Origin of the sequence: Flavobacterium sp. W22_SRS_FK3, from assembly GCF_052113665.1 — a bacterium.
In the GTDB taxonomy this organism is placed as follows: domain Bacteria; phylum Bacteroidota; class Bacteroidia; order Flavobacteriales; family Flavobacteriaceae; genus Flavobacterium.
Genome location: NZ_JBGQOF010000023.1, coordinates 1 through 47,543 on the forward strand (window position 1 = coordinate 1; position 47,543 = coordinate 47,543).

39 protein-coding genes and 1 tRNA gene are annotated in these 47,543 nt (G+C 33.6%); 15 read left to right on the forward strand and 25 right to left on the reverse strand.

Features of this window, described 5'->3' with window-relative positions; translation table 11 throughout:
- Positions 1–234 precede the first annotated feature (234 nt).
- The 4 genes from ACEN2I_RS17240 to ACEN2I_RS17255 form a co-directional block, all read right to left on the reverse strand.
- A complete protein-coding gene (locus tag ACEN2I_RS17240; protein ID WP_441767348.1) occupies positions 235–1,233 on the reverse strand; it encodes a Gfo/Idh/MocA family protein in 999 nt (332 codons plus the stop codon).
- A gap of 275 nt (positions 1,234–1,508) precedes the next feature.
- The gene (locus ACEN2I_RS17245) at positions 1,509–3,617 is read right to left on the reverse strand and encodes a prolyl oligopeptidase family serine peptidase (RefSeq protein WP_441767349.1); all 2,109 of its coding nucleotides are present in this window, start codon (positions 3,615–3,617) and stop codon (positions 1,509–1,511) included.
- 130 nt (positions 3,618–3,747) lie between these two features.
- Positions 3,748–5,955: a TonB-dependent receptor gene (locus tag ACEN2I_RS17250; protein ID WP_441767350.1), complete on the reverse strand. Its 2,208-nt coding sequence runs from the start codon at positions 5,953–5,955 to the stop codon at positions 3,748–3,750.
- A gap of 143 nt (positions 5,956–6,098) precedes the next feature.
- The gene (locus ACEN2I_RS17255) at positions 6,099–6,419 is read right to left on the reverse strand and encodes a hypothetical protein (RefSeq protein ID WP_441767351.1); all 321 of its coding nucleotides are present in this window, start codon (positions 6,417–6,419) and stop codon (positions 6,099–6,101) included.
- 241 nt (positions 6,420–6,660) lie between these two features.
- Here ACEN2I_RS17255 and ACEN2I_RS17260 point away from each other — a divergent pair, with 241 nt between their 5' ends.
- Positions 6,661–7,359, forward strand: coding sequence for a porin family protein (locus ACEN2I_RS17260; RefSeq protein ID WP_441767352.1), 699 nt, complete (start codon positions 6,661–6,663; stop codon positions 7,357–7,359).
- Here the strand turns inward: ACEN2I_RS17260 and ACEN2I_RS17265 are convergent.
- Positions 7,354–7,959, reverse strand: coding sequence for a hypothetical protein (locus ACEN2I_RS17265; RefSeq protein ID WP_441767353.1), 606 nt, complete (start codon positions 7,957–7,959; stop codon positions 7,354–7,356). The two genes, ACEN2I_RS17260 and ACEN2I_RS17265, sit on opposite strands and share 6 nt — an antisense overlap.
- A 134-nt stretch (positions 7,960–8,093) precedes the next feature.
- Between ACEN2I_RS17265 and ACEN2I_RS17270 the strand changes: the two genes are divergently transcribed.
- The 3 genes from ACEN2I_RS17270 to ACEN2I_RS17280 all read left to right on the forward strand — a co-directional run bounded on the left by ACEN2I_RS17270 (position 8,094) and on the right by ACEN2I_RS17280 (position 12,176).
- Entirely contained in the window at positions 8,094–10,562 is a 2,469-nt protein-coding gene (locus tag ACEN2I_RS17270; protein WP_441767354.1) for a bifunctional UDP-N-acetylmuramoyl-tripeptide:D-alanyl-D-alanine ligase/alanine racemase, read from the forward strand.
- 68 nt (positions 10,563–10,630) lie between these two features.
- Positions 10,631–11,014 carry a large conductance mechanosensitive channel protein MscL gene (mscL, locus tag ACEN2I_RS17275; protein WP_441767355.1) on the forward strand — a complete coding sequence of 128 codons (384 nt, stop codon included), beginning with the start codon at positions 10,631–10,633 and terminating at the stop codon, positions 11,012–11,014.
- A gap of 172 nt (positions 11,015–11,186) precedes the next feature.
- The gene (locus ACEN2I_RS17280) at positions 11,187–12,176 is read left to right on the forward strand and encodes an aspartate-semialdehyde dehydrogenase (protein WP_441767356.1); all 990 of its coding nucleotides are present in this window, start codon (positions 11,187–11,189) and stop codon (positions 12,174–12,176) included.
- 124 nt (positions 12,177–12,300) lie between these two features.
- Here the strand turns inward: ACEN2I_RS17280 and ACEN2I_RS17285 are convergent, their stop codons facing one another.
- The 7 genes from ACEN2I_RS17285 to ACEN2I_RS17315 all read right to left on the reverse strand — a co-directional run bounded on the left by ACEN2I_RS17285 (position 12,301) and on the right by ACEN2I_RS17315 (position 19,745).
- A complete protein-coding gene (locus ACEN2I_RS17285) occupies positions 12,301–12,618 on the reverse strand; it encodes a ferredoxin (protein ID WP_441767357.1) in 318 nt (105 codons plus the stop codon).
- Between the two features lie 64 nt (positions 12,619–12,682).
- The gene (locus tag ACEN2I_RS17290) at positions 12,683–13,168 is read right to left on the reverse strand and encodes a hypothetical protein (RefSeq protein WP_441767358.1); all 486 of its coding nucleotides are present in this window, start codon (positions 13,166–13,168) and stop codon (positions 12,683–12,685) included.
- Positions 13,169–13,382: 214 nt separating this feature from the next.
- Entirely contained in the window at positions 13,383–13,622 is a 240-nt protein-coding gene (locus ACEN2I_RS17295; RefSeq protein WP_017494691.1) for a NifU family protein, read from the reverse strand.
- A gap of 150 nt (positions 13,623–13,772) precedes the next feature.
- Positions 13,773–14,906: a P-loop NTPase gene (locus tag ACEN2I_RS17300; protein ID WP_441767359.1), complete on the reverse strand. Its 1,134-nt coding sequence runs from the start codon at positions 14,904–14,906 to the stop codon at positions 13,773–13,775.
- A gap of 201 nt (positions 14,907–15,107) precedes the next feature.
- On the reverse strand, positions 15,108–17,540 hold the full coding sequence (locus ACEN2I_RS17305) for an FtsX-like permease family protein (RefSeq protein ID WP_441767360.1): 2,433 nt from the start codon (positions 17,538–17,540) through the stop codon (positions 15,108–15,110).
- Between the two features lie 146 nt (positions 17,541–17,686).
- Positions 17,687–18,394, reverse strand: coding sequence for an ABC transporter ATP-binding protein (locus tag ACEN2I_RS17310; protein ID WP_441767361.1), 708 nt, complete (start codon positions 18,392–18,394; stop codon positions 17,687–17,689).
- A gap of 106 nt (positions 18,395–18,500) precedes the next feature.
- On the reverse strand, positions 18,501–19,745 hold the full coding sequence (locus tag ACEN2I_RS17315; RefSeq protein ID WP_441767362.1) for an efflux RND transporter periplasmic adaptor subunit: 1,245 nt from the start codon (positions 19,743–19,745) through the stop codon (positions 18,501–18,503).
- A gap of 154 nt (positions 19,746–19,899) precedes the next feature.
- Between ACEN2I_RS17315 and ACEN2I_RS17320 the strand changes: the two genes are divergently transcribed.
- The 3 genes from ACEN2I_RS17320 (at position 19,900) to ACEN2I_RS17330 (ending at position 24,261) form a co-directional block, all read left to right on the forward strand.
- On the forward strand, positions 19,900–21,246 hold the full coding sequence (locus tag ACEN2I_RS17320) for a sigma-54-dependent transcriptional regulator (protein WP_441767363.1): 1,347 nt from the start codon (positions 19,900–19,902) through the stop codon (positions 21,244–21,246).
- Between the two features lie 172 nt (positions 21,247–21,418).
- A complete protein-coding gene (locus ACEN2I_RS17325) occupies positions 21,419–22,744 on the forward strand; it encodes a sensor histidine kinase (protein WP_441767364.1) in 1,326 nt (441 codons plus the stop codon).
- A 251-nt stretch (positions 22,745–22,995) separates the two neighbouring features.
- Complete coding sequence (locus ACEN2I_RS17330; protein ID WP_441767365.1) at positions 22,996–24,261, forward strand: L,D-transpeptidase family protein; 1,266 nt, start codon at positions 22,996–22,998, stop codon at positions 24,259–24,261.
- Between the two features lie 14 nt (positions 24,262–24,275).
- Here ACEN2I_RS17330 and ACEN2I_RS17335 read toward each other — a convergent pair whose 3' ends face one another.
- From ACEN2I_RS17335 to ACEN2I_RS17355, 5 genes are all read right to left on the reverse strand, one after another.
- On the reverse strand, positions 24,276–24,602 hold the full coding sequence (locus tag ACEN2I_RS17335) for an MGMT family protein (RefSeq protein ID WP_441767366.1): 327 nt from the start codon (positions 24,600–24,602) through the stop codon (positions 24,276–24,278).
- Positions 24,603–24,739: 137 nt separating this feature from the next.
- Complete coding sequence (locus tag ACEN2I_RS17340) at positions 24,740–25,381, reverse strand: LysE family transporter (protein ID WP_441767367.1); 642 nt, start codon at positions 25,379–25,381, stop codon at positions 24,740–24,742.
- 41 nt (positions 25,382–25,422) lie between these two features.
- Positions 25,423–26,100: a tRNA (guanosine(46)-N7)-methyltransferase TrmB gene (gene trmB / locus ACEN2I_RS17345; RefSeq protein WP_441767384.1), complete on the reverse strand. Its 678-nt coding sequence runs from the start codon at positions 26,098–26,100 to the stop codon at positions 25,423–25,425.
- A gap of 176 nt (positions 26,101–26,276) precedes the next feature.
- Positions 26,277–27,668 (reverse strand): ammonium transporter, encoded by a 1,392-nt coding sequence (locus tag ACEN2I_RS17350; RefSeq protein WP_441767368.1) that lies wholly within the window; start codon positions 27,666–27,668, stop codon positions 26,277–26,279.
- Between the two features lie 262 nt (positions 27,669–27,930).
- Positions 27,931–28,422 carry a nuclear transport factor 2 family protein gene (locus ACEN2I_RS17355; RefSeq protein ID WP_441767369.1) on the reverse strand — a complete coding sequence of 164 codons (492 nt, stop codon included), beginning with the start codon at positions 28,420–28,422 and terminating at the stop codon, positions 27,931–27,933.
- A gap of 231 nt (positions 28,423–28,653) precedes the next feature.
- On the opposite strand from ACEN2I_RS17355, the gene ACEN2I_RS17360 reads away from it, so the two are divergent.
- The 4 genes from ACEN2I_RS17360 to ACEN2I_RS17375 all read left to right on the forward strand — a co-directional run bounded on the left by ACEN2I_RS17360 (position 28,654) and on the right by ACEN2I_RS17375 (position 33,388).
- Positions 28,654–29,736 (forward strand): diphosphomevalonate/mevalonate 3,5-bisphosphate decarboxylase family protein, encoded by a 1,083-nt coding sequence (locus ACEN2I_RS17360; protein ID WP_441767370.1) that lies wholly within the window; start codon positions 28,654–28,656, stop codon positions 29,734–29,736.
- Positions 29,737–29,845: 109 nt separating this feature from the next.
- Positions 29,846–30,784, forward strand: coding sequence for a mevalonate kinase family protein (locus ACEN2I_RS17365; protein WP_441767371.1), 939 nt, complete (start codon positions 29,846–29,848; stop codon positions 30,782–30,784).
- Positions 30,785–31,146: 362 nt separating this feature from the next.
- The gene (locus tag ACEN2I_RS17370; RefSeq protein ID WP_441767372.1) at positions 31,147–32,103 is read left to right on the forward strand and encodes a geranylgeranylglycerol-phosphate geranylgeranyltransferase; all 957 of its coding nucleotides are present in this window, start codon (positions 31,147–31,149) and stop codon (positions 32,101–32,103) included.
- A 376-nt stretch (positions 32,104–32,479) separates the two neighbouring features.
- Positions 32,480–33,388, forward strand: a complete 909-nt coding sequence (locus tag ACEN2I_RS17375) for a pseudouridine synthase (RefSeq protein ID WP_294925588.1) — start codon at positions 32,480–32,482, stop codon at positions 33,386–33,388.
- Positions 33,389–33,454: 66 nt separating this feature from the next.
- Here ACEN2I_RS17375 and ACEN2I_RS17380 read toward each other — a convergent pair whose 3' ends face one another.
- The gene (locus ACEN2I_RS17380; protein ID WP_441767373.1) at positions 33,455–34,558 is read right to left on the reverse strand and encodes a DUF4407 domain-containing protein; all 1,104 of its coding nucleotides are present in this window, start codon (positions 34,556–34,558) and stop codon (positions 33,455–33,457) included.
- 384 nt (positions 34,559–34,942) lie between these two features.
- Between ACEN2I_RS17380 and ACEN2I_RS17385 the strand changes: the two genes are divergently transcribed.
- Together ACEN2I_RS17385 and ACEN2I_RS17390 are read left to right on the forward strand one after the other, a co-directional pair.
- Positions 34,943–37,753, forward strand: a complete 2,811-nt coding sequence (locus ACEN2I_RS17385; RefSeq protein ID WP_441767374.1) for a TonB-dependent receptor — start codon at positions 34,943–34,945, stop codon at positions 37,751–37,753.
- A gap of 74 nt (positions 37,754–37,827) precedes the next feature.
- Entirely contained in the window at positions 37,828–38,886 is a 1,059-nt protein-coding gene (locus ACEN2I_RS17390) for a phytase (protein WP_441767375.1), read from the forward strand.
- Between the two features lie 126 nt (positions 38,887–39,012).
- Here the strand turns inward: ACEN2I_RS17390 and pckA are convergent, their stop codons facing one another.
- Positions 39,013–40,617: a phosphoenolpyruvate carboxykinase (ATP) gene (gene pckA / locus ACEN2I_RS17395; protein ID WP_441767376.1), complete on the reverse strand. Its 1,605-nt coding sequence runs from the start codon at positions 40,615–40,617 to the stop codon at positions 39,013–39,015.
- Between the two features lie 190 nt (positions 40,618–40,807).
- Positions 40,808–41,194, reverse strand: coding sequence for a DUF423 domain-containing protein (locus ACEN2I_RS17400; RefSeq protein WP_441767377.1), 387 nt, complete (start codon positions 41,192–41,194; stop codon positions 40,808–40,810).
- Positions 41,195–41,367: 173 nt separating this feature from the next.
- On the opposite strand from ACEN2I_RS17400, the gene ACEN2I_RS17405 reads away from it, so the two are divergent.
- A complete protein-coding gene (locus tag ACEN2I_RS17405) occupies positions 41,368–42,732 on the forward strand; it encodes a saccharopine dehydrogenase family protein (RefSeq protein WP_441767378.1) in 1,365 nt (454 codons plus the stop codon).
- Between the two features lie 77 nt (positions 42,733–42,809).
- Here ACEN2I_RS17405 and ACEN2I_RS17410 read toward each other — a convergent pair whose 3' ends face one another.
- The 4 genes from ACEN2I_RS17410 to ACEN2I_RS17425 form a co-directional block, all read right to left on the reverse strand.
- Positions 42,810–44,027: a M56 family metallopeptidase gene (locus tag ACEN2I_RS17410; protein WP_441767379.1), complete on the reverse strand. Its 1,218-nt coding sequence runs from the start codon at positions 44,025–44,027 to the stop codon at positions 42,810–42,812.
- On the reverse strand, positions 44,024–44,395 hold the full coding sequence (locus ACEN2I_RS17415) for a BlaI/MecI/CopY family transcriptional regulator (RefSeq protein WP_441767380.1): 372 nt from the start codon (positions 44,393–44,395) through the stop codon (positions 44,024–44,026). The genes ACEN2I_RS17410 and ACEN2I_RS17415 overlap by 4 nt, the downstream gene beginning before the upstream one ends.
- Before the next feature lie 49 nt (positions 44,396–44,444).
- The gene (locus ACEN2I_RS17420; protein ID WP_441767381.1) at positions 44,445–44,867 is read right to left on the reverse strand and encodes a hypothetical protein; all 423 of its coding nucleotides are present in this window, start codon (positions 44,865–44,867) and stop codon (positions 44,445–44,447) included.
- 340 nt (positions 44,868–45,207) lie between these two features.
- Positions 45,208–46,596: a dipeptidase gene (locus ACEN2I_RS17425; RefSeq protein ID WP_441767382.1), complete on the reverse strand. Its 1,389-nt coding sequence runs from the start codon at positions 46,594–46,596 to the stop codon at positions 45,208–45,210.
- A gap of 108 nt (positions 46,597–46,704) precedes the next feature.
- Here ACEN2I_RS17425 and ACEN2I_RS17430 point away from each other — a divergent pair.
- Positions 46,705–46,786, forward strand: a tRNA-Leu gene (locus ACEN2I_RS17430).
- Positions 46,787–46,901: 115 nt separating this feature from the next.
- On the opposite strand, the gene ACEN2I_RS17435 is transcribed toward ACEN2I_RS17430, so the two are convergent.
- The coding region (locus ACEN2I_RS17435; RefSeq protein ID WP_441767383.1) for an ISAon1 family transposase at positions 46,902–47,543 on the reverse strand (642 nt) is incomplete at its 5' end.

Consider the following 47,543-nt stretch of genomic DNA (forward strand, 5'->3'; position numbering starts at 1 on the left):
CGTTGACTACGCTTTACATATTTTATTTGATCTTCCATAACGATGCTTTTTGTGTATCGCTATTTCAGGACTAGACAAATTTAATTTAAAAAAAGAGGATATTCGTTTTTATGAATATCCTCTTTTTTTTATTATGAAAACTGGAGTCATAGCCCTGATGGGAGCGGCATCCTTTTATGCCGGGGTTTGGCATAAAAGATACAGCGGACAGCAGGAATCAGCTCCTGATCTTGATTATCCCTCTTTTGAGTTTCTAAATTCTCTCAATACTTCGTCAATAACCCAAGTTGTTCTGGCACCGGAAACTCCTTTTGATGGAGAAATACCTTCATTACCCAAAAGTTCTTCCACAACGGTTTCGATAAAAGGTTGCTGGATATGAAGCGGGTTTTCGATCGTGAAGCTTTCTTTTTCACCATTTGTATATTGAACATGAATTGGATCATCTCCAAAGGTTGAAAAGGAGATTTTACCTTTGTCGCCTACAATTTCGGTATTGTCGTAACGCTCGAAACTGGCGAAATTCCACAAGCCTGTTCCGTGAATTCCGTTTTCAAATAAAAAGGACATCGAAACAGCATCTTCTGCAGGATATGCTTTTAATTGAGAAGTCGCATGCCCGCGTACAGATTTTATCGGTCCGAAAACAAAATCCAGAAAGTCTAAAGTATGACAGGCTAGATCAACAAATATTCCGCCTCCAGAAATGTGTGGTAAAACCGTCCACGGTAAATTAATTTCGTCATCGTAACGTTCTTCTAAAGGATGGTACAAAACACAATTTACATGTCTTATTGTTCCTAGTTTTCCTTTATCAATTATTTCTTTGATTTTTAAAAAACGAGGCAGACTCCTTCTGTAATAAGCCACAAATAACGGAACGTTATGTTCTTTGCAAATGCTGATCATCTCATTGCATTCTTCAAAAGTCAGCGCCATAGGTTTTTCAACATATACCGGTTTTCCTGCTTTGGCACATAAAATGGTATATTCTTTATGCGAAGAAGGAGGTGTGGCAATATAAACGGCATCGACTTCCGGATCGTTGATCAGATCGATGGCGTTTGAGTACCATTTAGGAACATTGTGGCGTTTGGCATAATCTTCTGCAAGTGCTGCATCTCTTCGCATTACAGCTACTAATGCAGAATTAGGTATTTTTTGAAAAGCGGGTCCGCTTTTTACTTCAGTTACATTTCCACATCCTATGATTCCCCATTTTATGATTTTCATCGTTTGTCTTTTTTTGTTATTTTCAAATTTAAGGATTGTTTAAAAAAGGTTTATCATGAATTCATTAATAATTTTTTCACGCAGATTTAAAAAGATTTTAGCAGATGCGAACAGATTTGATACTTATTAAATCAAAAATCTTGCGATCTTTTCGGTAAAATTCTCGATCTGAAACAAAAGTCCTCGGGAAAATTTAATTCGTAGCAAAAAAATAACCACGAGCTCACAAAAATAATTCGTGAATTCGTGGCTAAAAAAATTAAAGCTTTAAAATTTTACTTTTTAGGCAAAGCTTTAAATCCCATGTTGTAAAGTGTGAAAGCCTGAATATCTACATTTTCCTGAATGGTAGCCGCAACCGATTTACCAGCTCCGTGACCTGCTTTTACATCAATACGAATCAAAACAGGATTGTCACCTGTTTGTTTGTCTTGCAATTCGGCCGCAAATTTAAAGCTGTGAGCCGGAACAACACGATCATCATGGTCTCCCGTTGTAACCATAGTGGCAGGATACTTAACGCCAGCTTTTACGTTCTGCACAGGAGAATATCCTTTTAAGTATTCGAACATTTCTTTATTATCCTGAGCTGTTCCGTAATCATAAGCCCAGCCGGCACCTGCTGTAAAAGTATGATAACGCAGCATATCCATAACACCTACGGCTGGCAAGGCTACTTTCATTAAATCCGGACGCTGTGTCATTGTAGCACCTACTAATAAACCTCCGTTAGAACCGCCACGAATGGCTAAGAAATCTGATGAGGTGTACTTTTGAGCTATTAAATATTCTGCTGCAGCAATAAAATCGTCAAAGACATTTTGTTTTTGCAATTTGGTCCCGGCATCATGCCATTTTTTTCCGTACTCACCACCGCCTCTTAAATTGGCAACAGCATAAACACCGCCATTTTCCATCCAGACTGCATTGGCAATGCTGAAACTTGGTGTCAGACTAATGTTAAATCCGCCATAACCATAAAGAATGGTTGGGTTTTTACCGTTTAGTTTCGTTCCTTTTTTATAGGTAATAATCATCGGAATTTTTGTGCCGTCTTTTGAAGTGTAAAATACTTGTTTCGATTCGTATTGGTCACTTTTAAAATCAACTTTTGGTTTTTGATACACTTCAGATTTGCCTGATTTGGGCTCAAAAGAAAATATTGTTCCTGGAGTTGTATAATTAGTAAAACTGTAGTATAATGTTTTTTCCTCTTTTTTCGCACCAAATCCGCCGGCTGATCCAACTGCAGGAAGTTTAATTTCACGAACTAATTTACCGCTGTAATCATACTGTAAAACTAACGAGACGGCATCTTTTGTATAATTAGCAAAAAAGTATCCGCCACCGGTAGAGGGAGATAATACATTCTCTGTTTCTTTAATGAAATCTTTCCAGTTTTCCTGTTTAGGATTACTGAAATCCACAGTAACCACTCGACCGTTTGGAGCGTTGTAATCAGTTTGTATAAACAATTTGCTGCCTTCGTTTTCGATAATATTATTATCACTATTGAAGTTGTCAACGATTGTAATTATGGGGCTGTCTGCAACGGTTAAATCTTTAATGTATAATTCATTTCCGTAAGTCGAATTGGCAGCAGAAATAACCAGATATTGATTGTCTTCGGTAACGTAACCGCCCACATATCTTCTTTTTTGATCGGCGCCAAAAATCACCTTATCTTCTTTTTGAGAAGTGCCTAACTTATGAAAATACAATTTATGCTGGTCAGTTTTGGCAGATAATTCACTTCCTTTTGGTTTGTCATAACTGGAATAGTAGAAACCTTCATTTCTAAGCCAGGATACACCGCTGAATTTTACATCAACTAAAGTGTCTTCTAAAACTTTTTTAGAAAGCGCATCGATGATAATTACTTTTCTCCAGTCACTTCCACCTTCAGAAATAGCATAAGCAGCCTTGTTGCCGTCCTTAGAGAAATTTAAACCGCCTAATGAAGTTGTTCCGTCTTTAGAAAATGTATTCGGATCTAAAAAAACTTCTTCTTTGCTTTTTTCATCTTTTCGGTAAATAACCGACTGATTCTGGAGCCCGTTATTTTTTGAATAATAAGTAAATTTTCCTTCAGTAAAAGGAGCACTTATTTTTTCATAGTTCCACAATTTTTCCATTCTGGCTTTAAGGGCATCACGAAACGGAATTTGGCTTAAATACCCGTAGGTTACTTCATTTTCTGCTTTTACCCAGGCACCGGTTTCGGCAGATTTATCATCCTCAAGCCAACGATAGGGATCGTCTACTTTAGTGTCAAAATAGACATCTACTGTTTCTCCTTTTTTGGTTTCAGGATACTGAATTTTATTTTGCCCAAATGAAATTCCTGCTGTAGTTATAGCCATTATTAGAATTGTTTTTTTCATAGTTGTTTTTTGTTGTTGTAACAAAAATAGAAAATTTTGTTGTGAAAAATAATATACAGAAAAATAAGTCATATAACTTCATTTTAGTTTCGCTTAAATTTACTTATATGACTTATATGGTTATAAAATGTTACAGATTAAAATTCACTCCCAAGACGATATTTCGCCCAATATTTGGAATTCCGTCTGTTTTTAATCTGGAAAGGTGTGCAATGTATTGTTTGTCGAATAGGTTGTTTCCGTTCAGGTTTACATCAAAAACAGTTTTACCCAATTTTACGGTTCCTCCAAAGCCCAGATTTACCAAAGTATATCCTTTTGAAGCGGTTTCGAAGCCACTTACATTATCCTGATCCAATGTCGAAGATACGTTTAGGGAAGCATAACCTTCTTTAAACCAGTTTTTGATGTTGAATTCAGTTCTAATCGTATTATTCCAATTGTTGGCTGGAATTAAAGGCAGGTAATCATCGTTGTCTTTTTTACCAGTAACGGTTTCAAAACTGGTTTCAAAATGCAGCCAGTCTAAAGGATGTGGGTGAAAATGCAGACCAACTTCACCACCAAACAATTTTGCATTATCCTGTACATAAGCAAAAACATCATTATCGTCTAAAACTTCTCCTGTTGGCGATGTATAAATGTAATTGTTGATATGATTGTAAAAGCCGTTTATGAAGAATTCAAAATGGGAGTTTTTATATTCTAAATTCAAATCGGTCTGAACATTTTGTTCTGTTTTTAAATCGCTGTTTCCAATTTCATAGCGATTGGTTCCTTCGTGAACTCCGTTTGAGGTTAATTCAGCTAAATTAGGCGCTCTGAATCCACTGGCAACATTTAATCGAAGTGTAACTGCTTCAGTCAATTGTGTTTTGTAGCCCAGCGAAGCATTAAAACTGTCAAAAGAGCGGTCTAAAGCTTCAAAATAACCTTCTTCTCCTTCAATTCCGTGTGATTCAGAAGATACACTTCTATTATCAAAACGCAGTCCAGCCTGCAAAACACTGTTGTTCCATTCGTAATTGGCTGTTCCGAAAACACCAAAATCATTTGTCGTTGCATCCGGAATTAAATACTCTTCACCGGAATTTTTGTTAGTTTGGTGCATTCCCTGAACTCCTAAAATAGTTTCGATTTTACCGATTTTAGGGAAATGGTATTTTGCATTGTAATTAAATGTATTTAGCTTCATGTGAAGAGCAGCTTCGTTGCTGTCTTCAAATTCGCTTCGGTCATTAGAAATATACCCTAAATCAATATCTAATTTTGAGGTTTCAAAAAAGATTACATTGTTTAAACTCAATAAATGATTAAAAATCCCTTGTCTCGGAAATTGGGTGTCTTTGCTTGAAGATTGTTCCGCTATTCCATCTTCTGGAATTCCGATATCTAATTTGTTGTAATTGTATCTCAAAACACTTGAAAAACTGGAATTACTGTAGCCGATTCCGGTTTTAAAATCGGTTTCGTTATAACGAGAATTGGTTACACGATCGCCATCGCCAATTTTGTAATCAGAATGGGTATTGTAACTTCCGCGGGCCAGGAATTTCCAGTTGTCAGTTGAAGTTTTTAATCCAATTGACGAATTGCTTCCCTGTGTATTGGTAAAATATTTTTGACTGAAATTAGCTTTGAAAGTATTCGCATCGGCAAATTTTTCAGGATTGAAATATAAAACACCTCCTAAAGCGTCAGATCCGTACAATAAAGAAGCCGGTCCTTTAATGACTTCGACACTTTCGATTCCCGCATCATTTAAACCTAAACCGTGTTCGTCTCCAAACTGCTGGTTTTCGATACGGACTCCTTGTGAATAAACCAAAACGCGATTTCCGCTAAGACCTCTAATTACAGGTTTACCAATAGAGGTTCCGGTCGATATTTGCGAAACTCCTGGAATAGTGGCAAGACCTTCAATTAAGGTTGAAGTTCCTTTTTGCTGCAGTGATTTAATGCTTTCATGCTCTACTTTCATGACATTTTGCGATTGCAATTTGTTGAAAGGAGTAGAAACAACCACTTCATCCATTTCTAAAATAGATTCTTCGAGGGTAATATCTAATGTGTTTTGTTTTAAAAGTTTAGCAATGGTTTTGTTTTGAGTAGCATAGCCTACAAAAGCAAAAGAAAGGCGTAAAGTTCCATTTGGGAGATTGGTAAATTCATATCTACCGTTTTCGTCACTTGTAGTTCCTTTGTGTAATTCAGGTGCGTACACAGATACGCCCGGCATAGGTTGGTTTTGTATATCTGTTACGATTCCTGAAACAGAATTTTGAGCAGAAAGAATGCCTGAAAACCCTAAAATAAGGGCAATTATTATTTTTTTCATTTGAAAATGATTCTTTAGTTAATTTTTTTCTTTTGAAATAAAAATCAAAAGAAACGTAAAGCTGCCTGATTTTCATAAAATGAAGAACAGGAAACTTAAATGAGTTTAAAATTCAATTAAAATCTTTGTACGGGTATTGAAATTTATGAAACTAAAGAATGGGGAGGTCCGCGAAGAGAATATAAGCTTCCGGAAAAAGAAATGATAGTTTGTGAAAAACCAATAAAATATGGAATTTCCTGATGATTTTCGAAAAACTGAAAAGAAAATTTTTCAGGAGCAACATAGTTTCCAAAAGAAAAATGACATACATAGCAAGTGTCATTATTATGATGCTGATGTGTAATTTGCCCATTAGCATTATCATACTTATGATGGCAATTTTTTTCAGAAAGCTGTTGTTCAAAATGCTCATAACTATGTATGGACTGAAACAGTATCGAGAATAATACTATTAGAGCCAAAGAAAAACTGGTTATGAGCTGCCTTCTTTTCATTATCAGGCAAAGGTATAAAAGGTAAATATAAAAATCTTGGATTTTAGGGCTTTTTATTGAAAATAGTGCAACAAAATATTTTACAAAGAATGAAAATAGAATAATCATATTATAATCATGTCATAAACTATCATTATATTATATTTGTGAATCAAATAAGCAAGCCCACAAAACGTTTATCTGAAATCCTCTTTAACTCAAACACACTATGCGATTATTTTTTAGTTGTTTATTTCTAGTATCGTTTTTTAATGTTTTTTCGCAAGAAGAAAAACCTGAAATTACTCCCGTGGTTAAAATTGACTCTTTGTATAGGGAAGATCAGTTTTATATCTCGATTGCCTATAACCTTTTGGCTGACACTCCTGAAGGTCTTAAGCGCGATAAATTTTCTGCAGGTATTTCTGCGGGTTTTTTACGGGATATGCCTATCAATAAAAAAAGATCATTTGCTATTGCTACGGGTTTAGGATTAAGTTATCAGAATTATTTTCAGAATCTGACTATTTCTACAAACACAGATGGGTTGGTATATGGCGTGAACGATTATAATGAGTTTGTTTCAAACAAATACAGGCAATATTTAGTTGATCTTCCGATTGAGTTCAGATGGAGAAATTCGACTTATGAAAGCCATAAGTTCTGGAGAATTTATACAGGTTTTAAATTCAGTTACGTTTTCTCTAATAAATCTGTCTTAGATGATGGAGAAACTACCTATAAAATAAAGAACAATCCTGATATTAACAAGTTTCAGTATGGTGCTTATATTTCGGCAGGTTATAATACCTGGAATATTTATTTTTACTATGGACTGAATCCTTTGTTTAAAGATGTTAAAACCCTTTCAGGAGAAGATGTTAAAATGAAAACCATGAGCCTCGGTCTTATTTTTTATATTCTATAGCCACAGATACAAAAATAAAACCTGAGGAATTATTCCGATTATAAATCCGATAAACAATTCTTTGTAAGTATGTGCATTCATTTCTAAACGTGAGGATGCCACAACTCCGGTCAGCAAAATTAAAAGAGCCGGCCAATACGGATTGTGCATTTGTAGATGCATATTCATTCCGATTACAAAAATAGCAAAACCACTGATTGCCATCATATGCAAACTCACTTTTACCTTAAAAAGCGAATAAATTAAAGCTACTATGGTACTGAACAAGCCACCAAGAAAAAAGAAATGCAGTTCAGGATAACGTGTAATAACAATACTTCTTTTTACTAACAGAATAAATAAAAAACATTGCAAAATCAAGGGTATTATCCGTTGGGACGTTTCATGTGCCATTACTGATTTTACATTTCCTGTTGATCGTAGCAATAAGAAAAATAAAAGCGGAACGATAATGGTAATAATCAGAATCTGAAATAAAACAAAGTATTTTTCCTGATTCGTAAATACATCATCTTTATAAAAAAGGTAGAATAAGGCAGCATACATCGATATAAAAACAGGATGTAACAGGTAGGAGAATATAGGAAGAATTCTTTTCAAAATGCTGTAATTTGAGGTCTTCAACAAATATAATTGAAATATAAATACGTTGTTGTAAACCATTTATTTTTTAAGAAAATCACAACTCTTTTCTACTTTTAATGTTTTAAATTTGAAAAAAAGATATTTTCTACATGAGCGTAAACTTAAAAAGCCTTGTTTCGGTTCTTCATGCCGAATGGATTGGCTCAGATGCAGCTGTTTTTATTGACCATATTTCAATAGACAGCCGTTCACTGCAAAATGGTTCGCAAACTTTGTTTTTTGCACTGTCCGGAGTCAACAATGACGCACATTCTTATATTTCAGAATTGGCAGAAAAAGGGGTGCAGAATTTTGTTGTCGAATATATTCCTGAAAATTGTCATAGCAAAGCTAATTTTTTAGTAGTAAAATCAACGTTAGAAGCGCTGCAGCAATTTGCTGCTTATTACCGAAATCTTTTTGATTTTCCTGTTATCGGATTGACGGGAAGTAATGGCAAAACGATAGTAAAAGAATGGCTTAACTTCTTGCTGAGTCCTGATTATAATATTATCCGAAGTCCTAAAAGCTATAATTCGCAGGTTGGAGTACCGCTTTCGGTTATTGCAATTAATGAAAAACATAATTTGGGCATTTTTGAAGCGGGAATTTCGACGGTTAATGAAATGGACAAACTTGAAAAAATTATAAGACCAACAATAGGAGTGCTTACAAATATTGGTACCGCTCACGATGAAGGTTTTTTAAATTCAGTGCAGAAGATTGATGAAAAACTGCTTTTGTTTAAAGATTCTCCGGTAATTATCTATCAGAAAAATGAAATTGTAGATTCTTGCTTGTCTCAATTTGCAGCAGAATATATGCTGCATCCCCGAAAACTTTTTTCATGGAGTTATACGGATGAAACAGCAGCTGTTTTTATTTTGAAAAAGGAAAATAAAAATGAAACGACGAATATTCAATACCGATATCAAAATGAAAATTACGCTTTAAATATACCTTTTAGTGATTCTGCATCTATAGAAAATGCTATTTCGTGTTTATTGGTTTTGCTATATTTTGAATATGATTCTGATGCGATTCAAAGTCGTATGCAGGGATTATACCCAGTTGAAATGCGATTGGAAGTTAAAAACGGAATTCACAATTGCAGTATTATTGATGATAGTTACAGCTCTGATTTTCAGTCGTTAAAAATTGCACTGGATTTTCTGGAAAGCCAAAAAAAGAATGCATCCAAAACTGTTATTTTATCGGATATTTTTCAAAGCGGATTTTCAAATGAAGAATTGTATTCTAAAGTTGCGCAGCTAATTACTGACAATAAAGTCAATCGGGTAATTGGAATTGGAACCACGATTTCAGCATTTAAAAATAAATTTTCAAATTGTATCACATATCAAAATACGGCTGAATTTATCCATGATTTTGAAAATCTGAATTTTACCAATGAAACGATTTTAATTAAAGGGGCGAGATCATTTCAGTTTGAAGAAATTGTGGCGTTATTGGAAGAGAAAACCCATGAAACCATTCTCGAAATCAACCTGAATTCTATTAGCCATAACTTAAATTTCTTTAAATCTAAATTAGCCAATGATGTCAAAATCATGGTTATGGTAAAAGCTTTTGGTTATGGAAACGGAGGATTGGAAATTGCAAAATTATTAGAACATCACAAAGTTGATTACTTAGGTGTGGCTTTCGCCGATGAGGGAATTTCGCTGAAAAATGGCGGAATAAAATTACCAATCATGGTTTTAAATCCTGAATCTACCAGTTTTGCATCGATTATTCAGTATCAGTTAGAACCTGAAATTTATACAATAAAAGGATTAAATGCTTTCTTGAAAATTGCTCGTGAAAAGAACCTAAAAGACTTTCCAATTCATATTAAACTCGATACCGGAATGCATCGCCTGGGATTTGAAGAAAACACAATAGACGAATTGATTGCCACTTTAAAAGGAAATTCAACGGTTCGTATTCAGAGTATTTTATCTCACATGGCGACCAGCGATGATAGGAATCATTATGAATTTGCTCTTTCGCAGATTCGATTATTTGAAAAATTATCTTCAAAATTAATGAATGAATTAGGCGTAAATCCTGTACGTCATATTTTGAATACTTCCGGAATCAGTAATTTCCCGGACGCACAATATAATATGGTACGTTTAGGAATTGGTTTGTATGGTGTTTCCAATGATCCTTCTGAACAAAAATATCTAGAAAATGTAGGGACTTTAAAATCTATTATTTCTCAGGTTCGTACCATTCCTGCAGGAGATAGTGTGGGGTACGGACGCAGGTTTATGGCTGAAAAACAAACTAAAATTGCGACTATTCCAATTGGGTATGCCGATGGAATTTCACGATTATGGGGAAATCAGGCAGGATATGTAAACATTAAAAATCAAAAAGCTTTTATTGTAGGGAGTGTCTGCATGGATATGTTAATGGTTGATGTCAGCGGAATTGATTGTAAAGAAGGAGATTCGGTTATTATTTTTGGGGAAAGTCCAACGGTTATAGAAATGGCAGACACTTTAAAAACGATTCCATATGAAATTCTGACCAGTATTTCGCAACGTGTAAAAAGGGTATTTTTCAGGTAGTTTTATAGAACTTTTAAGAAAATTACGTATTTTCGATATTCATTAATTATAAATTAAAACAAACAGTTATGGGAGTGTTTTCAGAATTTAAGGAATTTGCAATGAAAGGCAACGTAGTCGACTTGGCTGTCGGTGTCATTATTGGAGCTGCTTTTGGTAAAATTGTAAGCTCATTAATTGAAAATGTAATTACACCATTAATATTAAAACCCGCTTTAGATGCAGCAAATTTATCCACTATCGAAGAGTTGACGGCCTTTGGAGGTGTAAAATATGGTTTGTTTCTTTCTGCAGTAATTAATTTTATAATTGTTGCTTTTGTGTTATTTCTAATTATTAAAGGAATAAATAATCTTAAAAAGAAAGAAGTGCCACCACCTGCTGCTCCGGCAGGACCCACTCAGGAGGAGCTGTTGATCCAGATTAGAGATCTTTTAAAAAACAAGCAATAATATATATACCGCTACACTAAGTCTAACTTAACCGTTTCTTGATTGGAGCGGTTTTTCTTCTTTTTGTTTAATTTGTAACAATTTGTTATTTTTTGTGAAGCGAATTGTATTCGTTTTTATTATCCTTACTTTTGCAGTCTAAATTAGAATATTCATAATAAAAAATATAAAAATGAGAATAGCGGTTGTAGGCGCCACCGGTATGGTTGGCGAAATAATGTTAAAAGTTTTAGCAGAAAGAAATTTCCCAGTTACAGAATTAATTCCTGTTGCTTCAGAGAAATCTGTTGGTAAAGAAATCGAATATAAAGGTCAAAAATATAAAGTTGTTGGTTTACAGACTGCTGTTGATATGAAAGCAGATATTGCCGTTTTTTCTGCGGGAGGAGATACTTCTTTAGAATGGGCACCAAAATTTGCCGCAGCCGGAACAACAGTTATTGATAATTCTTCTGCCTGGAGAATGGATCCAACAAAAAAATTAGTAGTTCCTGAAATCAATGCAGATACTTTAACTAAAGAAGATAAAATTATTGCAAATCCTAACTGCTCTACTATTCAGATGGTATTGGCATTGGCACCTTTGCATAAAAAATACAACATTAAAAGAATCATTGTTTCTACTTACCAATCGATTACCGGAACCGGTGTAAAAGCGGTTAGACAATTAGAAAACGAATATGCAGGAGTGCAGGGTGAAATGGCTTATAAATATCCAATTCACAGAAATGCTATTCCTCATTGCGATAGTTTTGAAGAAAACGGATACACTAAAGAAGAAATGAAATTAGTTCGTGAAACTCAAAAAATTCTGGGAGACAATACCATAAGAGTTACGGCTACCGCTGTTCGTGTACCTGTTGTTGGCGGACATAGTGAAGCTGTAAATGTTGAGTTTACAAATGATTTTGATGTGAATGAAGTTCGCGAAATTTTACACAATACCGATGGAGTAGTAGTACAGGATAATTTGGACACATTTACATACCCAATGCCGCTTTATGCTGAAGGGAAAAATGATGTTTTTGTTGGAAGAATTCGTCGTGACGAAAGTCAGCCAAACACTTTGAATATGTGGATTGTTGCAGATAACTTAAGAAAAGGTGCAGCAACCAACACGATTCAAATTGCAGAATATTTAATTTCAGCAGGTTTGGTATAATAGATTGAGGTTACAAAAATTGTTATAATGAAAAACCGTAATTATCATAAGTGATTACGGTTTTTTTATTATTTTAGGTCTAAAAAAAGCGGGAAATTTTAGTAATACTCGTTTTTTTATGAATTTAATATTCAGGAGCCAATTCAAGCTCTAAACCTTCTAATTCTGTAGTAATTGGAATCTGACAACCTAAGCGGCTGTTTGATTTAACATAAAACGCTTCCGAAAGCATGGCTACTTCATCATCTCCCATTTCAGGTAATGCAACATCATTTAAAACATAACACTGGCAGGAAGCACACATAGCCATTCCCCCACAGGTTCCTTCAACAGGAAGTTCGTATGCTTTGCATAACTCCATTATATTCATTGCCATATCAGTTGGAGCCTGTAATTCGTGTATAACTCCCTCCCGATCTTTAATCTTTATTAATACATCCATTTTAAATTATTGGAATTTTATTACTTAGAATTTAATAAACGTGAATAAATCCTAAGATTGTTTATTAACTATTTGGTTTTAAGCTAAATGCGTACTCTTTTCTGTTACTGTCTTTAAGATGCATTTTGGCACCTAATATGTTTCCGCCTTTTTCTAATAATGTAATTACAGCGATCACTGAATAATAATCTTTATCCAATTGAAAAATCAAGGTACCTTCGTATGTTGAGTTTACAACTCCTTGTTTATCAGTTGAAGCTAATATTTTTCTTGGATGTGAAAACTCTGCATTATTGTAACTTGCCTTATTTGAAAATTTTGGTTTACCTCCACAAAAATCGTATAAAAAATCGTAATTGCTTATACTAAGGCTGCCTTCTTCATTATTGGCATTGATTGAAAATATAATTTTACCTGAATAATTATAATCTGACCATTCTTCTGATTCGTTAAGCCATGCTTTGTCTACAATTAATGTTTCTGAAGTTTGTTGAGCATAATTTATACTAACTGAAAACAATAACAAAAGAAGTGCGTAATATTTTTTCATAATTTAAGATTTAGGGGTTTTGCTACAAATTTAAGTTAAATATGTAATAATTTATTAATGTAATACCTTAAATCTTTATATTATTTTTTGCTAAAATCATAAAAATATGTGCGCTTTAATAATTTTATATGAAAAATTCTGCATAAATGGTTCAAACAACTGTTATTCTTGTTAATTGTTTTAAACTTAAGATAAGAGAAAATTACCCATTTCGCTACATAATATTAACCACAGTTTCTATTTGTGGCGCATACTTTTTAATGGTTGTTTCAACACCTGCTTTTAAGGTCATCTGATTTACACTGCAGCTGATGCATGCACCTTCAAGACGAACTTTTACATGTTTGTCGTCTTCTATTGAAATCAACGTAATGTCACCACCATCAGAATTCAAAAAAGGTCTGATTTCATCAAGTGCCAATAATACGTTGCTTGTTAATTCTTCTGTTGTCATAATATTTAATGTGTCAATTAGAGAATGTATCAATTAGAGAATGTGCTAATTAGATAATGTGTCAATTAGATAATCCTTAAAACTATCCAAAATTATTTCATTATCTTATTTTTTCAAATTTTCTAATTTCCGCATTATTATCTCAATTTTCTAATTTTTTTTAACTGCTGAACAACCAGCCATTGTTGTGATTTTTATGGCTTCTGTTGCAGGCAGGCTATCGTTTCTGTCTACTACTTCCTTAACTACATTTCGGGTAATTTCTTCAAAGACTGTTTCAATTGCTGAGGCTGTTTGTAAAGCTGCAGGGCGACCATAATCTCCTGCCTCACGAATAGATTGTACAATTGGAACTTCTCCTAAAAACGGAACATTCAAATCTTCAGCAAGATTTTTTGCGCCTTCCTGTCCAAAGATATAATATTTATTGTCAGGTAATTCTTCAGGAGTGAAATATGCCATATTTTCAATAATCCCTAAAACAGGTACATTAATATTATCCTGCATGAACATAGCAACTCCTTTTTTAGCATCTGCAAGTGCTACAGCCTGAGGCGTACTAACTACAACTGCTCCGGTAATTGGCAATGATTGCATGATCGAAAGGTGAATATCACCTGTTCCAGGAGGTAAGTCGATAAGCATGAAATCTAAGTCTCCCCAATCTGCATCAAAAATCATTTGGTTCAGAGCTTTTGCGGCCATTGGACCTCTCCATATTACGGCCTGACTTGGTGCTGTAAAAAAACCGATAGAAAGTATTTTGATTTCAAAGCTTTCAACGGGTTTCATTTTTGATTTTCCGTCTACGGTAATCGAAATTGGTTTTTCATTTTCAACATCAAACATAATTGGCATTGAAGGTCCGTAGATGTCAGCATCAAGTACACCAACTGCAAAACCCATTTTAGCAAGCGTTACCGCAAGGTTTGCTGTAACGGTTGATTTTCCAACTCCGCCTTTTCCAGAAGCAACGGCAATAATATTTTTGATTCCAGGAATGGCTTTTCCTTTTATTTCATTAGGGTTTTCTTTTGCTTCAACCTTAATGTTTACTTTAACTTTAGCTTCAGGAGATACCAACTCATGAATTGTTTTTTTGATATCGTCTTCTGCTCTTTTTTTGATGTGCATTGCCGGTGTATGCAATAATAAATCTACCACAACTTCGTCACCAAACGTAATTACATTGGCAACAGCACCGCTTTCTACCATATTTTTTCCTTCTCCGGCTATAGTTATTGTTTCTAAAGCTTTAAGAATTTCTTTTCTATCTAATTTCATTTTGATATTATATTTTTCTAATGATTGATCAGTTTAAAAGTGATATTTATTTAAACCAATTTCAGATTGCAAAGATAACAGATTATGTTCGGATTTTTATTGTTTTAAATTGTATTTGTTGATGGCTGGATTGAGGAAATAAATCTAAAAAGAAAACCCGGCAGAAATATTTCTGCCGGGTTATAAAAGTATTTGACTGAGTTATTCGTATTTTAAATATTTTAAAATATCTATTTTGGTTACCTGATAGGCTTTTGCCAAAACAATTAGTAAGGTTAAAACCAATAGAGAAACTAATGCGATGCTAAAAGGAACTAAAGAAACATTGATTCTGAAAGCAAAATCCTCAAGCCATTTTTTTAATAAAATATAGGCTGGAAAAATTCCGAATACAAATCCCATTAAACAGAATATAATATATTGTTTTGATAATTCTTTCAGTAACATATCCGTTTCTGCACCCAGTGTTTTTCTTATTGCGATTTCTTTCAGTCTTCTTTCCATAGAAAATGATGCCAAAGCAAACAATCCAAAAATGGCAATAATAATAACTACAAGATTCAGGATAAAAAATAAGTCTTTTTGTTTTACTTGTTCTTCGTAAGTTTTGGCGAAACCTTTGTTTACAAATTCATAATTAAAAGGGTAATCAGGATTAACATTTTTAGACCAAAAGCTTTTTAATTTTTCTAATGTTTGAGTTAGGTTGTTTGGCGAAACTTTTACAAAAAGATTATTAAAATTATTCCATTTTAAAGTTTTAATATTAACAAAAACCATAGGAGGCACTTTATTTTGAAGGCCAGTAATATGGAAGTCTTTTACAACACCAACAATTTTAAATTTTAAATTATCTCCCTCTCCTTTACTCCAGCCGGAACCTATGATCGTATTAATAGGATTTTTTAAGTTTAATGTTTTAGCCAATGTTTCATTGATAAGCATGCTGCTTACCGTATCTGAAGCAAATTTAGGAGACAGATCTCGTCCTTCAACTATTTTGATTTTCATCATTTCAAGGAAACCAAAATCTATTTCAGCATTTCGGGGCTGAACAAAAATACCATTGTGCGTAAATCCGGAGCTTGAATTCGTACTTCCTCCAAAAGATCCGGCAAATGTTGATACATCTAAAACTCCGGATATTTTTTTAATTTCCTGTTTTGCAACTAAATATTGTTCTGTTCTTTTTTGCCTGTTGGGTTTATTGTATGGGATAGAAATTATCTGATCACCACTAAAACCTAAATCTTTATTCATCATGTAATTGATTTGCGAATTGACAATCAATGCGCCAATGATAAAAAACGTCGCGATTCCAAACTGAAAGATTAGCATCGAATTTCGAACCCAAATACCGCTTTTGCTTCTGGAGAAATTGCCCTTTAAAACCTTTAAAGTTTCAAAATTTGAAATATAAATGGCAGGGAAAATACCCGCAAGAATGATCACTAATCCAAATATAAAAATAAGCTGCAGGTAAAATTCACTGCCATTCATAGTCAGATTTTTTTTCAAAAAAGAATTATAATAAGGCATAGAAAGCTCTACTATTGCCAGGGCGAAAATAATGGCCAGTATAACAATTATAGCTGTTTCGAATATAAACTGAGTTATAATCTGACTTTTTGTAGCACCAACAATTTTGCGAACACCAACTTCTTTAGCGCGTTTTATAGCTGATGCAGTTGCCAGATTGATATAGTTTACCAATGATAAAACTAAGATCAAAATAGACAAACCTGCCATATTATAAAGCAATTTTAAGTTACCAATGCCTTCAGGATAATTTTGCCCAGCTGAGCTTTTTGTTCCATGTAAACGAGAGTCTTTTAATTGATCTAGAATAACGGTGATTTCACCATTTTCTTTTACATATTGCGCTACAGTCTGACCACTTTCTTTCGCATCTTTTAAAGTCCGGTTTACAAAATTTACATTTTGCATCTTCTTTAGAACAAGCGAAGGATTAACGTCTTTTTTAATTTTAACAAGCAAGCCATAATTAAAATTTCCCCAGCTGTTCAAATCACCTTCTCTCTTTACACCACTAAATACATAATTTGGCTCAATAGAAGAAGGTTTGATAATGTGATATATTGATTTTACGGTATAAGCTGTACTGTTATATATGATAGATTTCCCAATTGGGTCTTCTTCTTTAAAAAGCAACTTAGCTTGTTCGTCAGAAATGGCTACACTGTTTTTTTCTTTTAGAATATTAGTTTTAGCGCCTTTCAGAATTTCAAAAGGAAAAAAATCAAAGAAATTTTCATCACTTACTGTGATCTTTTTAATCAATAATTTTTTATCCTGATATTTGATAATTTCTTCATCATACCATGTGTTAAAAAAGCAAACTTTCTCAATCTCCGGAATTGTAACTTTACAGGTTTCTCCAAAAGGAATCGAATTGGAGCCCCAAATGTCGCCCGTTGCACCAATTTTGTTAAGCACCATATAATTAGATTCTTTCCCAGGATTCCATTGATCGTAGGAATGTTCATTATTCCAATACAAAATGGCAAAAATCACTCCGGCAATCCCGATGCTTAATCCTAAAACATTTAAAAATGAAAACAGTTTGCTTTGCTTTAAATGATAAATAAATATTTTAAACCAGTTAAAAATCATGGTGTATTTTTTTTAGTTGTTGTTAGTTTTTTTAAAGATCTAAAAAGGTTTTTGAACCTCTTAGTTTTTAGATCATTGCTAATATCTGGAAAACCAATCCAATTAGGATTGTGATCGCGGTTACAAGAAATTTTATCATTTTAAAATTATTTAGCGTCCATAAAAACATCTACATTTCTCTGATTGAGTCGCTCAGAGAATATTACACCATCTTTCATATGAATCGTTTTTTGAGAAAACGAAGCATCATAATCAGAGTGGGTTACCATTAAAATTGTTGCACCTTTAGCGTGCAAATCTGTTAAAAGTTCCATTACTTCATTACCGTTTTTACTGTCCAGATTTCCGGTTGGCTCATCGGCAAGAATAATTTTTGGATCATTTACCAAAGCTCTTGCAACCGCAACTCTTTGTTGCTGACCACCTGAAAGCTGCTGTGGAAAATGTTTCAAACGATGGGAAATATTTAGTTTCTCGGCAATAGCTTCAATTTTTTGTTTTCTGTCTGATGCTTTTACGTTGTTATACAGCAAAGGCAATTCGATATTGTCATAAACAGAAAGCTCGTCGATCAGGTTGAAATTCTGAAAAATGAATCCGATATTTTCTTTACGTACCGCGGCTCTTCCTTTTTCTTTTAAACCAATCATTTCATGATCTAATAATTTATAGCTTCCATCGGTAGCGCTGTCCAAAAGCCCAATAATATTTAGTAAAGTCGATTTTCCACAACCTGAAGGGCCCATGATAGTTAAAAAATCACCTTTTTTAATTTCTAAATTGATTCCGCTCAAAGCAGCAGTTTCGATTTCTTCAGTTCTAAAAACTTTGGTTAAATTTTGAATAGTTATCATACTTTTAAGGTTTTTAATGTTATTATTTTTTGATTGATGATTGAAACTTTATATTGTAAAATCTAAAATGTGATTTGTGAACTGTGACTGCGACGGAAAACTAAATTTACTGCGTATTAATTGACAATTCCTCAATATCCTTATAATCCGTATAAGAAGAAGTAATTACAGATTCGCCTTCTTTTAACCCTTCCAGAATTTCATAATACGATGGGTTTTCTCTGCCTAATTTTATATTTCTTCTTTCGGCTTTATTTCCCTTAACTACAAAAATCCATTTTCCTGCCGTTTCCTGATTAAAGCTTCCTTTTGGCACTACTAATGTTTTGTTTTTCTCGGATAAAATCAGTTTTACGCCGAAACTAAGTCCGTCCTGCAAAACGATTTCTTCTTTAGAAGTAAAAGCCAATTCTACTGTAAAGTGTCCACTTTTTACCTCTGGAATTACTTTGGTTACCAAAACTCCCAATGTTTTTCCTTTAAATTCTACCTGACCTTTTAAGCCTTCACGAACTTTTTCCAAATAAAATTCATCAACATCGGCAGCAAGCTTGTACCCTTTTTTTGAATCGATTTTTCCGATGCTTTCTCCCGCCTGGAATGTTTTTCCTAAAACGGGTTCGAACGATGTTAAACGTCCTGTTTCCGGTGCCGTGATTAAAAAGTTCTTTTTGTTGTTTCTTAAAATATCCAGACTTTTTTCCATCGTCTGAATGGAACGGTTTATTTGTGAAATCTGAATCTGATTGGTTTGTTTTTCTTTTTGAATACTTTGCTGAATCGATTTTTTTCGCTCTTCCTGAAAACGTAAACTTTCTTTAAACGTATTATAGTCATTTTTCGAAATCACATCTTTTTCGAATAATTTCGAATTCATATCGTAAAGTCTTTTGGCATCATTATAATCGTGTTCAATCAAAACCAAATCCTTATTCAAATTCAATTCCTGATTTCGAATATCAAGTTTTCCAGTATTCAAATTGTTGATCTGCTCAATAATTGCGGTTTCCTGCGTCAGGTAATTCAGTTCGGTGTTTGGGTTGTACAAACGCGCCAGCGACTGTCCTTTGGTTACCATGGCACCGTTCTCAACAAAAATCTCTTTTACAGATCCGCCCTCAGTAACATTGACAAGCATTACGTTTAAAGGCTCGACTTTCGCCTGAAAAACCACAAAATCTTCAAAGTAGGCTTTTTCAATTTTTTGAACCGATAGTTCTTCGGCTTTTACATTTAAACTTCTTTTCGTGTTAAAAGAAAAAAAGATGATAACAGCCAAAACTAAAAAAACACTAATTGCTATTGTGAGATATCTAAATTTTCTATTTTTACGAGGAATTACCTTGTCCATTTTTTAATAATTTACTGATTACCAATAAGTAAATACTATGCCATACAATTTATAATTTGTAAGGCCCTGATTTTAAAGAAGCTTTAAAAACCATTCAAAAAAGGAGTGTTCGATAATGAACAGTTGACCGTTCAAAATCGGACAAAAAAGAAAGATGCGAAAAAAACTGGCCCAAATATTAATCGTCGATGATCAGGAAGAAATCCTTTTTTCGGCAAAAATGATTCTCAAAAAGCATTTTGAAAGCATTTTCACCACAAACAATCCTAAAAAAATCATTTCTCTTTTAAGCGAAAATGAAATAAATGTGGTTTTATTGGATATGAATTACCGCATTGGTTTTGAAGATGGCCGAGAAGGGATTCATTGGCTAAAAGAAATTAAAACACTTTCGCCACAAACCATTGTGATTTTAATGACGGCATTTGGTAAAATTGAAACCGCTGTCGAAGGTATTAAAATAGGTGCTTTTGATTATGTTTTAAAACCCTGGCACAACGAAAAATTGCTAGAAACGATTGATAAAGCTGTATCCGAAAGCCGAAAGTATTCTAAAAAACCGGTAATCGAAAAAACCGAAAAAAGATATTTTGTCGGAACTTCCCAAAAAATAAAACAGGCCTATTCTATAGCAGAAAGAGTCGCTAAAACGGATGCCAACGTTTTGATTTTAGGGGAAAACGGTACTGGGAAATATGTTTTTGCCGAGTATATTCATAAACATTCAGAACGAAAAAACATGCCTTTTGTTCATGTTGATTTGGGTTCATTGAGTGATAATTTATTCGAAAGTGAACTTTTTGGCTACGCAAAAGGCGCTTTTACCGATGCCAAAATGGATACACCAGGAAGATTCGAAAGCGCTTCAAACGGAACTATTTTTCTCGATGAAATTGGTAATATTCCATTGCATTTGCAGGCGAAATTATTACATGTTTTACAAACTAAAACCGTAACACGCTTAGGCGAAAGCAAACCAAGACCTTTAAATGTCCGAATTATTTCTGCAACCAATAGTGACATTAAAGCAGATGTAAAAAACAAAATCTTCCGTGAAGATTTGCTGTACCGCATCAACACCATGGAAATTCATTTGCCATCATTACGTGAACGAAAAGATGATATTGTTCCGATGGCTAATTTTATCCTGCAGCAAATTGCCGAAAAGTACAATCAGGAAAACTGGCAATTTGAAGAAATTGCAGCCCCTTATTTGGAAAAATATCCATGGAAAGGAAATGTCCGCGAAATGGAAAATAAAATCGAACGGGCTTTGATTTTATCCGATAATAACACTATTTCTGTACATGATTTGGATATTCTGGATTTTGAAGATGTTATCGAAAAAGATGAAAATCCGTTATCAGAAATGGAAAAAAATGCCATCGAAAAAGCCTTATTCAAACACCACGGAAACATCAGTAAAACTGCCGAAGAGTTAGGTTTATCAAGGGCTGCATTATACAGAAGAATTGAAAAATACGATTTGAAAAACACCTAAAAAATTAAAAAAATAGAAACATAGATTTTTGGGACTAATAAAAGGCGTTTCACTTGCATCGCAAAAACAGAGCTATGTGTTAAATGATTTGTCATTTTTTTAAACTCTTTTACAGAAAATAAAATCGATGCATCTATGTGTCTAAACCTTTTAATCTCTAACATAAAAAACAATGAAAAATTGGAAGTTTTATAACGCCTTGTTTGTGAGAATCTTGTTTGTCATGACGCTCTTTTTCTTTTGTGTTTTTCTGATCTATAAAATGTTTTATTACAATGCTATTCTGTTTGGAATTTTTGCTGTTGTAATGTTGTTCGAAATGTATTTTTATGTCAAAAATCAATTGTTGTTTTATGACAGAACGTTACTCTCCATACTTAAAAACGACTTTACGACAAATTTTCCGGAAGAGAATAAAAAAGATAATTTTAAAAGTTTATACCTTTTATATGATGCGTTAAAAATGCAGCAGGAGGAGCAAACCTCAAAAGAATTGGTATATCAATCGATTTTAAACAGTATAGATACCGGTACTTTAATTTTAGAAAAAGAAAATGATGAGTGGAATATTTTTTTAATGAACGATTGCTTCTCCAATTTATTCAAAGTGCCAAAAGTCAGTCATTGGAAATACCTTAAAAACTATTTGCCATCGCTTTGCAGCGAAATTGAAAAGTCTGATTTTACCGAATTAAAATCGGCTATTTCAATTAAAATTGAAAAACAGGATCTGCAGACTTTTGTACTCCAGACATCGCTTACAAAAACTTATAATAAGGAATATTTTATTGTTTTATTGGATAGTATTCAGCGGGTTATTGAGAAAAAAGAAAAAGAAGCATGGATTAATCTGATGAAGATTATTTCGCATGAATTAATGAATTCCTTAACGCCAATACGAGCGCTTTCGCAAAATTTGCTTCAAATTGTTGATCAGGAAAAACTAGAAGAAGATGATTTTGACGATATTAAAAGCAGTATTTCAACAATAATAAACAGGAGCGACCATTTGCAGGTTTTTGTTGAGAATTACCGCAAATTAGCCATGCTTCCGACACCAGCAAAAGCGATGACGCCAATAAAAATGCTTTTTGATGATTGTCTACATATCATGAATCCAATTTTAAAAGCAGAGGGTATTGAATTGATCAATGATATTAATAGTTCGCGTTCAATTATGATTGATAAAAATCAGATGGAGCAAGTCATTATAAATTTGATTACTAATAGTATTCATGCTTTAAAAGATCGGAAAGAGAAAAAAATGTTTTTGTTAAGCTATACGGAGAACAATCGTTTTTTTATTGTTATCTCAGATAATGGAAAAGGAATCGATTCTGAAATTAAAGACAAAGTATTTTTACCCTTTTTTACCACGCGAAAGGATGGTGCCGGAATTGGACTTACGCTATCCAAAAATATTATCGAAGCGCATGGTGGTTATTTAAGCTATCAAAGCGATAAAGAAAAAACGAATTTTGTAATTTGTTTAATTTGATTTTATTGCTAATATTTTAAAAATATCTCCATTTTACTACAGTTCGTATTGTCAGAGTGTGAATTTTAATAGATGTATGAGATATTCTATAAAATAATTCCTTTTGATGTTTCGTATCTTTGATGAACCCTAAATTTTTGATTTCCAATATTTTAAAAAATATAGTGAAAACTAATTTTGAAGGTTTCTAATTTGTTTTCGCTGTTTTTTTTTAAAAAAATTAATTAAAAAATATTTAAAAAAAAGACACCATGCGACATTTTAATAACACACTCCTAATTATAGCAATAGGCTTTTTATTCTCTTCATTTTGTTTGGAGAAAAAAAGTAAAATAAATGACAAGTTGAATTTAAAAGAAAATACAAGTTCTACTAAATTTATTGACAGTATTTCTTTTGCCTTTTCGAATTCAACAATTAAAACATATCAAAATATCGTTTCAGATTCCATAAAAAATGAAACAAAGCCATTAAAAAAAGATGCTTATGTTTTATCTACACAATATGATAAACTTGAAGCAGTTTTAAAAAAATATCAAAAAATTCAAAAAAAGAAACTTTGGAAGAACATTGATATTGACAGCGCTACTTACAAAGATTTAAAACCTTTTGATAGCGGTAGTGTTGTAAAACAAATTCGGGAACGTTTATTTGTAGTTGGAGATTTAAAACAAGATTCAAAAAGCGGTTTATATGATGAAGAGATGATGGCAGGAGTATTGAATTATAAAAAAAGATATGGCCTTACCTTAAATTATAAATTGACATTTGATCATATTAAACAAATGAATGAACCTATAGCGAACAGAATTGAAACCATAAAACTAAACATGGAGCGCTGTCAGTTAATACCAGAAAATTTAGTAAATGCAAGCGATTACATTATGGTAAATATTCCGGCGTTTCGAATGATATATGTTAAAGATGGAGTAAATGAATTGACCTCGGATGTTTTTGTTGGAAAGACGTGGTCAGAAACGGAAATTTTTAGCAGTAGTATGGATAGGGTAGTTTTTAGTCCGTATTGGAATATTCCGCAAAGTATTATTGATAATGAGTTAAAACTAAATATGGCTTCGGATAAAAATTATCTTGAAGATCATAATATGGAATGGAATGGCGGAAGAGTAAGACAAAAACCGGGACCAAAAAATTCTTTAGGACTTGTCAAATTTTTATTTCCGAATCCGTACGATATTTACATGCACGATACACCCGCAAAAAGCTTGTTTATGTTTGAACAACGTACTTTTAGTCATGGATGTATTAATATAAAAGAAGCGAAAAAGCTCGCACATGTAATTTTAAAAGATGATCCTGAGTGGCCGTCAGAAAAAATAGATAGTGCTATGAGTGGCGAAAGTGAAATAACTTGTATGCTTAAAAATAAAATCCCTGTTTATTTAGGTTATTTTACTGCTTGGGTGAATGAAGAAACAGGAGAGATAAGTTTCTTTTCGGATGTATACGGAAAAGATAAAGAAATGGAGGATTCCAAGACCGTAGTGATGGATTAATTTTGTATTCGCCCTTATACGGTCATTTCAGGGTACCAAAAATGTTTGTCAAGGTCTGCAATTTGATTGTTTTCAACTTTGATTCCTTCATTTTCCAAAAGCTGTTGCATGAGGTTGGTTCCGTCGAAATGATGTTTTCCTGTCAGGAGGCCTTTTTGGTTTACAACTCTGTGTGCCGGAACATCATCCATGTTATGACAGGCATTCATGGCCCAACCGACCATTCTGGCAGATCTCGCAGTACCTAAGGCTTTTGCAATAGCACCATAAGAAGTTACTTTCCCATAGGGAATCTGTCTGGCGATTGTATAGACTCTTTCAAAAAAATTATCTTCAGCCATAATTTGGTTTTTTTAGGAGTAGAAGATTAAATAGGTTTCTAATTATCTCAATTGTTCAATTTGCAGAATCAGCTTTAAAATCACTTTTTTTGCCCCATTGATCAGAAAATCAGTTTAATCTTCTAATCTATGTTTCATTATGTCAGTCTAAAATAGTAATTCAGAATGTTAAAAAGAGTTACAACTGCAATTATGCCTGTTATGCTCCCAATAATAGTATTCATATTACGCATCAGATAATCGGTTTTTTTTTCGATTTTTCCAAAGAAAGCAATATAACTGTATAAAACAGCAAACGACCCTAAAACAGAACCCAGTACAAAAGTAAAAATAATGTTGGTTTCAAATACAAAGAAATGGTAGGATGCCAAAGTTACACTTACCACAACATAATATGGAATTGGAAAAAAGTTCAGTCCGGAAAGCAGCATTCCTAAAAAGAACCGGCTTTTTTTACTGCTTTTTTTAATTTTAGATTTTTTGGCTTTCGGCTCTTTGGCAATAAATAAAAAGTAAACTGTTAAAATAGAAAAGATGACAAAACCAACTTCGCGTAAAAGTGTCAATACATCTGGGCGGTTATCAATTACCTGTGCAAATAAAACGGCTAAAGACACCTGAAAAAAAATAACCAGTACAGCGCCAATCACAAACCATAACGCGTTCTTTTTCCCTTCTTTCAAATTTATTTTTGCTGCTGTCATGTTGAGTAAACCGGGCGGAATAATTCCGATAACAGCTGCTATAAAACCTGAAAATAGTGGAGTAAGTAATGCCATTCAGTTAGTTAATGGTTTGAAAAAATAGTTTTAAAATTAAATTAGTCTTTAATTTTAAAACGAATATACGTAATTGCCTTATTAATTTCTAAATATTGTTTCTCGTAAAAGGTTTGAAAAGCAGTAACTTCTTCGGGACTTCCTTCATTTTTATACACATTATGGTTCGCATATAAAACTTCATGTCCTTCACCATGAAGCAATCCCAGCGTATATCCGTGCATAAACTCGCTGTCGGTTTTTAGGTTTACGATACCGTCTTTCTTGAGTATTTTTTTATATAATTTCAAAAACTCAGAATTGGTCATTCTGTGTTTTGTTCTCTTGTATTTAATTTGCGGATCCGGAAAAGTAATCCAGATTTCGTCTACTTCATTTTCGGCAAAAATATGATTGATCAATTCAATTTGAGTTCGAACAAAAGCAACATTATGCAGTCCGGTTTCAACAGCAGTTTTAGCACCCCTCCAAAAACGGGCGCCTTTAATATCAATTCCGATAAAATTTTTGTTTGGGTATCTCTCTGCTAATCCTACTGAATATTCTCCTTTTCCACAGCCTAATTCTAAAACTAAGGGATTGTCATTTTTAAAGAAATCAGAATTCCATTTCCCTTTCAAAGGCATTAAATTGCCTGTAACTTCTTCTCTTGTCGGTTGAAAAACGTTTTGAAATGTTTCGTTTTCCCTGAATCTTTTTAGTTTGTTTTTACTTCCCACTTTTACAAAAATTTTCAGCAAAATTAAGGAATATAAACGAATGAAAATAGTTCGGTATGTTTTTAAAATTATTTGATAGAAATTCTCCGAATTTAACTTCCTCTATTTTATAAATTTATAAAAGAAATCAGTTATAACGTGATGAATTCATGACAAACCTCGAAATACATTAAATTTTATACTAAATTAGGCTTAGATATTTTTTTAGGCTTTTTTGTTTTTGGCTTGAGGGTTTCGTCATGCTGAGATAAATCCAGTCCAATATATTCGTTTTCTTCAGAAACACGAAGCGGAATAATAAAGTTGGTCACCTTGAATAAAATGTAAGCTCCAAAGAATGTGAAAACCGAAACTAAAACCAAAGCCATCATGTGATGACCAAAAACATTCCAGCCACCATGCAGTAAGCTGGCATCTTCCCCGTGAGCAAAAATGGCAGTCAGGATCATTCCCATAATTCCGCCAACTCCGTGACAGGCAAAAACATCCAATGTGTCGTCAAATCTTTTTGAGAAGCGGCAATTTACTACCGAATTTGAAACCAAAGCCGTAATAAATCCAAAAAACATACTTTCAGGAACCGAAACATAACCTGCAGCTGGTGTAATGGCAACTAAACCAACTACAGCCCCAATACAGGCTCCTAAAGCTGAAACTTTTCTGCCATTCATTCTGTCAAAGAAAACCCACGTTAACATGGCTGCTGCCGATGATGTTGTAGTGGTTGCAAAAGCCATTGCAGCTGTTCCGTTTGCTGCAAGAGCTGAACCGGCGTTGAATCCAAACCAACCGAACCATAACATTCCGGTACCTAATAATACAAACGGAATATTGGTTGGAATGTGCTGACTGTTTTTTCTTTTTCCTAAAACCAGAACTCCTGCCAGAGCAGCAAATCCAGAACTCATGTGCACTACAGTTCCTCCTGCGAAATCTTTGACACCAAAGTAAGAACCTAAAACACCTGTTGGATACCAAACTGAATGGCACAAAGGAGCATAGATAAAAATGGTAAATAAGCTAATGAACAATAGATAGGATATAAAACGAACGCGTTCTGCAAATGATCCTGTAATAATAGCAGGCGCGATAATAGCAAATTTCATTTGAAACAAAGCAAATAACATAAACGGAATCGTACTGGCTAATTCCTTATGTGGTAAAACGCCCACATAATCCATAAAAGCAAAAGTTGCCGGGTTGCCAAAGAAACTATAAAAATGATCTCCTGAACCAAAACCTACAGGTTCTCCAAAAGCCAGACTAAAACCTACTACAACCCATAAAAGCGTTACCACACCCAAACAAATAAAACTTTGTAACATGGTAGAAATAACATTTTTTCGCCCTACCATTCCGCCATAAAAAAAAGATAAACCCGGAGTCATAATTAATACCAGGCAACAAGAAGTTAACATCCAGGCAACATCTGCAGGTATAATATGTTCTGTTGTATCGAATTTAGATAATATATAATCGTTTTCTGTTACAGTTGGCCAAAAAGCACCCAGTATACAAACAATGCTTATAATAATAAAGGAGATAATCCAGCGTTTTTCTATTTTCATTTTTCAAATACTTTTTTTAACCCTATTTTTTTGGGGGCAAAGTTAGAAAAAAATAAATATTCTGATTTTAAGGGGGTGATAAAACCGAGGTAAAATTTTTATTTTAGTAAATTTTGTAAAATTACGCATGGTTTTTTGAGAGTATCTTATTTTGAGCTTCTAAATTTACGCTATTGTTGTGAAATATATTATATTGGAATTGATATTCTTAGTTGAATAGTATTAAAAAAGTTATCATTATAACAAGAATAACAAAGATTGTCTATTTTTTCTGGAGTTCCTTAATCAAAATGTCTTCAATAGGAGATTTTGCTTTTACTACAGCATCTACTTCGTCATTGGGAACCGTCATTGATAAAACATAATGCTGAATTTTCCATTCTTTACCAACTTTTACCAAAACACCAGAGCCACGGCAGATTTTCATTTGCGTGTTTAACAATTCGTCGAACCAGGCCATTTTTCTGGTTTTGTCAAAAAAGATATGACGTTCCAAAGCGATAAAATTCCATGTTGTCCCTTTATCGAAATACGGTTTTGCCCAAGCTTTAAAATCAGGTTTGATCCAGTTTTCGGTAGCATCTGTTCCAATATAGATGGCATCGTTTGTCATGGCATCAAAATAGGCGTCAAATTTCGCATCTGCTGCTGCTTTGTGCCAGGTATCAAGGGTTTGATTGATTTTTTCTTTGTCTAAAGTTTGAGCATTTGCAAAAATGCTCATGAATAAAAGCAGTAGAATTGTGTTCTTCATGTGTAAAAAATTTGAGTTTAAAGGTAAAGAATGATTTTTAATGAAAGAAAGTTTCACGCAGATTTAGCAGATCCGGCAGATAAAATTTTAGATAGCTATTAAATTTTTTTTTTAATCTACGAAATCTGCTTGAAAAAAATATGATTTTGTGGAATTATAAAATTTAAATTATCTTATATAAATTATATAGTGAAATATTTTAAAAAGTATCTTTGCCAAAATTTATAATTCATGTTTACAGCAGCTGATTTTATTCTGAAAAAATATACTTCGACAATCGAAAACGGATATTTTGAATGGAGCGCTCCCAGCAATATTGCATTAGTAAAATATTGGGGGAAAAAAGACAATCAAATTCCGGCCAATCCATCGATTAGTTTTACACTTAATAATTGCAAAACGATTACCAAATTGGGATTTGAGAAAAGAGAAAATCAAGACTCTTTTTCATTTGATTTATTATTTGAAGGAAAACCTAAAGAAGATTTTAAACCAAAAATCAGAAAGTTTTTAGAGCGAATTGAAGTATATCTGCCTTTTTTGAAAGAGTATCATTTTACGATTGATACTCAGAATACATTTCCGCACAGTTCAGGAATAGCCTCTTCGGCTTCCGGAATGGCGGCTTTGGCGATGAATCTTATGAGTTTAGAAAAATTGCTCAATCCTGAAATGACGGAAGAATATTTTTATCAAAAAGCTTCATTTTTGGCCCGTTTAGGTTCAGGAAGTGCCTGTCGAAGTATAAAAGGAAATATAGTAGTTTGGGGAAACCAAAAGAATATAAAAGGAAGTACCGATTTACTTGGAGTTGAATTTCCATATACCATTCATGAAAATTTCGAGAATTATCAGGATACTATTTTATTGGTGGATAAAGGCGAAAAGCAGGTTTCAAGTACCATTGGACACGATTTGATGCACAATCATCCGTATGCCGAGAGACGTTTTGCGCAGGCGCATGAAAATCTGGATTATTTAATTGACATTTTTGAAAGCGGAAATCTGGAAGAGTTTATCAAAGTTGTCGAAAGTGAAGCCCTTACCCTGCATGCTATGATGATGACTTCGATGCCGTATTTTATTCTAATGAAACCCAATACGCTGGAAATCATAAATGAAATTTGGAAATTCAGAAACGATACACAAATCCCGGTTTGTTTTACCCTGGATGCTGGTGCAAATGTTCACGTTTTATATCCGAAAAATGTAGCTGGCAAAGTACTTCAATTAATTAAAGACAAATTAGTTGGCTTTTGCCAAAATGGTCAGTACATTTGCGACGAAATTGGAGCGGGTGCAATTGCGATGTAATTTTTTTGTATCTTTAGGTAAAATTTTAGGTATTCAAAACAAATTCAAATTCACACTGTTTTGACACCAGACAAGACCCAAATAAAATAAAGAAAGACATTAAATAAATATGAAAGGACCATTATTTTACTCAAAAATATTACTCTTTGGAGAATACGGTATTATTCGTGATTCTAAAGGACTTTCTATCCCTTATAATTTTTACAATGGTGCTTTGAAAAAGTCAGAGAAACCTTCGACAGAAGCAATCGCATCAAATGCAAGTTTAAGGCGTTACTCAACTTATCTGGAGGCTTTACAGAATGAACAGCCAAATTTGGTTGTCTTTGATATGCTGGCTTTGAAGAATGATGTCGAAACAGGAATGTATTTTGATTCCAGTATTCCGCAAGGTTACGGAGTTGGAAGCAGCGGTGCATTAGTTGCTGCTATTTACGATAAATATGCCACACACAAAATAACAGTTTTGGAAAATTTAACCCGTGAAAAACTGTTGCAATTAAAAAATATATTTGCTCAAATGGAAAGTTTTTTCCACGGAAAAAGTTCTGGTTTAGATCCTTTAAACAGTTATTTGAGCATCCCGATTTTAATTAATTCAAAAGATAATATTGAAGCTACCGGAATTCCAACTCAAAGTTTTGACGGCAAAGGAGCTGTTTTTTTATTAGATTCAGGAATTGTAGGCGAAACGGCTCCGATGGTGAATATTTTTATGGAAAACCTTAAAGACAAAGGTTTCCGTGCTATGCTTAAAAATCAATTTGTAAAACATACGGACGCTTGTGTAGAAAGCTTTTTGCATGGCGATATGAAGTCTTTGTTCACTAGCACTAAAAAGCTTTCAAAAGTTGTTTTAAATCACTTTAAACCCATGATTCCGGAACAATTTCATGGAATCTGGCAAAACGGAATTGACACAAACGATTATTATTTAAAACTTTGCGGCTCTGGAGGCGGTGGTTATATTTTAGGCTTTACACAAGATTTAGAACGTGCTAAAGTTTCTTTAAAAGATTATAAATTAGAAGTTGTTTATCAATTCTAAGAATAATATCTCTTAAAAATTTACGCTTATTTGTACAGTCTTTTCTAATTTATCAGACTAAGAGTCATTTGGTTTCTACAGATATTGGTCTGTAATTTGCTTTTTTGGTTTAGAAATTAACGATGAAAATTTACTGTTTTTATTCTGGACGATTCTAATCCATAGATTGACTCAGTTTTTTTGTAGACAAAAAGACATTACTAAAATTGAAATTTCTCAAAAAGAAGCCTTGGCATGTATTCGAAAATTAGGTTAATGGTTTAGAAAAATTATTGAAAAAACATCTTTAACTTTTTTATAAGAAAAGCATCTTAAATAAATTTCCTAAATTGCCCCATAAGAACTATAATTTATATGAAAAAATGTTAACCAGACAGCACAAACTTTTAGTAATGAAAATTGTTAGTCTGTTCTCTGTGGTAAGAGGTTACAACATTCCTATTATAATTTTAGCCCAATATTTGTCAGCTATTTTTATACTTGCTCCTGAAAAAAGAGCACTTGATATTTTGCTTGATTTTAATTTATTCCTGATTGTTTTTGCTTCTGCCATTACAATTGCTTCTGGATATATCATTAATAATTTTTACGACAGCCAGAAGGATTTAATCAATAGGCCCAATAAGTCGATGCTCGACCGTTTAGTGAGCCAAAAAACAAAACTATCAGTATATTTCATACTTAATTTTACGGCTGCTTTGATGGCTTTAATTGTTTCCTGGCGCGCTTTTTTATTCTTTTCGGCTTATATTTTCCTGATTTGGTTTTACTCACACAAAATAAAAAAATATGCTATTATTGGAAATTTAACTGCTGCTCTTCTAGCTGTTTTACCTTTCTTTGCTATTCTGTTATATTTTTACAATCAGGTTTCATTTGAAGAAATAGAAAACCACAGGAGTCATTTTACTATTATTTCATCACACGCCATGTTTCTTTTTTTATTATTACTAATTCGTGAGATGATAAAAGATTTAGAGAATTTGAAAGGTGATTTTGCTAATAACTACCAAACTATTCCAATACTTTACAATGAAAACGTTTCAAAGCAAATAATTACTGTTTTAATTTTTTTAACTGTACTTCCGGTTTATGTACTAATTAATATTTATGATGTGGGCTATATGGATATTTATTTTTATGTATGCTTTATCACATTATTATTTTTCTTAGTTTATCTCTGGAAATCTAATTCAAAGGAACAGTATTTACTGTTGCATAATGTTCTTAAGTTTTTGATTGTTTCCGGTGTTTTTTGCATTGTTTTGATTAACCCGAGTGTTTTATGGCACGGAAAGAATTTACTTTCTCAATTATAGGAGTGGATTGCACGAAGTTAACCGGGAGTTACACAAAGTTTTTTAAATAGAGTCTTTGTGTGTCTTAGTGAAATTCTTTGAGAATCTCTATGGAAAAAATTTACTCTTGATAATGCTTAAAAGAAGCCAACTTTTTGAAACTACCACTGTTTAATTCACTTAATACTTATTTTAAGCGGAGTTCCGTGAATTTCATTTGAAGTAGTCTCTTTTGGTTGAGTTTACGGAACAAGATAAAACTGAAAGGGAAACCATGCTAAAAAAAGCTGATTGTGATGCTTCTACAACCTCTTAATTTTAAGGCTATTAATCTAAGAACATTGAACTTAGCATTATTTAGCAAGAATAAACTATCTTTGCACAAATTACAGAATTTATGAACAATAAGGAAGGCAATAATAAAAGAGGCGGATCGAGACCAAATAGCTCCAGATCAAACTCAAGCAAGCCAAAACCTCCTATGGCAAAGCGTGCTCAAGGGCCGAAAAAAGTGAAACCAGCTGTTAAAGCAGCGGAAGAAGAAAAAGCAGAAAAACTTAAAAAACAGAATCAGGCACCTAAAAGACAAAAAGCAGCAGACGAAATTCGTTTAAACAAATATATTTCGAATTCTGGTGTTTGTTCACGTCGTGATGCTGATATATACATTCAGTCCGGAAACGTTAAAGTAAACGGAGTTCCGGTTACTGAAATGGGTTATTTAGTAAAATTAAATGATGTTGTAAACTTTGACGGTGTTGTTTTGACTCCTGAAAAGAAAGAATATATCTTATTAAACAAACCAAAAAACTTTACAACGGCACTTGACGAAGGTCAGGAATATCGTAATGTTTTGGAACTTGTTCGAGGTTCTACTACTGCAAAAATTGCTCCGATTGGAAGAATGGACAAGAACACAACCGGTTTGTTGTTGTTTACAAACGATACGGATATGATACGTAAATTTACTTTGCCAAGTCAAAAATCATCTAAAATCTATCAGGTTTCATTAGATAAAAACTTAAAATTTGAGGATTTGGAAAAAATCAGCAAAGGTTTGGTCTTGGACGGACACCGCGTTTTTGTTGAAGAAATCAGTTATATTGAAAAAGAAGCAAAAAGTGAAGTTGGACTTAAATTGCGTTCATCGAATGTAAAAGTGGTTCGTGCTATTTTTGAAAACTTTGACTATGATGTTTTACGTATTGACCGCGTATCATTTGCAGGTTTGACAAAAAAGAATTTACCAAGAGGTAACTGGCGTTTTTTGACAGATCAGGAAATTATCAATTTGAAAAACGTTTAAGAAACGATTCAGCATAAAAAAATCCTATTTCATTATGAGATAGGATTTTTTTATGCCTTTTTGATTTTATAAAAATGTTGCCTTTTGTTTTTCGACAAAATTATGCGCCTGTAACTCCAGCAATTCGGTCGCCTTTTTACGCTGTAAGTCGTACAGGTTTTTATCTTCAGCAATATCAGCGTAAACTCTGTCATGCATTTGAGCACTGGTTTTTGTCAGTAGCTCACGTTGGTATTTATTTTGTGCCAAAGTTGCTTTCATTGCAGTTTCAGCTTCTTCCTGTTTAAAATCGAATTCGCCTTTTGGAGCCAATAATTTGGCAATAATTGGAGAAGTTTCGATTGCTAAAAATAAAAGCATAATGAAGAAAGATGGCAGCCAGGGCAATTTATCCAAAGCATTGATTCGGGCCATCAAACCATCAAAACCTTCAATAATAGGCTGTGTTTGTGATACCTTTTTATCTAAATCGGCTTGTAGTAGTGTTGCTGCTTTTTCTTTTTCTGCAATTTTTGCTTCATTGGCTGTTTTTAAAGCGGCTAATTCTTTTAAGGAAGCATCGTGTTTTTCTCGTTTCTCTTTATAAACAGGACCTTTCCCAAGTTTTTTAGTTCCGGAAGTACCCTCTGCTTCGGTAATATAGGTTGAATACAGATCGTTTACCTCTTTCTCTTTCTTTAAAACATCGGCCTTTAATGCAGTTATTTCAGCTTTATTTTTATCTAAATCCGATTTGAAATAATTACCAACTTGTTTTTTATTGGCCAATTCCATTTCATTTTTTTCTTTTAATAAAACCGTATTGATTTCTTTTTCGAAGATTTTGATCTCTAAAGGCTTCGAAATTACAATAGCAATAATAATTGCCAGCATAATTCGGGGAGTCGCTTGCAAAAATTCATCCATAAAACGATCTCTCTTTTTAATTGTCGAAACAATAAACCGATCTAAATTAAAAATAAGTAAACTCCATACAAAACCGAAAATTAAGGCTGGATAAATAGAGTCAAAAACAGTAAAAAGCGCATAAGCACTGGCCAGAAAAGCCATAACTGCAGTAAAAAAAACGGTGGCACCAATACCAACATATTTGGTTTGTTCACCTTCTGAACAGCCTTCGAGAAGATCCTTGTCAGCTCCTGAGCACAGAATAAAAAATTGTTTTAACATGATTGATGATTTTTGATTGATACGGCAAATTTAGCGCCAAAAATTTAATTCTGAGCTAAATCGTTAATTTGTTTTTAGTTGAAAATCAATTATTTGATGTTTTGTAACTATTTAGTAATCATTGCTCAGTAATTAATCGATAGTCCTTAGTTGTAAAGTGTAGATTATTCATAATCGTTTTAATAGTAAGCTATCCCTTATTGAATACATAAAAGAACAAGTACTAAGAACTATAGAAACTAAAAGTTGTGATGCCTCTAATGTTACTTAAATATTACTATTTTTTGTTTTAAAGAAGTTAATCATAACAGTAAGTTAATTTTTTTTAAGTAGTTTAATAACACTAAGGTTTTAGTTTCGCACCAAAATCAAACCAAAAACAAAATGAAAAATTTTTATTTAGTAGCGATGCTTTTTTTATTAACGATAACGGGTTATGCTCAGAAAGCAATAATATCTGGAAAAGTTTTGGATGCCGATGATAAACTTCCTTTACCGGGAGCTATGATTCAGCTTGATGGAGAAAACAAATACACCGTCTCTGACTATAACGGACGATTTGAATTGCTTAATATTAATATTGGGACTTATCAGGTAACTGTAAAATATATAGGATACACCTCGAGTACTCAGGAAATCACAGTAGAGCAGGGTAAAAATAATGTAATAGATTTTGCACTTAAAACTTCAGGAACAGAATTGAATGAAGTTGTAGTGGGAGATATTCTAAAAGGTCAGGCTAAAGCACTGAACCAACAAAAAAACAGTAAAAATATCGGAAATATAATTTCGTCAGATCAGGTAGGCCGTTTTCCGGATGCTAATGTTGGGGACGCTTTAAAACGTGTTTCCGGTATTACTATGCAAAATGATCAGGGCGAGGCGCGTAACATTATTATTAGAGGTTTAGCCCCATCTTTGAATTCTGTAACCTTAAATGGTGACCGAATTCCATCAGCAGAAGGAGACAACAGAAATGTTCAGATGGATTTGATTCCTTCAGATATGATTTCGACTATCGAAGTGAATAAAACCTTAACATCAGACATGGATGCAGATGCGATTGGAGGTTCTGTAAATTTAGTTACCAGAGCAACTCCAAATGGAGAGAGAATTTCAGCAACGCTTGCCGGAGGTTATCTGCCAATTCGTGAACACGCTTCCTACACTGCAGGATTAGTTTATGGGAATCGTTTTTTTGACAATAAATTAGGAGCCGTTTTCAGCGGATCATACAATAATGTAGATTATGGGTCAGACAATATTGAAAATGAATGGGTAAAAGATGACTTCGGAAACGAATATTTACAGGCAGCTCAGGTTAGAAAATACGATGTACAGCGTATTCGTCGCAGCGGATCTGTTGCTTTAGATTATAAATTTGATGAGAACAACAGTATTTTCGCCAATGCAATCTATAACTGGAGAGACGATAGAGAAAACCGTTTTAGAACGACTTATGATAATATTGAGCCACTTTACAACGGAGAAGAAATCATTGGTTTTGAAGGCCGTGTAAGACGTCAGACAAAGGGTGGAGTTGACAATGATCGCAACAAAAACAGAAGGCTTGAAGATCAGCGTGTACAAAACTATTCAATTCGTGGAGAGCATTTAATTAACTCAAAATTAGATTTAGACTGGTCTGCCAATTATGCAAAAGCAAGAGAATATCGTCCACAAGAACGTTACATAGAATACCGTCAGAAAGGATTGGAAATGACTCAGGATCTATCTGATTTGAGATTCCCTTTACTTACAACAATGGGAGAATCAACTGATAAATTCAAATTTGATTCGGTTACCGAAAACACAGATGAAACTAGTGAAAGTGAATTTGGTGCAAAAATCAATATCCGTTTTCCATTCTCAGTTATTGCTTCAGAAAAAGGAAGAATAAGAACAGGACTTCGTTTGAGAATGAAAGAGAAAGAAAGAAATAATAATTTTTATTCTTATGAACCTATTAATGACGGAATGGATTTATTATCTGAAGTTGAAACAAGTTATTTTGATGGTAAAAACTTCAATCCGGGAAGCAAATATGTTCCGGGAACTTTCGCTTCGGCAAACTTTCTAGGTAGTTTAGATTTAAATAATGCATCTGTATTTGATAAAGAAACAGATCCTTCGGAATATTTAGCAGTAAACTACAATGCAAAAGAAAATATTTATGCTGCTTATGTAAGATGGGATCAGGATTTTAACGACAAACTTTCAATGGTTATGGGTTTCCGTGTCGAAAATACGCATATCGATTATTCAGGAAATCGTGTACTTGACGAAGAAGAATTAGAAAGCAAAATCAACACTACTAATTCATATACCAATTTGTTACCAAGCATTTCACTTCAATATAATGCGACAAAAGATTTAGTTCTAAGAGCTGCTGCTACAACTGCTTTGGCAAGACCAAACTATTATGCGCTGGCTCCTTATGTAAACAATATTGCGGTTGATAAACAAATTACTGCCGGAAATCCGGATCTTGATGTAACCTATTCGTATAATTATGATTTTATGGCTGAGAATTATTTCAAATCGGTTGGATTAATTTCGGGAGGTGTTTTCTATAAAAGATTAAATGATTTTATTTACAATTATAGTGATAATCAGTATACAGATGCCAAATTTGCGGCCGATTTTCCAAATCAGGCAAACCCGATTCCGGCAGGCGAAAACTGGTCATTTTTGCAATCGAGAAATGGAGATACTGTTGATGTTTACGGTTTTGAAGTGGCATTTCAACGTCAGTTAGATTTCTTGCCAGGGAAATTTTTGAAAGGATTTGGTATTTATTTGAATTATACGTACACCAAATCTAAAGCAAAAGGAATTGCAGATGAGGACGGAAATGAAAGAAACGACATCAGTCTTCCGGGAACTACGCCACATATGTTCAACGGATCGTTATCTTGGGAAAACAAACGTTTCTCTGCCAGGGTTTCAACCAATTTTACATCTGATTATTTAGATGAATTAGGTTCTGAGTCTTATAAAGACAGCTATTATGACAAACAATTTTTCTTAGATGCAAATGCTTCTTATAAAATTACGTCACACCTACGCATTTTTGCTGAAGCCAACAATTTAACGAATCAGCCGTTGCGTTACTATCAGGGAGTTGAAGCGCACACTAAACAAGCAGAATATTACCAGGCACGTTTTAATATGGGACTGAAGTTTGACTTGTAAAATGCAAATTATAAAATTCTTAAATTAGGCAGAACATACTAGTTTTACCTAATTATATTCAAATAAAAATTTTAATGAAACATACATTTATACTCGCTTTTTTATTGTCAAGTGTTTTATTTACAGCTTGTAAAGATGGTAAATTAGCGCCTGTTGCTGCAAATGCAGTAAAACCAACAGCTGTTACAGAAGCTTTGCCTCATGATACAGATGATCCTTCTATCTGGGTTCACCCAACTGATGCTTCAAAAAGTATTATTGTTGGAACAGATAAAGATACAGACGGAGCTTTGTATGCTTTTGATTTAAAAGGGAAAATCGTCGCAAAATCGGAAGTTTTAAAGAGGCCTAACAATGTTGATATCGCTTATGGTTTAATACTTGACGGGAAAAAAGTTGATATTGCCGTGACAACTGAACGCGAAAACAACAAAATAAGAGTTTTTAGTGTACCTGATTTAAAAGCAATTGATAATGGAGGAATTTCAGTTTTTGAAGGTGAAGAATTACGTGATCCAATGGGAATTGCTTTATACACACGTCCTACTGACGGTAAAATATTTGCTGTAGTGGGAAGAAAATCAGGACCTTCAGGAAGCTATTTATGGCAATATGAATTAGCCGGTTCAGGAAAATTTGCTGTAGCAAAAGTGGTTAGAAAATTTGGTGCTTACAGCGGGAAAAAAGAAATTGAAGCCATTGCTGTTGATAATGAATTGGGAACTATTTTATACAGTGACGAACAATTTGGTATCAGAAAATACAAAGCCGATCCTGCTTTAAATGATAATAAAGAATTGGCTCTTTTTGGGAAAACGGGTTTCAAAGCGGATAACGAAGGAATCGCTATTTACAAAAAAACGGATTCTACAGGATATATTTTAGTATCCAATCAACAAGCCAATACTTTTATGGTGTATCCGAGAGAAGGTGTTAAAGGTAATCCGAATGAATATCCTTTATTGGCAGAAATTCCAACTTCGACAATTGAATGTGATGGTGCAGATGCTACTAGTTTTAATTTAGGAGGAAATTACAAAAACGGTCTTTTTGTGGCCATGAGCAACGGAATGACATTTCATTATTATACCTGGGACTTGATTCAAAAACGTATTGACGAGGCAAAAAAATAAACTTTTCAGTGTTGTTTTCAGTCGCAGTTAGTGTTCAGTGTTTATTTTTTTTTACTGCGATTGGAAACCAAACAAAAAAGCTGTTCGATATGAACAGCTTTTTTTAGTTTGAATTAATAATCTTCCTTATTCTGTTTTTGGGGCACCTGCTAAAATTTCAGCATTGGCAAACTCTTCAAATTTGGCAAAATTAGCTTTGAATTTCTGTGCTAATTCGATTGCCTTTTTATCGTATAACTCAGGGTTTTCCCAAGTATTTCTCGGATTTAAAATTTCGGTTGGAACGTTAGGACAGGATTGTGGTTTTGCGATTCCAAATACTTCATGGTTTTCAAATGCTACACCATCCAATTCTCCGTTTAATGCTGCGGTAATCATGGCGCGGGTATATTTTAGTTTCATACGGCTTCCTGTTCCGTAAGCACCGCCTGTCCATCCGGTATTGATCAACCAGACTTTTACATCTGCATCTTTCATTTTTTTGGTCAGCATTTCAGCATAACGTGTTGGATGCAAAGGCATAAATGGTGCGCCAAAACATGCTGAAAAGTTAGGCTGTGGCTCTGTAACACCAGCTTCGGTTCCGGCAACTTTTGCAGTATATCCTGAAATAAAATGGTATGCGGCCTGACCCGGAGTCAATTTTGAGATTGGAGGCAAAATTCCGAAAGAATCTGCGGTTAAGAAAAATATATTTTTAGGATTATGACCAATGGATCCCGGCTGAATATTATCAATATGTGTAATTGGGTAACTTACGCGCGTATTTTGAGTGATCGAAACATCATCATAATCTACTTCGTTTGTTCCGGCTTTGAAAACCACATTTTCTAAAAGTGCTCCTTTTTTGATGGCTCTAAAAATGTCGGGTTCATTTTCTTCAGATAAATTAATAACTTTTGCATAGCAGCCGCCTTCGAAGTTAAAAACTGAATTTTCACTTGTCCAGCCGTGTTCATCATCACCAATTAATTTTCGTTCCGGATCAGCAGATAAAGTAGTTTTTCCTGTTCCTGATAAACCAAAGAAAATAGCTGTATCTCCTTTTTCTCCAACATTCGCACTGCAATGCATTGGAAGCGTATTTTCAAAAACCGGTAAAATGAAGTTTAAAGCAGAGAAAATTCCTTTTTTCATTTCTCCTGTATAACCAGTTCCTCCAATTAAAGCTATTTTTTTGGTAAAATCTAAAATAGCAAAATTAGACTGACGTGTTCCGTCTATTTCCGGATCTGCCATAAAGCTTGGAGCACAAATTACAGTCCAATCTGGCGTAAAGTTTGCTAATTCACTTTCTTCAGGTCTTAAAAACATATTGTAGCAAAACAAATTAGACCAGGCAGTTTCTGTAACAACGCGAACATTTAATTTGTAATTGGCATCAGCACAAACGTATGAATCACGAACAAACACTTCTTTATCCGATAAAAATTGTGTTACCTTATTAAAGAGTTTTTCAAAAGCTTCTGGTGAAAACGGAATATTTACATTTCCCCACCAAACCTGATTCTCAGTAATACTGTCCTTTACAATAAAACGATCCTGTGGAGAACGTCCGGTAAACTCACCTGTATTAATCGCCAATGCTCCTGTAGAATTCTCAACGCCTTGTCCAGATTCTACAGTCATAGCATGTAGTTCATCTGCGGATAATTGATAATGAATTTTTGCATTTTTGATTCCTAAATTAGTTAGCGAAATCGATTTCGTGGAAAGTGTATTAGTCTCCATAAATTTTAATTGTTGTGTTATATTGTTTATTCTAAAATATCAATTTTAAAATATAATTCAACTTAATACAGTGTTATATTATTTGTATTTAATCATAAATAATACAAAATATTAACACCGACAAAGTTACATGTTATATATAAAACAAAATTAGGTAATAAAATTTAGATAGAATTTTTTTAAACCAATTTTATGATTTTTTCTTAAAAAAAGTAACTAAAACCACTAACCAAGCGAAGATTAATAGGAGTCCGCCTATTGGAGTTACGAATCCTATAATTTTAAAGTCAATAGAGGTTACATTTTTTGTAGTCAGTAAATAAATAGAACCTGAAAAGAAAAGAACACCTGCCAGTACTAAATTATATATCACTTTTTGCACTTTTAAAGGTAATTCGTTTCTGGATGCCACAAAAAACAAAAAGAAAGCATGGTACATTTGATAGCGAACACCTGTTTCAAAACTGGTTAATTGTTCCGGAGTTAATATTGCTTTTAAGGCATGTGCACCAAAAGCCCCCAAAATAATCGCTAACATTCCAAAAACTGCAGCTGTAATAATTATTTTTCTTTGCATTTTTTACATTTTAATATCACAAAAATAGTCTTAATTCACTCAAACAAAAAACATTTCAAATGTACTTTTCAATAAAATCCGATTTACTTTGTTTCTTTTGTTTTAAAATTTTTACCATTTACAAATTGTTATTTTTGTAACAATTTACTATGTTTGTGTTATATATGTAAATTATGAAGCATATTCTAATTGTTGGAGCCGGAAGATCCTCATCTTCTTTGATACGGTATTTGCTTTTAAAATCTGAAAGCGAAAATCTGCATATTGTTGTCGCCGATTTATCTTTGGCTTTGGCCGAAAGAAAGACTCAAAATCATCCCAATGCCACTCCCATAGCCTTAAATATTTTTGAAGTTGAAGAAAGAAAGACTGCGATTGAAAATGCTTCTATTATAATTTCGATGCTTCCCGCCTATTTACATATTGAAATTGCTAAAGATTGTTTAAAATTCAAAAAACACCTCGTAACGGCTTCCTACATAAGTGATGGCATGCAGGAATTAAATGAAGAAGCTAAGAAAAACAATTTGATTTTTATGAATGAAGTGGGCCTCGATCCGGGAATTGATCATATGAGTGCCATGAAAGTTATTGACGAAATCAGGGAAAAAGGCGGAAAAATGCTTTTGTTTGAATCTTTTTGCGGCGGATTGGTAGCGCCCGAATCAGACAATAATTTGTGGAATTACAAATTTACCTGGGCGCCCAGGAATGTAGTATTAGCGGGTCAGGGTGGTGCAGCAAAATTTATTCAGGAAGGTACTTATAAATACATTCCATACGGAACTTTATTTCGCAGAACAGAGTTTCTTGAAGTGGAGGGTTACGGTAAATTTGAAGCCTATTCTAACCGTGATTCGCTTAAATATCGCTCAATTTATGGTTTAGATGACATACTGACATTATACAGAGGAACGATCAGAAGAGTTGGTTTTTCGAAAGCCTGGAATATGTTTGTACAATTGGGCATGACAGACGACAGTTATATCATGGAAGATTCTGAAAACATGAGCTATCGTCAGTTTACCAATTCATTTTTGCCTTATCACCCAACCGATTCAGTAGAAATAAAAATGCGTTTGATTTTAAAAATCGATCAGGACGATATTATGTGGGATAAACTTTTGGAACTGGATTTGTTTAATGCTGACAAAAAAGTGAATTTACCGAATGCAACTCCGGCACAGATTTTAGAAAAAATACTTTCGGACAGCTGGACGCTGGAACCCGATGATAAAGATATGATCGTGATGTATCATAAATTTGGCTATGAATTGAATGGTGAGAAAAAGCAAATTGATTCGAAAATGGTCTGTATTGGAGACGATCAAACTTATACGGCAATGGCAAAAACGGTTGGTTTGCCAGTTGCCATAGCAACATTATTAATTTTGAATGGCAAGATTACTACCCCAGGCGTGCAGCTTCCTATCAATAAAGAAGTTTATATGCCTATTTTAGAGGAATTAGAAGAGTATGGTGTTATTTTTCATGAAGAAACCATGCCTTATTTTGGATACAATCCGGATTTGTTTTAAACGGATTTATTTTTAGTTTTTGAATTTTTTTATTATCCGCTTCTGAATTTTAGAAGCGGATTTTTTTAATTAATATCTTACTTATCAGCTTGAATAGTGATAGGTAAACTGTACATCACCCGAACTGGTTTTCCTTCTTGTGTGGCAGATATCCACTTTGGAGAAAGTTTTAAAACGCGAATAGCTTCATCTCCTAAACCGTAACCTGCATCTTTTACAATTTTAAATTCAGACAAGCTTCCGTCTTTTTCAACCATAAATTCCATATAAATTTTAGCCGTTATTTTATTTTTTGAAGCTTCTTGGGACATTTTAAAATTTTGCCCCACAAATTTATAAAACTCTTCAATTCCTCCAGGGAATTGCGGCTCTTTGACACTTGTTGTATCATAACGTATTGCAAAACCATCTTTTAATTTAGAACTTCCTGTTTGTGCTGTAATCTTTGTTGTAAAAACAAAAAATAAGAAAACAAAAAAACTTAAACTTACAAGAGATTTTAAAAGCATAATACGTGTAGATTTTTTCTTAGTCATCATAATAAAACGTTTTTTAGTTATTAAATAGTTGATATTACTTGCTATAGCGACATAATTTGTATTTGAAGCAAAACTTAAAAGAATTTGCTGATAATTTGAAATAGAGTCAAATTGCTTGTTTACTTCCTCATCAGCTAAAAATTCGTGATTGAGTTTAATGGCTTTTTTATAGAAAACAAAGACGGGATTAAACCAAAAGATAATTTGTAAAACTTCTATGAAAATAATGTCTAAAGTGTGCTTTTGCTGTAAATGGGCTTTTTCGTGAATTATCAACTCTGATGAAATTCTACCATTTTCAAAATCTTCTTTATTAATGAAAATTGAATTCCAAAAAGAGTGAGGTAAGATGTTTTTCTGAATCAGAACTATTTTTTGATGGTTTATAAGCAGAGTTTCATTACGGACTATTTCTTTATAAAACGAAAATAAGTTCTTTAGAAACCGAACAAGTAAACCTATAAAAACGACAATATAAATTATCGAAATTAAATCTCTCAAACTATAATTTTCGATAAATGGATTTATTTTATTTTTGTTTATAATTATAATTCCATCTAAATTATAAGCATTTATTACATCGGGAATTTTTGATTGAAACAAAAATAAGTTAAGCGGAATTACCAAACTAAAAACTAAACTTCCTAATAAATAAGCGCGATTATAACTAAACATTTTTTCATTTTCTAACCACAATTTGTACACTCCGTAAAAAAACAAAAGCAATATTCCTGATTTAATAAGATAAACTATCATTTTTTCTTTTTTTGAATTTGACTATCAATAATTTTTTTGAGATCTTCTAATTCCGAAGCGGATAAATTGGTTTCGGTGGTAAAGAAAGAAGCAAACTGTGATGCCGAATTATTAAAAAAATTACTTATTAATCCGTTTACATGCTTGGAGAAATAAGCTGTTTTTTTAACCAAAGGATAATATTCTCTGGAATTTCCGAATTCGTTATACGCTACGAATTTCTTGTCAATCATTCTTTTCAAAAGTGTTGCAACGGTTGTAGTTGCTGGCTTTGGTTCCGGGTAAGCTTCGAGCAAATCTTTCATAAAGGCTTTTTCAAGTGTCCATAGATGCTCCATTAATTGTTCTTCTGAGTTTGATAATTGCATTTTTTGTTTTTAAAGATTTCTTTGTTCAGACGCAATTTGTGCGCCTCTTTTATTTTATTTCTTGTTCTGAAATCAGTTCGCCTTTGTTGTATTTTTTAATCTCTGTTAATTTCCCTCTATTCGAGTAGAATTTCCATTTTCCAAAATAAAACCAATGTGTTTCTACCGAATCAATTTCAATTTTGGTTTTCCCTTTAGACTGTAGTTTTCCGTTTTCGTAATAATATTTTACAACACAAATCCCGTTTCTATATTTCTCTGTTTTATAGATTTTTCCGTTGATATAGGATTTCCATTTTTTAATTGGTTCATTATGTTTATAATGTTCAACCGATTTATACCTGATATTGTCTTGTTCGTAATTGTCAATCCAGACTCCTTCTTTTTTCTTATCAATCATTTGATTAATCGGCTTGCTTTTACATCCCGAAATCAATATGGCATAAATTACTAAAATAAAAAATTGACGCATTCCTATATTTTTGCTCTACGTTTATAGATGCTGTTCTACAAATGTAGAAATAAAATTTTAATGTACAAGTTTTTTGAAAGTTTTTTGAGATTCTAAGTTGTTAATGCTGTGAGTTTTCTTCTTGGGAATCAATAATCTCTATTTAACCTGACTGCGCGTTAGGGATGGGAGCGGCATCCTTTTGCGATAGGCATAATATCTGGCTAAACCTAAAACCTAAATCGCAAAAGATACAGTGGACAGCCCGACCGTAGGGAACGCCCAACTTACTATCAATTTTCAAAACTCAAAAAAAAATCCGCTCATTGCTGAACGGATTTAAATTATAGCGATAATTGAACTATTTGGAAAGCTCTACAAAATACTTGTAAAACAACGGAATAGTTTCGATTCCTTTTAAGTAATTGAAGATTCCGAAATGCTCGTTTGGTGAGTGAATGGCATCACTGTCTAAACCGAAGCCCATCAAAATAGTTTTGCTTTTCAGTTCTTTTTCGAACAAAGCTACAATTGGGATACTTCCTCCTGAACGAACCGGAATAGCAGGAACTCCAAACGTTTCGGTGTAGGCTTTGTTTGCTGCCTGATAACCAACGCTGTCAATTGGCGTTACATAGCCCTGACCTCCGTGGTGGGGCGTCACTTTTACGGTAACTCCTGCCGGAGCAATGCTTGTGAAATGTTTTGTGAATAAATCTGTGATTTCATGCCAGTCCTGATTTGGAACCAAACGCATCGAGATTTTAGCAAAAGCTTTGCTGGCAATAACTGTTTTGGCTCCTTCGCCCTGATAACCACCCCAGATTCCGTTTACGTCTAATGTTGGACGGATGGAGTTGCGTTCGTTGGTTACATAGCCTTTTTCGCCGTAAACATCGTTTAGGTTTAAGGCATTTTTATATTTTTCTAAGCTGAAAGGCGCTTTGGCCATTTCGGCTCTTTCTTCTGCAGATAATTCCTGAACTTTATCATAGAATCCCGGAATCGTAATATGATTGTCTTCGTCGTGAAGGGAAGCAATCATTTTTGCCAGAACATTTATCGGGTTGGCTACTGCTCCGCCATATAAACCGGAATGCAAATCGCGATTTGGACCTGTAACTTCCACTTCAACATAGCTCAAACCTCTTAAGCCTGTCGTAATAGACGGCTGTTGGTTGGAAATCATTCCGGTGTCTGAAATTAAGATTACATCGTTTTTCAGTTTTTCCTGATTGCGTTCTACGAACCAGGCCAAACTTGCGGAACCTACTTCTTCTTCGCCTTCGATCATGAATTTTACGTTACACGGAAGCGTATTGCTCTGCACCATATATTCCAATGCTTTTACGTGCATGTACATTTGTCCCTTGTCGTCGCAGGCACCACGCGCGAAAATCGCTCCGTCAGGATGAATATCTGTTGTTTTGATAACGGGTTCGAAAGGTGGGGATGTCCATAATTCCATTGGATCCGGCGGCTGAACATCATAATGTCCATAAACCAAAACCGTTGGTAAATTAGGATCGATTATTTTCTCTCCGTAGATAATTGGATAACCGGGAGTATCACAAATTTCAACTAAATCACAGCCTGCTTTTGATAAACTTGCTTTTACAGCCTCGGCTGTGTCAATAACATCTTGTGAGTATGCGGTGTCGGCACTTACCGACGGAATTTTTAATAGTTCGATCAATTCGCTGATAAACCGATCTTTATGTTGTTGAACATATGCTTTTATATCTTCCATTTAAAATATTTTTGTAGAATTTCAAATATACAAAAAAGAGAATAAATATTTTTTTTCAAAATTGCTTTGAAAATTCGAAGTTATGCTTATCTTTGCACCCACAATTACGCGGATATGGTGAAATTGGTAGACATGCCAGACTTAGGATCTGGTGCCGCAAGGCGTGTAGGTTCGAGTCCTATTATCCGCACTGAAAAAAGCTTCTGAGATACTCAGGAGCTTTTTTGTTTTTTATTGCATTCGATTTTGTTGTAAAGTTGTTGATAAACAATGGACCAAGACGAAAACCTGTGGATCGATAAAATTTAAGCATAAATATTAGTTAGCCTAAAAAGGAAGTATTCTATATTTCTAACACCTCTTAATTTTGATCTGAATGCTTTTATTTTAGCATTAAAAGATTCTGCAGATGCATTAGTGCTTCTGTTGTCAAAATAGTTCAATATGGTTTGATAATGATTCATAATTGTACGAGAGATTGTGCCGAAAGACTTAAATCCAGACTGATTTACTTTTTCATGCCATTTGGCTAGTTTAGCAAAACCTATTATTTTATCTTTTGTATTCTCAAAGATGCCACGGAGCTCTTGAGTTAGATTATATCCTTTTTGAATATCAGGATATAACTCAAATAGTAAGACAGCTCGTTCTGTTTGATTTTGAGTCCATTTCGATTTGGTCTTGTACAAGAAATAGCGACTTCTTGCTAGTAGTTGCTTAAGGGTGTCCCCATTTGAAAGTATTTTTGATTCGAAATTTACTTTTGCCTTTTTGGCTTTTTCTATAGCATCATTTTCCTGATCGATAGCTTGCCAACGATATTTAATCCTGATTTCCTGAAGGGCTTCTGTGGCTAGCTTTTGAACATGAAATCGGTCTGTAACGCGAGTAGCATTAGGAAAACACTTTTTAGCTATCAATCCCATGTTTCCAGCCATATCCAGGGT

Bases quoted from the DNA above. Each gene is read 5' to 3' on its own strand.
- ACEN2I_RS17240 (WP_441767348.1), bottom strand. From the start codon at position 1,233: ATGAAAATCATAAAATGGGGAATCATAGGATGTGGAAATGTAACTGAA.
- ACEN2I_RS17245 (WP_441767349.1), bottom strand. From the start codon at position 3,617: ATGAAAAAAACAATTCTAATAATGGCTATAACTACAGCAGGAATTTCA.
- ACEN2I_RS17250 (WP_441767350.1), bottom strand. From the start codon at position 5,955: ATGAAAAAAATAATAATTGCCCTTATTTTAGGGTTTTCAGGCATTCTT.
- ACEN2I_RS17260 (WP_441767352.1), top strand. From the start codon at position 6,661: ATGCGATTATTTTTTAGTTGTTTATTTCTAGTATCGTTTTTTAATGTT.
- ACEN2I_RS17270 (WP_441767354.1), top strand. From the start codon at position 8,094: ATGAGCGTAAACTTAAAAAGCCTTGTTTCGGTTCTTCATGCCGAATGG.
- mscL (WP_441767355.1), top strand. From the start codon at position 10,631: ATGGGAGTGTTTTCAGAATTTAAGGAATTTGCAATGAAAGGCAACGTA.
- ACEN2I_RS17280 (WP_441767356.1), top strand. From the start codon at position 11,187: ATGAGAATAGCGGTTGTAGGCGCCACCGGTATGGTTGGCGAAATAATG.
- ACEN2I_RS17285 (WP_441767357.1), bottom strand. From the start codon at position 12,618: ATGGATGTATTAATAAAGATTAAAGATCGGGAGGGAGTTATACACGAA.
- ACEN2I_RS17290 (WP_441767358.1), bottom strand. From the start codon at position 13,168: ATGAAAAAATATTACGCACTTCTTTTGTTATTGTTTTCAGTTAGTATA.
- ACEN2I_RS17295 (WP_017494691.1), bottom strand. From the start codon at position 13,622: ATGACAACAGAAGAATTAACAAGCAACGTATTATTGGCACTTGATGAA.
- ACEN2I_RS17300 (WP_441767359.1), bottom strand. From the start codon at position 14,906: ATGAAATTAGATAGAAAAGAAATTCTTAAAGCTTTAGAAACAATAACT.
- ACEN2I_RS17305 (WP_441767360.1), bottom strand. From the start codon at position 17,540: ATGATTTTTAACTGGTTTAAAATATTTATTTATCATTTAAAGCAAAGC.
- ACEN2I_RS17310 (WP_441767361.1), bottom strand. From the start codon at position 18,394: ATGATAACTATTCAAAATTTAACCAAAGTTTTTAGAACTGAAGAAATC.
- ACEN2I_RS17315 (WP_441767362.1), bottom strand. From the start codon at position 19,745: ATGGACAAGGTAATTCCTCGTAAAAATAGAAAATTTAGATATCTCACA.
- ACEN2I_RS17320 (WP_441767363.1), top strand. From the start codon at position 19,900: ATGCGAAAAAAACTGGCCCAAATATTAATCGTCGATGATCAGGAAGAA.
- ACEN2I_RS17325 (WP_441767364.1), top strand. From the start codon at position 21,419: ATGAAAAATTGGAAGTTTTATAACGCCTTGTTTGTGAGAATCTTGTTT.
- ACEN2I_RS17330 (WP_441767365.1), top strand. From the start codon at position 22,996: ATGCGACATTTTAATAACACACTCCTAATTATAGCAATAGGCTTTTTA.
- ACEN2I_RS17335 (WP_441767366.1), bottom strand. From the start codon at position 24,602: ATGGCTGAAGATAATTTTTTTGAAAGAGTCTATACAATCGCCAGACAG.
- ACEN2I_RS17340 (WP_441767367.1), bottom strand. From the start codon at position 25,381: ATGGCATTACTTACTCCACTATTTTCAGGTTTTATAGCAGCTGTTATC.
- ACEN2I_RS17350 (WP_441767368.1), bottom strand. From the start codon at position 27,668: ATGAAAATAGAAAAACGCTGGATTATCTCCTTTATTATTATAAGCATT.
- ACEN2I_RS17355 (WP_441767369.1), bottom strand. From the start codon at position 28,422: ATGAAGAACACAATTCTACTGCTTTTATTCATGAGCATTTTTGCAAAT.
- ACEN2I_RS17360 (WP_441767370.1), top strand. From the start codon at position 28,654: ATGTTTACAGCAGCTGATTTTATTCTGAAAAAATATACTTCGACAATC.
- ACEN2I_RS17365 (WP_441767371.1), top strand. From the start codon at position 29,846: ATGAAAGGACCATTATTTTACTCAAAAATATTACTCTTTGGAGAATAC.
- ACEN2I_RS17370 (WP_441767372.1), top strand. From the start codon at position 31,147: ATGTTAACCAGACAGCACAAACTTTTAGTAATGAAAATTGTTAGTCTG.
- ACEN2I_RS17375 (WP_294925588.1), top strand. From the start codon at position 32,480: ATGAACAATAAGGAAGGCAATAATAAAAGAGGCGGATCGAGACCAAAT.
- ACEN2I_RS17380 (WP_441767373.1), bottom strand. From the start codon at position 34,558: ATGTTAAAACAATTTTTTATTCTGTGCTCAGGAGCTGACAAGGATCTT.
- ACEN2I_RS17385 (WP_441767374.1), top strand. From the start codon at position 34,943: ATGAAAAATTTTTATTTAGTAGCGATGCTTTTTTTATTAACGATAACG.
- ACEN2I_RS17390 (WP_441767375.1), top strand. From the start codon at position 37,828: ATGAAACATACATTTATACTCGCTTTTTTATTGTCAAGTGTTTTATTT.
- pckA (WP_441767376.1), bottom strand. From the start codon at position 40,617: ATGGAGACTAATACACTTTCCACGAAATCGATTTCGCTAACTAATTTA.
- ACEN2I_RS17400 (WP_441767377.1), bottom strand. From the start codon at position 41,194: ATGCAAAGAAAAATAATTATTACAGCTGCAGTTTTTGGAATGTTAGCG.
- ACEN2I_RS17405 (WP_441767378.1), top strand. From the start codon at position 41,368: ATGAAGCATATTCTAATTGTTGGAGCCGGAAGATCCTCATCTTCTTTG.
- ACEN2I_RS17410 (WP_441767379.1), bottom strand. From the start codon at position 44,027: ATGATAGTTTATCTTATTAAATCAGGAATATTGCTTTTGTTTTTTTAC.
- ACEN2I_RS17415 (WP_441767380.1), bottom strand. From the start codon at position 44,395: ATGCAATTATCAAACTCAGAAGAACAATTAATGGAGCATCTATGGACA.
- ACEN2I_RS17420 (WP_441767381.1), bottom strand. From the start codon at position 44,867: ATGCGTCAATTTTTTATTTTAGTAATTTATGCCATATTGATTTCGGGA.
- ACEN2I_RS17425 (WP_441767382.1), bottom strand. From the start codon at position 46,596: ATGGAAGATATAAAAGCATATGTTCAACAACATAAAGATCGGTTTATC.